Annotated in this window: 55 protein-coding genes and 1 pseudogene (2 of these 56 only partly in view); 21 read left to right on the plus strand and 35 right to left on the minus strand. The window is 65.6% G+C overall.

The genetic code is table 11. The features are described from left to right. The 3 genes from AC4OR5_RS17185 to AC4OR5_RS17195 all read left to right on the plus strand — a co-directional run. On the plus strand, positions 1-304 hold the 3' portion of the coding sequence (locus tag AC4OR5_RS17185; RefSeq protein WP_003087236.1) for a YbaB/EbfC family nucleoid-associated protein. The gene continues 23 nt to the left of window position 1, outside the view; 304 of the gene's 327 nt are visible here — the last part of the coding sequence; its start codon lies beyond the left edge, outside the window; it ends in the stop codon at positions 302-304. 78 nt (positions 305-382) lie between these two features. Continuing rightward, a complete protein-coding gene (gene recR / locus AC4OR5_RS17190; protein ID WP_003087237.1) occupies positions 383-979 on the plus strand; it encodes a recombination mediator RecR in 597 nt (198 codons plus the stop codon). A gap of 122 nt (positions 980-1,101) precedes the next feature. Then, a complete protein-coding gene (locus AC4OR5_RS17195; RefSeq protein ID WP_003111078.1) occupies positions 1,102-2,250 on the plus strand; it encodes an acyl-CoA dehydrogenase family protein in 1,149 nt (382 codons plus the stop codon). A 12-nt stretch (positions 2,251-2,262) separates the two neighbouring features. Here the strand turns inward: AC4OR5_RS17195 and AC4OR5_RS17200 are convergent, their stop codons facing one another. The 3 genes from AC4OR5_RS17200 to AC4OR5_RS17210 all read right to left on the minus strand — a co-directional run bounded on the left by AC4OR5_RS17200 (position 2,263) and on the right by AC4OR5_RS17210 (position 5,343). Beyond that, positions 2,263-2,802: a CbrC family protein gene (locus AC4OR5_RS17200; RefSeq protein WP_022580584.1), complete on the minus strand. Its 540-nt coding sequence runs from the start codon at positions 2,800-2,802 to the stop codon at positions 2,263-2,265. A gap of 73 nt (positions 2,803-2,875) precedes the next feature. Then, positions 2,876-3,763: an SDR family NAD(P)-dependent oxidoreductase gene (locus AC4OR5_RS17205; RefSeq protein WP_003087246.1), complete on the minus strand. Its 888-nt coding sequence runs from the start codon at positions 3,761-3,763 to the stop codon at positions 2,876-2,878. Next, positions 3,760-5,343 (minus strand): flavin-containing monooxygenase, encoded by a 1,584-nt coding sequence (locus AC4OR5_RS17210; RefSeq protein ID WP_023436051.1) that lies wholly within the window; start codon positions 5,341-5,343, stop codon positions 3,760-3,762. Before AC4OR5_RS17210 ends, AC4OR5_RS17205 begins: the two co-directional genes overlap by 4 nt. A gap of 122 nt (positions 5,344-5,465) precedes the next feature. Between AC4OR5_RS17210 and AC4OR5_RS17215 the strand changes: the two are divergent. Then, positions 5,466-5,633: pseudogene (locus AC4OR5_RS17215) on the plus strand (TetR family transcriptional regulator); the annotation flags it as partial. 525 nt (positions 5,634-6,158) lie between these two features. Here the strand turns inward: AC4OR5_RS17215 and mdtI are convergent. The 5 genes from mdtI to anr all read right to left on the minus strand — a co-directional run bounded on the left by mdtI (position 6,159) and on the right by anr (position 9,703). After that, positions 6,159-6,488: a multidrug/spermidine efflux SMR transporter subunit MdtI gene (gene mdtI, locus AC4OR5_RS17220; RefSeq protein ID WP_003103934.1), complete on the minus strand. Its 330-nt coding sequence runs from the start codon at positions 6,486-6,488 to the stop codon at positions 6,159-6,161. Next, a complete protein-coding gene (locus AC4OR5_RS17225; RefSeq protein WP_003087256.1) occupies positions 6,482-6,850 on the minus strand; it encodes a multidrug/spermidine efflux SMR transporter subunit MdtJ in 369 nt (122 codons plus the stop codon). The genes mdtI and AC4OR5_RS17225 overlap by 7 nt, the downstream gene beginning before the upstream one ends. A gap of 408 nt (positions 6,851-7,258) precedes the next feature. Continuing rightward, on the minus strand, positions 7,259-8,095 hold the full coding sequence (locus tag AC4OR5_RS17230) for a metal-dependent hydrolase (protein ID WP_003087258.1): 837 nt from the start codon (positions 8,093-8,095) through the stop codon (positions 7,259-7,261). A gap of 239 nt (positions 8,096-8,334) precedes the next feature. Continuing rightward, the gene (locus AC4OR5_RS17235; RefSeq protein WP_003087259.1) at positions 8,335-8,883 is read right to left on the minus strand and encodes an adenine phosphoribosyltransferase; all 549 of its coding nucleotides are present in this window, start codon (positions 8,881-8,883) and stop codon (positions 8,335-8,337) included. An 85-nt stretch (positions 8,884-8,968) separates the two neighbouring features. Next, positions 8,969-9,703, minus strand: a complete 735-nt coding sequence (anr, locus tag AC4OR5_RS17240; RefSeq protein WP_003087262.1) for a transcriptional regulator Anr — start codon at positions 9,701-9,703, stop codon at positions 8,969-8,971. A gap of 245 nt (positions 9,704-9,948) precedes the next feature. Between anr and AC4OR5_RS17245 the strand changes: the two genes are divergently transcribed. Further along, positions 9,949-10,416, plus strand: a complete 468-nt coding sequence (locus AC4OR5_RS17245) for a hypothetical protein (RefSeq protein WP_033961991.1) — start codon at positions 9,949-9,951, stop codon at positions 10,414-10,416. A 48-nt stretch (positions 10,417-10,464) separates the two neighbouring features. Here AC4OR5_RS17245 and hemN read toward each other — a convergent pair whose 3' ends face one another. From hemN to ccoN (AC4OR5_RS17315), 14 genes are all read right to left on the minus strand, one after another. Continuing rightward, positions 10,465-11,847, minus strand: coding sequence for an oxygen-independent coproporphyrinogen III oxidase (gene hemN / locus AC4OR5_RS17250; RefSeq protein ID WP_003087267.1), 1,383 nt, complete (start codon positions 11,845-11,847; stop codon positions 10,465-10,467). Positions 11,848-11,974: 127 nt separating this feature from the next. Beyond that, positions 11,975-12,658, minus strand: a complete 684-nt coding sequence (locus AC4OR5_RS17255; RefSeq protein ID WP_003087270.1) for a sulfite exporter TauE/SafE family protein — start codon at positions 12,656-12,658, stop codon at positions 11,975-11,977. Further along, positions 12,651-12,860 carry a cbb3-type cytochrome oxidase assembly protein CcoS gene (ccoS, locus tag AC4OR5_RS17260; protein WP_003087273.1) on the minus strand — a complete coding sequence of 70 codons (210 nt, stop codon included), beginning with the start codon at positions 12,858-12,860 and terminating at the stop codon, positions 12,651-12,653. The genes AC4OR5_RS17255 and ccoS overlap by 8 nt, the downstream gene beginning before the upstream one ends. After that, entirely contained in the window at positions 12,839-15,274 is a 2,436-nt protein-coding gene (locus AC4OR5_RS17265) for a heavy metal translocating P-type ATPase (protein ID WP_023126249.1), read from the minus strand. The genes ccoS and AC4OR5_RS17265 overlap by 22 nt, the downstream gene beginning before the upstream one ends. Continuing rightward, entirely contained in the window at positions 15,271-15,810 is a 540-nt protein-coding gene (locus tag AC4OR5_RS17270; RefSeq protein ID WP_003103941.1) for a FixH family protein, read from the minus strand. Before AC4OR5_RS17270 ends, AC4OR5_RS17265 begins: the two co-directional genes overlap by 4 nt. Positions 15,811-15,821: 11 nt before the next feature. Then, a complete protein-coding gene (ccoG, locus tag AC4OR5_RS17275) occupies positions 15,822-17,237 on the minus strand; it encodes a cytochrome c oxidase accessory protein CcoG (RefSeq protein ID WP_003087288.1) in 1,416 nt (471 codons plus the stop codon). 218 nt (positions 17,238-17,455) lie between these two features. After that, positions 17,456-18,412, minus strand: coding sequence for a cytochrome-c oxidase, cbb3-type subunit III (gene ccoP, locus AC4OR5_RS17280; protein WP_003087292.1), 957 nt, complete (start codon positions 18,410-18,412; stop codon positions 17,456-17,458). Next, positions 18,409-18,594: a CcoQ/FixQ family Cbb3-type cytochrome c oxidase assembly chaperone gene (locus AC4OR5_RS17285; protein ID WP_003087298.1), complete on the minus strand. Its 186-nt coding sequence runs from the start codon at positions 18,592-18,594 to the stop codon at positions 18,409-18,411. Before AC4OR5_RS17285 ends, ccoP (AC4OR5_RS17280) begins: the two co-directional genes overlap by 4 nt. A gap of 5 nt (positions 18,595-18,599) precedes the next feature. Beyond that, positions 18,600-19,211 carry a cytochrome-c oxidase, cbb3-type subunit II gene (gene ccoO / locus AC4OR5_RS17290; RefSeq protein ID WP_003087303.1) on the minus strand — a complete coding sequence of 204 codons (612 nt, stop codon included), beginning with the start codon at positions 19,209-19,211 and terminating at the stop codon, positions 18,600-18,602. Positions 19,212-19,225: 14 nt separating this feature from the next. Beyond that, complete coding sequence (ccoN, locus tag AC4OR5_RS17295; RefSeq protein WP_003087306.1) at positions 19,226-20,653, minus strand: cytochrome-c oxidase, cbb3-type subunit I; 1,428 nt, start codon at positions 20,651-20,653, stop codon at positions 19,226-19,228. A gap of 364 nt (positions 20,654-21,017) precedes the next feature. Beyond that, complete coding sequence (gene ccoP, locus AC4OR5_RS17300) at positions 21,018-21,944, minus strand: cytochrome-c oxidase, cbb3-type subunit III (protein WP_003087308.1); 927 nt, start codon at positions 21,942-21,944, stop codon at positions 21,018-21,020. Continuing rightward, a complete protein-coding gene (locus AC4OR5_RS17305) occupies positions 21,941-22,126 on the minus strand; it encodes a CcoQ/FixQ family Cbb3-type cytochrome c oxidase assembly chaperone (RefSeq protein ID WP_003087314.1) in 186 nt (61 codons plus the stop codon). Before AC4OR5_RS17305 ends, ccoP (AC4OR5_RS17300) begins: the two co-directional genes overlap by 4 nt. Before the next feature lie 5 nt (positions 22,127-22,131). Further along, a complete protein-coding gene (gene ccoO, locus AC4OR5_RS17310; RefSeq protein ID WP_003087318.1) occupies positions 22,132-22,740 on the minus strand; it encodes a cytochrome-c oxidase, cbb3-type subunit II in 609 nt (202 codons plus the stop codon). 10 nt (positions 22,741-22,750) lie between these two features. Further along, entirely contained in the window at positions 22,751-24,178 is a 1,428-nt protein-coding gene (gene ccoN / locus AC4OR5_RS17315) for a cytochrome-c oxidase, cbb3-type subunit I (RefSeq protein WP_003087322.1), read from the minus strand. 187 nt (positions 24,179-24,365) lie between these two features. On the opposite strand from ccoN (AC4OR5_RS17315), the gene AC4OR5_RS17320 reads away from it, so the two are divergent. Next, positions 24,366-24,998 carry an alpha/beta hydrolase family protein gene (locus AC4OR5_RS17320; protein WP_003105994.1) on the plus strand — a complete coding sequence of 211 codons (633 nt, stop codon included), beginning with the start codon at positions 24,366-24,368 and terminating at the stop codon, positions 24,996-24,998. 88 nt (positions 24,999-25,086) lie between these two features. Next, positions 25,087-26,244: a cationic peptide resistance protein CprA gene (gene cprA, locus AC4OR5_RS17325; protein ID WP_023106781.1), complete on the plus strand. Its 1,158-nt coding sequence runs from the start codon at positions 25,087-25,089 to the stop codon at positions 26,242-26,244. Positions 26,245-26,281: 37 nt separating this feature from the next. Here the strand turns inward: cprA and AC4OR5_RS17330 are convergent, their stop codons facing one another. Next, positions 26,282-27,847, minus strand: a complete 1,566-nt coding sequence (locus AC4OR5_RS17330) for a methyl-accepting chemotaxis protein (RefSeq protein WP_003087330.1) — start codon at positions 27,845-27,847, stop codon at positions 26,282-26,284. A gap of 372 nt (positions 27,848-28,219) precedes the next feature. Further along, positions 28,220-30,952 carry an aconitate hydratase AcnA gene (gene acnA, locus AC4OR5_RS17335; RefSeq protein ID WP_034029292.1) on the minus strand — a complete coding sequence of 911 codons (2,733 nt, stop codon included), beginning with the start codon at positions 30,950-30,952 and terminating at the stop codon, positions 28,220-28,222. Positions 30,953-31,278: 326 nt separating this feature from the next. Between acnA and rlmM the strand changes: the two genes are divergently transcribed. Together rlmM and tusA are read left to right on the plus strand one after the other, a co-directional pair. Beyond that, a complete protein-coding gene (gene rlmM / locus AC4OR5_RS17340; protein WP_003087345.1) occupies positions 31,279-32,337 on the plus strand; it encodes a 23S rRNA (cytidine(2498)-2'-O)-methyltransferase RlmM in 1,059 nt (352 codons plus the stop codon). An 82-nt stretch (positions 32,338-32,419) separates the two neighbouring features. Next, positions 32,420-32,659: a sulfurtransferase TusA gene (gene tusA / locus AC4OR5_RS17345; protein ID WP_003105999.1), complete on the plus strand. Its 240-nt coding sequence runs from the start codon at positions 32,420-32,422 to the stop codon at positions 32,657-32,659. 31 nt (positions 32,660-32,690) lie between these two features. Here the strand turns inward: tusA and AC4OR5_RS17350 are convergent, their stop codons facing one another. The 6 genes from AC4OR5_RS17350 to AC4OR5_RS17375 form a co-directional block, all read right to left on the minus strand. Beyond that, a complete protein-coding gene (locus AC4OR5_RS17350; protein WP_015503164.1) occupies positions 32,691-34,001 on the minus strand; it encodes an NAD(P)/FAD-dependent oxidoreductase in 1,311 nt (436 codons plus the stop codon). 70 nt (positions 34,002-34,071) lie between these two features. Further along, a complete protein-coding gene (locus AC4OR5_RS17355; protein WP_009314736.1) occupies positions 34,072-35,436 on the minus strand; it encodes a glutamine synthetase family protein in 1,365 nt (454 codons plus the stop codon). A gap of 127 nt (positions 35,437-35,563) precedes the next feature. Then, positions 35,564-35,752, minus strand: a complete 189-nt coding sequence (locus AC4OR5_RS17360; protein ID WP_011666714.1) for a hypothetical protein — start codon at positions 35,750-35,752, stop codon at positions 35,564-35,566. 151 nt (positions 35,753-35,903) lie between these two features. Beyond that, positions 35,904-37,301 carry an FAD-dependent oxidoreductase gene (locus AC4OR5_RS17365; protein ID WP_058161185.1) on the minus strand — a complete coding sequence of 466 codons (1,398 nt, stop codon included), beginning with the start codon at positions 37,299-37,301 and terminating at the stop codon, positions 35,904-35,906. Between the two features lie 10 nt (positions 37,302-37,311). Continuing rightward, positions 37,312-37,665, minus strand: a complete 354-nt coding sequence (locus tag AC4OR5_RS17370; protein ID WP_003087359.1) for a RidA family protein — start codon at positions 37,663-37,665, stop codon at positions 37,312-37,314. A 52-nt stretch (positions 37,666-37,717) separates the two neighbouring features. Beyond that, complete coding sequence (locus AC4OR5_RS17375; RefSeq protein ID WP_020750793.1) at positions 37,718-39,079, minus strand: MFS transporter; 1,362 nt, start codon at positions 39,077-39,079, stop codon at positions 37,718-37,720. 377 nt (positions 39,080-39,456) lie between these two features. Here AC4OR5_RS17375 and AC4OR5_RS17380 point away from each other — a divergent pair, with 377 nt between their 5' ends. After that, on the plus strand, positions 39,457-40,338 hold the full coding sequence (locus AC4OR5_RS17380; protein ID WP_003132941.1) for a LysR substrate-binding domain-containing protein: 882 nt from the start codon (positions 39,457-39,459) through the stop codon (positions 40,336-40,338). 68 nt (positions 40,339-40,406) lie between these two features. Here AC4OR5_RS17380 and AC4OR5_RS17385 read toward each other — a convergent pair whose 3' ends face one another. Then, positions 40,407-40,586 (minus strand): PA1571 family protein, encoded by a 180-nt coding sequence (locus tag AC4OR5_RS17385; RefSeq protein WP_003087367.1) that lies wholly within the window; start codon positions 40,584-40,586, stop codon positions 40,407-40,409. A gap of 209 nt (positions 40,587-40,795) precedes the next feature. Here AC4OR5_RS17385 and AC4OR5_RS17390 point away from each other — a divergent pair, with 209 nt between their 5' ends. Together AC4OR5_RS17390 and AC4OR5_RS17395 are read left to right on the plus strand one after the other, a co-directional pair. After that, complete coding sequence (locus AC4OR5_RS17390; protein WP_023099744.1) at positions 40,796-41,941, plus strand: ATP-NAD kinase family protein; 1,146 nt, start codon at positions 40,796-40,798, stop codon at positions 41,939-41,941. A gap of 9 nt (positions 41,942-41,950) precedes the next feature. Next, a complete protein-coding gene (locus AC4OR5_RS17395; RefSeq protein WP_003087371.1) occupies positions 41,951-42,547 on the plus strand; it encodes a DUF1287 domain-containing protein in 597 nt (198 codons plus the stop codon). Between the two features lie 112 nt (positions 42,548-42,659). Here AC4OR5_RS17395 and ppnP read toward each other — a convergent pair whose 3' ends face one another. Both ppnP and AC4OR5_RS17405 read right to left on the minus strand, forming a co-directional pair. Then, positions 42,660-42,941, minus strand: coding sequence for a pyrimidine/purine nucleoside phosphorylase (ppnP, locus tag AC4OR5_RS17400; RefSeq protein ID WP_003087375.1), 282 nt, complete (start codon positions 42,939-42,941; stop codon positions 42,660-42,662). A 94-nt stretch (positions 42,942-43,035) separates the two neighbouring features. Then, on the minus strand, positions 43,036-43,587 hold the full coding sequence (locus AC4OR5_RS17405) for a 3'-5' exonuclease (RefSeq protein ID WP_003087377.1): 552 nt from the start codon (positions 43,585-43,587) through the stop codon (positions 43,036-43,038). A gap of 103 nt (positions 43,588-43,690) precedes the next feature. Between AC4OR5_RS17405 and AC4OR5_RS17410 the strand changes: the two genes are divergently transcribed. Then, complete coding sequence (locus AC4OR5_RS17410) at positions 43,691-44,557, plus strand: NAD(P)-dependent oxidoreductase (protein WP_058161186.1); 867 nt, start codon at positions 43,691-43,693, stop codon at positions 44,555-44,557. Between the two features lie 6 nt (positions 44,558-44,563). On the opposite strand, the gene AC4OR5_RS17415 is transcribed toward AC4OR5_RS17410, so the two are convergent. After that, complete coding sequence (locus AC4OR5_RS17415; protein WP_058161187.1) at positions 44,564-44,905, minus strand: DMT family protein; 342 nt, start codon at positions 44,903-44,905, stop codon at positions 44,564-44,566. A gap of 112 nt (positions 44,906-45,017) precedes the next feature. Between AC4OR5_RS17415 and AC4OR5_RS17420 the strand changes: the two genes are divergently transcribed. The 3 genes from AC4OR5_RS17420 (at position 45,018) to AC4OR5_RS17430 (ending at position 46,873) form a co-directional block, all read left to right on the plus strand. After that, positions 45,018-45,773 carry a hypothetical protein gene (locus AC4OR5_RS17420; RefSeq protein ID WP_022580593.1) on the plus strand — a complete coding sequence of 252 codons (756 nt, stop codon included), beginning with the start codon at positions 45,018-45,020 and terminating at the stop codon, positions 45,771-45,773. 103 nt (positions 45,774-45,876) lie between these two features. Beyond that, positions 45,877-46,131 carry a YkgJ family cysteine cluster protein gene (locus AC4OR5_RS17425; RefSeq protein ID WP_003087397.1) on the plus strand — a complete coding sequence of 85 codons (255 nt, stop codon included), beginning with the start codon at positions 45,877-45,879 and terminating at the stop codon, positions 46,129-46,131. Positions 46,132-46,264: 133 nt separating this feature from the next. Beyond that, positions 46,265-46,873 carry an START domain-containing protein gene (locus tag AC4OR5_RS17430; protein ID WP_019485062.1) on the plus strand — a complete coding sequence of 203 codons (609 nt, stop codon included), beginning with the start codon at positions 46,265-46,267 and terminating at the stop codon, positions 46,871-46,873. 115 nt (positions 46,874-46,988) lie between these two features. On the opposite strand, the gene gltA is transcribed toward AC4OR5_RS17430, so the two are convergent. After that, positions 46,989-48,275, minus strand: a complete 1,287-nt coding sequence (gene gltA, locus AC4OR5_RS17435; RefSeq protein ID WP_003087400.1) for a citrate synthase — start codon at positions 48,273-48,275, stop codon at positions 46,989-46,991. Positions 48,276-48,623: 348 nt separating this feature from the next. On the opposite strand from gltA, the gene sdhC reads away from it, so the two are divergent. From sdhC to AC4OR5_RS17460, 5 genes are all read left to right on the plus strand, one after another. Then, a complete protein-coding gene (sdhC, locus tag AC4OR5_RS17440) occupies positions 48,624-49,010 on the plus strand; it encodes a succinate dehydrogenase, cytochrome b556 subunit (protein WP_003104388.1) in 387 nt (128 codons plus the stop codon). Then, entirely contained in the window at positions 49,004-49,372 is a 369-nt protein-coding gene (gene sdhD / locus AC4OR5_RS17445) for a succinate dehydrogenase, hydrophobic membrane anchor protein (protein WP_003104386.1), read from the plus strand. The genes sdhC and sdhD overlap by 7 nt, the downstream gene beginning before the upstream one ends. Positions 49,373-49,375: 3 nt before the next feature. Further along, positions 49,376-51,148: a succinate dehydrogenase flavoprotein subunit gene (gene sdhA / locus AC4OR5_RS17450; RefSeq protein WP_003087407.1), complete on the plus strand. Its 1,773-nt coding sequence runs from the start codon at positions 49,376-49,378 to the stop codon at positions 51,146-51,148. A gap of 11 nt (positions 51,149-51,159) precedes the next feature. Further along, positions 51,160-51,867 carry a succinate dehydrogenase iron-sulfur subunit gene (locus AC4OR5_RS17455; RefSeq protein ID WP_003087410.1) on the plus strand — a complete coding sequence of 236 codons (708 nt, stop codon included), beginning with the start codon at positions 51,160-51,162 and terminating at the stop codon, positions 51,865-51,867. A gap of 256 nt (positions 51,868-52,123) precedes the next feature. Next, positions 52,124-54,518 carry the 5' portion of a 2-oxoglutarate dehydrogenase E1 component gene (locus AC4OR5_RS17460; RefSeq protein WP_003087413.1) on the plus strand. It continues 437 nt past the right edge of the window, so the window shows 2,395 of its 2,832 coding nt (coding positions 1-2,395); its start codon is at positions 52,124-52,126; its stop codon lies beyond the right edge, outside the window.

Consider the following 54,518-nt stretch of genomic DNA (forward strand, 5'->3'; position numbering starts at 1 on the left):
CCTGATGAAGCAGGCGCAGCAGATGCAGGAAAAGATGCAGAAGATGCAGGAAGAGCTGGCCAACGCCGAAGTGACCGGGCAATCCGGCGCCGGTCTGGTCAGCGTGGTGATGACCGGGCGCCACGACGTCAAGCGCGTCAGCCTGGACGACAGCCTGATGCAGGAAGACAAGGAAATCCTCGAAGACCTGATCGCCGCCGCGGTCAACGATGCGGTGCGCAAGATCGAGCAGAACAACCAGGAAAAGATGTCCGGCTTCACCTCGGGCATGCAACTGCCGCCCGGCTTCAAGATGCCCTTCTGATCCCGCGTTCGTGCCGGGTCCGCCTTCTTCGGACGGCGCCCGGCAGCCATTCCCCTCCCTCTATCCGACGAGTCCTGCATGAGTTTCAGCCCGCTGATCCGCCAACTGATCGAGTCCCTGCGCATTCTTCCCGGTGTCGGGCAGAAGTCGGCCCAGCGCATGGCGCTGATGCTGCTGGAGCGCGATCGCAGCGGCGGCCTGAAGCTGGCCCAGGCGTTGACCGCCGCGATGGAAGGGGTCGGTCATTGCCGGCAGTGCCGTACCCTCAGCGAGGAGGAGCTGTGTCCGCAGTGCGCCGACCCGCGACGCGACGACTCGCTGCTCTGCGTGGTGGAAGGCCCGCTGGACGTATTCGCGGTGGAGCAGACCGGCTACCGCGGCCGCTATTTCGTGCTCAAGGGACACCTGTCGCCGCTCGACGGCCTGGGGCCGGAGGCGATCGGCATTCCCGAACTGGAAGCGCGGATCAGGGACGGAGCCTTCAGCGAGGTGATCCTCGCCACCAACCCCACCGTGGAAGGCGAGGCCACCGCCCACTATATCGCCCAGCTACTGGCCGGCCGCGGCCTGACCTTGTCGCGTATCGCCCATGGCGTGCCGCTGGGTGGCGAGCTGGAGCTGGTCGATGGCGGCACCTTGGCCCACGCCCTGGCCGGACGGCGGCCGATCTCCTGAGCCCTGTGCCTCCCGTGTCCGTAGGAAGGGCGGCCTATACGCCCTCGCCGATGGCCAGTTTCCCGTATTGAAAACCAAGCAAGCGCTAGGTAAGTTCTGAGGCTCCCATCAGGAGCCCGGCCATGACTGACTTCCAGCAGTACTTCGACGAGTCCCATCAACTGATCCGGGATTCGGTGCGCCGTTTCGTCGAGCGCGAGGTGTTGCCGCACATCGATGAATGGGAGGAGGCCGAGGAATTTCCCCGTGAACTCTATCTCAAGGCCGGCGCGGCCGGGATCCTCGGCATCGGCTACCCGGAAGCCTACGGCGGCAGTTGCGAAGGCGATCTGTTCGCCAAGGTGGCGGCCAGCGAAGAGCTCATGCGCTGCGGTTCCGGCGGCCTGGTCGCCGGGTTGGGATCGCTGGATATCGGCTTGCCTCCGGTGGTCAAGTGGGCCCGTCCCGAGGTGCGCGAGCGGGTGGTGCCGGCGGTGCTGCGCGGCGAGAAGATCATGGCCCTGGCGGTCACCGAGCCCTCCGGCGGCTCCGACGTGGCCAACCTGAAGACCCGTGCGGTGCGCGATGGCGATCACTATCGCGTCAGCGGCAGCAAGACCTTCATCACCAGCGGCGTGCGCGCGGACTACTACACGGTGGCGGTGCGTACCGGCGGCGAGGGTTTCGCCGGCATCAGCCTGCTGCTGGTGGAGAAGGGCACTGCCGGGTTCAGTGTCGGACGCAAGCTGAAGAAGATGGGCTGGTGGGCGTCGGATACCGCCGAACTGTTCTTCGACGACTGCCGGGTGCCTGCGGAAAACCTGATCGGCGTGGAGAACGCTGGCTTCGCCTGCATCATGGCCAATTTCCAGAGCGAGCGCCTGGCCCTGGCGGTGATGGCCAACATGACCGCGCAACTGGCTCTGGAGGAGTCGCTGCGCTGGGCGCGCGAGCGAGAAGCGTTCGGCAAGCCGATCGGCAAGTTCCAGGTGCTGCGCCATCGTCTCGCGGAAATGGCCACGCAACTGGAGGTTTCCCGCGAGTTCACCTATCGCCAGGCAGCGAAGATGGCTGCCGGCAAGAGCGTGATCAAGGAGATCTCGATGGCCAAGAACTTCGCTACCGATGTCGCCGATCGCCTGACCTATGATGCCGTGCAGGTGCTCGGCGGCATGGGCTACATGCGCGAAAGCCTAGTGGAGCGGCTGTATCGCGACAACCGGATTCTCTCCATCGGCGGCGGTTCGCGGGAAATCATGAACGAGATCATCGGCAAGCAGATGGGGTTGTAGGGCCGCGTTCTATCAGGTGAAGTCCAGGTCGTAATGCGCCTGGCCACAGTGCAGGCAGTCGAAGCGGTAGATGGCCGGATTGCCGCCGGGCGTATAGGCGTCGACGAGGCGTTGCCAGGTGATAGCCGGCCAGGCGAAATCGGCGAAGCGCTGCGCCAGGCCCTCGGCTCCCAGTTGCCCGATTTCCTCACGCCCCGCGTCGCCGCGAAAGGCGCAGGCATCCTCGCAGCAAACCAGCCAGCGCTCCTGCTGCCAGGAGGCGTAGCCGGGCGTGCGCTCGCAGACTTCGGTGACGATATTCGCGGCGACGCCGGCGTCGAGCAGCGGATAATCGTCGGAAAAGCTCGCTTCGTAGCGGGCGGCCGCGCTGCCGTCGGCTATGCACCAGGGGCAAAGGCTACCGGGCGGCAACTCGTGGCGGGAATAGGGCGAACCGGTGTAGACGTAGCCACGAGCCTTGCCATAGCACTGGCAGGTGGCGGCGGAAGTCTCGATGCTGCCGCTGGCGAGCGGTTCGGGATGGTAGCGGAAGTGCGGAAGGGGAAGGTTCATGACGGCCGTGCCCTGGAGACTGGCTGTCGAGTATGACGTGCCGGGCAGCCTAGCGGCTACCCGGCGGGCCTGTTCACTCGCTGGCTTCGCGGGCGCCCTGGGGGCTCTTCGGGCGCGGCGCGAAGCGCGCTGCCAGGCGCATGCTGGCGGTGACCACGCGCTGGTAGAGCACTGGCGCCAGGCGCAGCATCACGTCGATCGCGTGGGCGTCGGCGCCGATCAGGATGCGCCGGCTGTCGCGCTGCACGCCGCGCAGGATGACCTGGGCGGCCTTCTCCGGGGTGGTCCGCAGCAACTGGTCGTTGAATTGCTGGCGAGCCTTGTCGGCAGCCTGGCCGGTGACCTTGGCCATGCTCTCGTTCATTCGCGCGGTCTTGGCGATGTTGGTCTTAATCCCGCCGGGATGCACGCAACTGGCGGAGACGCCGGAGTCCTCCATGTCCAGTTCCTGGCGCAACGACTCGGTGAAGCCACGCACCGCGTACTTGGTGGCGTTGTAGGCGCTCATGCCGGGCTGGGCGAACAGCCCGAAGACGCTGGAGACATTGACCACGTGACCGTTGCCGGAGGCCTTCAGGTGCGGAAGGAACGCCTTGGTGCCGTTCACCACGCCCCAGAAGTTGATGTTCATGATCCACTCGTATTCCGAGTAGTCGCTGCCTTCCACGGTACCGGCGTGGGCGACGCCCGCGTTGTTGAAGATCAGGTTCACCCGGCCATGTTCGCTGGCTGCCTTGTCGGCCCAGGCCTGCACCTGCTCGCGGTCGGCCACGTCGACGACCGCGGTGGAGACGCGTACCCCGCTGCTGGCGAGCAATTGGCGGGTTTCCTCGAGAGCTGCGGCATTGACGTCGGCCAGGGCCAGATGGCAACCCTGCCTGCCCAGCTCCACGGCCAGGGCGCGACCGATGCCCGAGCCTGCGCCGGTGATGGCGGCGACTTTGTTTTCGAACGACTTCATGCGGGTACCCCTTCGGCCTGTTGGCGGGCTTCGTTGCTCAGGGCGGCGAGCGGTGTCGTGGTGAGGTGGTAGGCGGAGGCGTCGAACTGCCGGGTCAGGGCACGGAAGCGCCAGGTGAATCCCGGCCACAGGGTGCAGTTACGGCCGCTGACCGGATGCAGGTACCAGCTCTTGCAACCGCCCACGCTCCAGACGCTGCGGTCCAGCTTGCGCTGGAGGTATTCGTTGTAGCGTTCCTGCACCGGGGCCTTGACCTCGAGACTGAGCAGTTCGCGGCGCTTCATCAGCTTCAGCGCATCGAGGACGTAGGCGATCTGCGACTCGATCATGTAGACCATCGAGTTGTGGCCGAGGCCGGTGTTCGGTCCCATCAGGAAGAACAGGTTGGGGAAGCCGGCGGTGGTAGTGCCCTTGTAGGCTTCCGGGCCCTTGGTCCAGCTGTCCAGCAGGTCGCGGCCGTCGCGACCGAAGACCACTCCGCGGGGGATCGGATCGTTGGCGGTGAAGCCGGTACCGAAGATGATCGCGTCGACCTCGCGTTCCTGGCCGTTGCCGTCGACGATTCCGTTGGCGGTGACGGCGCGGATGCCTTCGGTGATCACCGTGGAATTGGCGGCAGCCAGGGCCGGGTAGTAGTTGTGCGACATGAGGATGCGCTTGCAGCCGATGGTGTAGTCCGGCGTGACCTTGCGGCGCAGTTCCGGATCCTTGATCTGCTTGTGGATGTGGCGGATCGCCAGGCGCTGCACCAGCTTCATCACCTGCGGGGCGAAGGTGAAGCCCAGCACCCGCCCTTCGAGCAGGCTGTAGAGGCCGCCGCGCCAGAGCTTCTGCACCAGCGGGAAGCGCCGGAAGCGGCGGCGCTCGGTTTCGCTGATTGCCCGGTCGGGTTTGGGCAGGATCCATGGCGGAGTGCGCTGGTAGAGATCGAGCGCGGCCACCAGCGGCTGGATCTCCGGGACGAACTGGATCGCCGAGGCGCCGGTGCCGATCACCGCCACGCGCTTGCCCTTGAGGTCGTAGTCATGGTCCCACTGCTGGGAATGGAAGACCTTGCCCTGGAAGTTCTCCAGGCCATCGAGGCGCGGATAGGCCGGGGTGGACAGGCCGCCCATGCCGGAAACCACGGCGTTCGCGGTGTAATGGTTGCCCTGGGCGTCATGCAGGTGCCAGAGGCTTTGCCGCTCGTCCCAGGCCAGCTTGCCGATCTCGGTGTTCAGCAGGGTCTTTTCCTGCAAGCGGTATTTTTCCCAGCACTTCTCCAGATAGGCGCGGATTTCCGGCTGGCGGGCGAACATCCGCGTCCACTCCGGGTTCGCTTCGAAGGAGAAGGAATAGACGTGGGATTGCACGTCGCAGGCGCAGCCAGGGTAGTTGTTGACTCTCCAGGTGCCGCCGACGCCGGCGTCCTTTTCGAAGATCAGGAAGTCGTCCTCGCCTTCCTGGCGGAGACGGATCGCCATCCCCAGCCCGGAGAAACCGGTGCCGATGATGGCGACCTTGCAGTGCCGGGCGGCGGCAGGGGTGGGTTGGGTACTCATGGCCAAGCTCCTGTTATGATTGTTTGCTGGCGTATACACTCGTCTACCTGCGAATGTAGACATCTGTATACTTCAGGGTCAAGCCAACCTTAGGTAGGGTCGGCGCGGCGCAACGGCCGAACTTGTGGCGCATGGAAACAACCAGGTGGAACATGAGCGATATGAACGAAACGAAGGACAGGGTTGCCGACGCTCCCGGCAAACGCGCCTTGCTGGAGGCGGCCTTGCGCCTGGGCAGCAGCAGCCGCAGCCTGGGGGCCATCGGCTTGCGCGAGCTGGCGCGCGAGGCGGGCCTGAATCCGAACACCTTCTATCGGCATTTCCGCGATATCGACGATCTTGGCCTGACCATGATCCGCGACATCTCTACCCAGCTGCGCCAGCCGCTGCGCCAGCTTCGCCGCGAGGCCGCGACTCGTGCGGCGCCCAGCGCCCGAGCGCAGACGACGCCGTTCGGGCTGGACCTGGAAAGGGGGCGGCGGGTCTGCCGGGAGACGGTGCGGCTGTTCTTCGACTTCGTGGAGAGCAATCCCGCCGCGTTCATCGTCGGCGTGCGCGAACTGCATGGGGCTTCGCCGGTGCTGCGTGGTGCCCTGCGTCAGATCATGGATGAGTTCGCCGAGGACATGTCGGAGGACATCATCGAATTCAGGTTGTTGCCGGCGGTGAGCGAGGCGACCATCCGCCGCCTCTCCAGCCTGATCGGCCGCCAGCTGTTTCAGTTGTCGCTGGACTATATCGGCCAGCCGGAGCGGCGTCGGGAAATCTGCGCCCTGGGTGAGGAACAGATACTGCTGTTGTTCACCGGCGCCGCGGTCCTGCAGATGATGGGCGTTTCGTTGGACGCCGAGGCGTCAGGCCAGCTTGAGCAGGCTCATGCCGGCCAGCAGCAGCAACAGGCCGAGCCAGCCGCGCCAGGCCAGGCGCTGGCCGAACAGCGCCCAGCCCATGGCGACGGTGGCGAGGATGCCGAAGCCGCCCCAGATCGCATAGGCGAGTGACAGCTCGATGTCCTTCACCGCCTGCGCCAGCGCGGTGAAGGCGGCCATCACGCAGAGGATCGAGGCGATCCCGAGGCCGCGCCTGCGGAAACCGTCGGAGTATTTCAACAGCAGGTTGGCGACGACCTCGAGGGCGATCGCCAGGCCGAGCCAGGCGAAGGGAATCCAGTTCAGGGTCAGCATGTGACGGCCTCCCCACGGGGCTGCGCCGGCGTGCCGCTGGCGTTGCGGGTGCCGGACTTGATCAGCAGGATGCCGGCGATCATCACGCCGAGGCCGACGGCCTTGTACAGGCCGATGCTTTCGCCCAGCCAGGCGACGCTGACCGCCGTGATCAGGACGATGCCAATGCCTTCCCAAAGGGCGTAGGCGACTCCGACGGGGACACGCTTGACCGCCAGGGCGAGGAAGAAATAGGACAGGCCGATCATCCCGTACATCAGCAGCATGCCTGCGACAGGGGCGTGGGTGGCGGCCAGTTTCATCGAGGTGGTGCCGATCACTTCGGCGCCGATAGCCAGTAACAGATAGATCCAGGAACGCATGTTGCCCTCCCATGGGCACCGCGGAATGGAGGCCGCGGCCAAAGATGACGAAGAGCGGTGGCGAGGTGCGGGAAAGACCGCGAAGCGCAAGGGCGGTCGCCACCGACAGCAGGTGTCGAGGGAGGGAGCTAGAGGTCGCCGGTCCAGTGACGCTCGCGGGAGACCAGACGGGAAGTGGGGAGAGGTAATGCCTTTGTGTTCAACATAATGAACATGATATTACCTCAGGGCATCGTAAAAAGCCAATCGATAGGAATTGACTAATTATTTCCTCCGTAAAATGGCGGATTCAGGAACGGTAGTCGAAACGGAGGCTTTTCCGTGTGCAATATCCTGTTCTTCTCTCGAATAAGAAACGCCAGGCGGGGCCTGGCGTCGGGGGCGGAGCGGCACTGGCGGAAGCGGGCCTCAATCGGCGAAGGCCAGTTTGTCCTTCCAGTATTTCTCCAGTTTCGCGGTGTCATGGTCGCTGGGGTGGAAGCCCGGCCGGTAGTAGTCCAGGTAGGGCAGCAGCAGGCGGGTGAAGAAGCCCTTGCGCAGGCCGAACAGGGTGCCCAGGCCATGCTTCCAGGAGCGCCAGTTGAACAATTGGCCGTCCTTACGTAGCAGGTCGAGCTGGAACCAGCCGATGACGCCGAAGAACATCAGGGTGGTCAGCATCATCACCAGAACCCGGGTGAAGTAGCCGCCGTAGACTTTCTGGTACACATCGTAGGCGACATTCTTGTGTTCGTTCTCCTCGATGGCATGCCACATCCACAGCTTGTACATCTTCGGCGACTGCATCTGGATGGTCAGGTCTTCGCGCTTGAGCAGCTGTGCGGCCATGGTCGCGGTGAAATGCTCGAGGGCGCAGGTGATCGCCAACTGGTGTTTCCTGGTGGTGACCTTGCTGACGTTTTCCAGCAGGACCTTGATCCGCAGTTCGAGGCACTCCAGGTCGACCCCGTGCTCCTCGGCATATTCGTTGTAGGCGGCATGCTCCTTCGAGTGCATCGCCTCCTGGCCGATGAAGGCGCTGACGTCCTTCTTCAGTTGCGGATCCTCCAGGCGGTCGCGCACCGCGCGGACGCTATCGACGAAGAATTTTTCGCCGTAGGGGAAGAGCGAGGACAGGTTGTTCATGAACTGGGTCATGAAGGGTTGGCCGTCCCACCAGTACTTCGGGGTTTCGCTGAAGCTGAAATCCATCCGCCGCACGGGGAAATTGGCGCGAACCGGGGAGGCGGTGCCAGTGGCAGTCATGGCTAACTCCTTTTGTTGTTCTGGGGAGGGGAAACGCACAGGTTTCCTCGGGTTCCCTATGGCGAGTTCGCTATAACACCTCTGAATGTGTCATTAGCTGATGTAATTATTGCAGGATTGTCCAACAGCGGGAGGTCATTCCTGGCCATTTCGAAGTCATTAATGGCCAGGTCGGCTCGACCAGACGGAAGATGGGGCGCAAGGAGCGAACGCGGGGCGCCAGGGCGCGCCCCGGCGTATCAACGCTCGTCGAGAGCGAACGCGGTGAGACTGAAGGTGGAGATGCCGGCGTCCTGCAGGCGAGTGGAGCCGCCGAGTTCCGGCAGGTCGATGATCGCCGCGGCCTCGAAGACCCTGGCCCCGAGGCGTCGTACCAGGCTCGCGGCCGCCAGCAGGGTCCCGCCGGTGGCGATGAGGTCGTCGAAGATCAGTACGCTGTCGCCTTCGCAGAGGCTGTCGGCATGTACTTCGAGGAAGGCCTCGCCGTATTCGGTCTGGTAGCCCTCGGCGAGTACGTCGGCGGGTAGCTTGCCCTGCTTGCGGAACAGGACCAGCGGCTTGTTCAGCGCATAGGCCACCGCCGAGCCGATGAGGAAGCCGCGGGCATCCATGGCGCCGATGTGGCTGAAATCGGCCTCGATGTAGCGCTGGACGAAGCTGTCCACGGTCATGCGCAGCGCGCGCGGCGACTGGAACAGCGGGGTGATGTCGCGGAACACCACGCCGGGCTTGGGAAAGTCCGGCACGGCGCGGATCTGCGACTTGAGGGTGAACTCGTCGAAAATCATGGAAGATCCTGGGCTGGGCGTTTTTCGGGGCCCATCATACAACGGGCCCGCGCTGAGGCGGGCCCGTCGGCGGTTCGCAGGCGCTTCAGCCTTCCAGCTGGCCGCCGGCGAGGGCGCACAGCTCGATGGAGTCGAGGATGTGCACTTCCTTGCCTTCCGCGCTGATCAGGCCGTTCTGCTGGAAGCGGGTGAAGACCCGCGACACGGTTTCCACGGCCAGGCCGAGATAGTTGCCGATCTCGTTGCGCGACATGGCCAGGCGGAACTGCTGGGCGGAGAAGCCGCGGGCACGGAAGCGCGCCGACAGATTGACCAAGAAGGTGGCGATGCGCTCGTCGGCAGTCTTCTTCGACAGCAGCAGCATCATCTGCTGGTCATCGCGGATTTCCCGGCTCATCAGGCGCATCAGTTGGCGGCGCAGCTGTGGCAGCTGCTCGGACAGTTCGTCCAGGCGCTCGAAGGGAATCTCGCAGACCGAGGTGGTTTCCAGGGCCTGGGCCGATACCGGATAGGTCTCGGTATCCATCCCGGACAGGCCGACCAGCTCGCTGGGCAGGTGGAAGCCGGTGATCTGCTCTTCGCCGGCATCGGTGATGCTGAAGGTTTTCAGGGCGCCGGAGCGCACGGCAAAGACCGAGCCGAAAGGATCGCCCTGGCGGAACAGGAATTCGCCTTTCTTCAGGGGACGACCGCGCTTGACGATCTCGTCCAGCGAATCCATGTCTTCCACGGTCAGCGACAGGGGGAGGCACAGCGGGGCCAGACTGCAATCCTTGCAGTGTGCTTGGGGCAGTGCGCGCACCTTGATGGTTTCGGCCATTGAGGGGTCCTTGCTAGGTTAAAGGCACAACAGGAGTAAGGGTAACGCAGCCGCGATGCGGGTGCCAGCCATAGGTCTGGCAACGACCATTTCTGACAGGCCGATGGCGTTTCCAATCAGTGACTTGCGTCAAACAACTGCGACTACCTGTCGCATCCTGTCAAGGGGCGACGAAAAGGGGGCTCAAGTTCGCGAAGCGCGGGCCGATCCAATGGAAGAATTCCATTTTTCCCGGAGTGACTGGAATGTTGACCCTCAGTGGCTGGATCACCACCCAGGTGCCGCCCTCGTCGCGCGCCGCCGCGGATGCCAAGGCCGCGCGGACCGGCACCGCCGAGCAGGCGGAAGACCCGGCCGCCGGCACCGAGGCCGCCGATCAGCATGTACAGCTTTCCCAGGCAGGGCGCGAGCTGGCCGCCACCATGGGGGTGCCGGTGGAGGAGGAGGACGAGGATATCCCGCAGGAGTTGCGGCCGATGGTGAAGATGATCCGCGAGTTGAAGAAGAAGATCGAGGAGAAGCTCAGGGAGCTGCAGGAGGCCATGAGGGCGTCCGACCCGGGGACGAAGGAGGCTCGCGTGCCTGAGTTGCAGAAGGAGCTGCAACAACTCAACTCCGCCCTGCAGACGGCGACGGCAGCGATGGCATCGGCCATCAAGGAGATGGGTATCAGCGACCCGGCGCTGATCATGAAGGTCATGGGCAGCCGGTAGAAGGGGCGGGGATTCACCGCCCTGTCGTGCGGGCAGGGCGGTGCGCTTTCAGATCACCCGGGAGAAGCGCTGCCGGTTGAGGCTGGGCAGGTAGCGGTCGAACAGCATGCAGATCGAACGCACCAGCAGACGCCCGGAGGAGGTGATGTCGATGCCCTTGGCGTCCAGGCGGATCAGGCCGTCGGCGGCGAAGCGTTCGAGGTCGGGCCACAGCTCGGCGAAGTAGCTGCGGAAGTCGATGCCGAACTCCGTCTCGATATCCTCGAAGGCCAGTTCGAAGTGACAGATCAGTTGCTGGATCACCGCGCGCCGCACCCGGTCGTCGCTGTTGCAGTGCAGGCCGCGGCGGATCGCCAACTGGCCGTTGTCGAGGCTGGTCTGGTAGTCGTTGATGTCGCTGCTGTTCTGACTGTAGAGGTCGCCGATCTGGCTGATCGCCGAGACCCCGAGACCTACCAGGTCGCAATGCCCGTGGGTGGTGTAGCCCTGGAAATTGCGTTGCAGGGTGCCGTCTTCCTGGGCGCTGGCCAACTCGTCGTCGGGCAGGGCGAAGTGATCCATGCCGATATAGCGGTAGCCCGCCGCAGCGAGTTGCTCGGTGGTGCGCTGGAGCATTTCCAGCTTCTGGCCCGGGCTCGGCAGGTCGTCGGCGTTGATCCGCCGCTGCGGCATGAAACGCTCGGGCAGGTGGGCGTAGTTGAACACCGAGAGGCGATCCGGCTGTAGCGCGATCACTTCGTCGACGGTGCGGGCGAAGCTGTCCGGCGTCTGTTTCGGCAGTCCGTAGATCAGGTCGAGGTTGATCGAGCGGTACTGCAGGGTGCGCGCGGCCTCGACGATGGTACGGGTCTCCTCCGGGGTCTGCATGCGGTTGACCGCCTTCTGCACCTCCATGTCGAAGTCCTGTACGCCGAGGCTGACGCGGTTGAAACCGAGTTCGCGGAGCAGGCCCATGGTCGACCAGTCGGCCTCGCGCGGGTCGATCTCGATGCCGTAGTCGCCCGAATCGTCGTCCAGCAGGTTGAGGTGGGTGCGCAATTGCGACATGAGTTCGCGCAACTGCCCGGGACTGAGGAAGGTCGGGGTTCCGCCACCGAAGTGCAGTTGCTCGACCACCTGCTCGCGGGAGAGGTGGCGGCTGACGATCTCGATCTCGCGGACCAGGCGCGCGAGGTACGGCGCGCTGCGCCCGCGATCCTTGGTGATCACCTTGTTGCAGGCGCAGTAGTAGCAGATGTTGGCGCAGAACGGGATGTGCACGTAGAGCGACAGGGGGTGTCCGGCCTTCCGGCTGTCGCGCAGGGCGTGCAACTGGTCGAACGGGCCGATGCCTTCGTGGAACTGCACGGCGGTCGGATAGGAGGTGTAACGCGGGCCGGAAAGGTCGTAGCGCCGAATCAGGTCAGCGTCCCAGCGAATGGTGTCGAGCATGCCAGAGATCCCCAGTTGGCGAGCTTTAGTCGGGAAGTCTAGGGATTGCGCCGGGAAGGCCTGTTGATTTGTATCAAGCGGGTGAATGTATACAGGATGTGTCGCCCGATGTTGGGACGGGCGTCCGTCAATGCCCCATCAGCCAGGCCTGGTGCGGTCCTGGGAGGGTCCAGAGGCCGAAGAGGATGACCATCAGGCCGCCCACGATGCGTACGCCGCGACGGCGCAGCAGGGCGGTCACCCGTTCGGCGGCCATGCCGGTGGCCAGCAGAACCGGCCAGGTGCCGAGGCCGAACGCCAGCATCAGCAGCGCGCTGTCCAGTGCCGATCCCTGGCTGGTGGCCCAGAGCAGGGTGCTGTAGACCAGCCCGCAGGGCAGCCAGCCCCAGATCGCACCGAGCAGCAGGGCCCGTGGCAGGCTGGAGACCGGCAGCAGGCGCCGGGCGAAGGGTTCCAGGTGGCGCCAGAGGCCGCGACCGAGCGCCTCGACGCGGGTCAGGCCGCTCCACCAGCCGGCCAGGTAGAGTCCCATGGCGATCAGCAGCAGCCCGGCGACCACCCGCAGCGCGCCGGCCAACGGGGTGCGCGCCACCGCCCAGCCGGCCAGGCCGAGCAGCAGGCCGGCGCAGGCGTAGCTGAGGATGCGGCCGAGGTTGTAGGCCAGCAGCAGGCGCAGGCGACGGCCGCGCTGTTCGGCGGGAATGGCCAGGGTCAGGGCGCCCATCAGGCCGCCGCACATGCCCAGGCAGTGGCCTCCCCCGAGCAGGCCGAGGATCAGCGCGGAAACCAGCAACGGCGCCAGTTCAGCCACGCGGTCGGTCCTCGGGTTTCGACGGCTTCTCCGCTTCGTCGACGCCGGCCTGGTGCTTCGGGTCTTCGTCGTCGAAGAGAATGCTGTGGGCGGGGCCGTCGAGATCGTCGTACTGGCCGCTGTCCACCGCCCAGAAGAACACGTAGATGGCGATGGCGACGATGACGATCGCGACGGGGATCAGGATGTAGAGCGCGGCCATACGGACCTCGGCGAAGGGATTCGGGTCAGCCGCAGGGCGTTGACCACCACCAGCAGCGAACTGACCGACATGCCGATCGCCGCCCAGCCCGGGGTGATCCAGCCGAGCGCGGCGAAGGGCAGGACCAGGCCATTGTACAGGCTGGCCCAGGCCAGGTTCTCGATGATGATATGGCGGGTGCGGCGCGCCAGCCGGAAGGCCTGCACCAGGCTGTCCAGGCGGTTGGACAGGAGCACCGCGTCGGCGCTGGTCTTGGCCAGGTCGGTGGCGCTGCCCATGGCGACGCTGATATCGGCACCGGCGAGCACCGGTACGTCGTTGACTCCGTCGCCGAGCATCAGCACCCGGCGGCCCTCGCCGTGCAGGCGTTCGAGCATGGCCAGCTTGTCGTCCGGGGTCAGGCCGCCGCGGGCTTCGTCGATGCCCAGTTCGGCGGCGACGCTGGCGACCATCGGCGAGGCGTCGCCGGATAGCAGGAGGGTGCGCCAGCCGCGCGCCTTGCAGGCGGCGAGCAGGGCGGGGGCGTCGCTGCGCAGGCGGTCGTCGAGACCGAACCAGGCCAGCGGTCCCTGCTCGTCGCCGAGCAGCAGCCACTGTCCGGAGTCGCCGGGCATCGCGGGCGTGGCGCTGCCGCCCAGGTCGCTGACGAAGGCGGCTTGGCCGATGCGCAGGCGGCGGCCTTCCACCAGGCCTTCGAGGCCCAGCCCCGGATGGCTTGCGACGCTGTCGGCGGCCTCCGGCGCACGGCCGAAGGCGCGGGCGATGGGGTGTTCGGAACGGTTCTCGAGGGCGGCGGCGAGGGCCAGGCAGCGATCCGCGTCGAGATCGCGCAGGGGTAGCACCTGCTTGAGCGTCAGGCGGCCTTCGGTGAGGGTGCCGGTCTTGTCGAAGATTACCGTGTCGATGTGGTTCAGCCCTTCCAGTACGTGCCCGCGCGTGATCAGCAGGCCGAGCTTGTGCAGGCTGCCGGTGGCCGCGGTGAGCGCGGTGGGCGTGGCCAGCGACAGGGCGCAGGGGCAGGTGGCGACCAGCAGCGACAGCACCACCCAGAAGGCGCGCTGGTGGTCGACCTGCCACCACAGCGCGCCGACCGCTGCGGCGACCAGCAGGACGATGAGCAGGAACCACTGCGCCACCTTGTCGGCCAGTTCCGCCAGGCGCGGCTTGTCCGCCTGGGCGCGTTCCAGCAGGCGGACGATGGCCGACAGGCGGCTGTCGTCGCCAAGGGCGCCGACCTCGACGGTCAGCGGCCCCTCGACGTTCAGGGTGCCGCCGGTGACGGCGTCGCCGGCCTGGCGTGGATGGGGCAGGTACTCGCCGGTGAGCAGCGACTCGTCGACGCTGGACTGGCCGTCGAGGATCACTCCGTCGGCCGGCAGCACGGCGCCTGGCGGTACCAGTACGCGGTCGCCGACGCGCAGTTCGCTGAGCAGGATGCGCTCGCCCTGGTTGGCGGCGTCCAGGCGCAGGCAGGACGCCGGCAGCAGGTTGACCAGTTGCGCGGTGGAGGCGGCGGTGCGCTCCCGCGCGCGGCGTTCGAGGTAGCGGCCGGCGAGGAGGAACAGGGCGAACATGCCGACCGCGTCGAAATACAGCTCGCCCTGGCCGGTGATCGTCGACCAGATGCCGGCGACGTAGGCGCCGCCGATCGCCAGCGACACCGAGACGTCCATGGTCAGGTGGCGGGTGCGCAGGTCACGCAGGGCGCCACGGAAGAACTGGCCGCAGCAGTAGAAGACGATCGGCGTGGTGAGGATCAGGCTGACCCAGCGCAGGATGCGGTCCATGCCGGCGGAAAGGTCGAGGTTGAATTCCGGCCAGGTCGCCATCACCGCCATCATCACCTGGATCCACAGCAGCCCGGCGACACCGAGCTGGCGCAGGGCGCGGCGGTTCTCCATGGCCAGGCGCTCGGTGGCGCGGTCGGGTTGGTAGGGATGGCCGGCATAGCCGATCTGGCGCAGTTCGCCGAGCAACTGGCTGAGCGGCAACTGGCTGTCCTGCCAGCGCACGTGCAGGCGATGGTTGGACAGGTTGAGCCGCGCCTCGGCCACGCCAGGCAACTGGCGCAGGTGCTTCTCGATCAGCCAGCCGCAGGCGGCGCAACTGATGCCTTCGATCATCAGGCTGGTTTCCGCCAGCTCGCCCTCATGGCGGACGAAGCCGCCCTGTACGTCCGGGCGGTCGTAGAGCTGCAACTCTTCGCTGAGCGCCTTGGGCAAGGCTTCGGGGTTGGCGGCGTTTTCGCTGCGGTGCCGGTAGTAGCTTTCCAGGCCGCCGGCGACGATGGCCTCGGCCACCGCCTGGCAGCCCGGACAGCACATGGCCCGCGTCTCGCCGAGCACGCGGGCCTCGAAGCGGCTGCCGGCGGGGACCGGCAAGCCGCAGTGGTAGCAGGGCAGGGGGGCGCTCATGGGCGCTTCGCTTCTGCTCCCTGGAGTGGTTCGTCACCCAGCTCCATGACCACGGTCGGCGATACCACCTCTTCCTCGAACAGGCGCCACTGGCCGCTGCCTTCCTGGCCGAGCAGTTCGACGAAGCGACGGCCCTCGACGGCGTCGGTCAGTTGCCCGACGTAGCGCTCGCGGTCGGAGTTGCTGCGCAGCAGCTCCACGCGGCGGTCCTTCTCCGGCTGGGTCGGCGAGATCAGGTTGAGGGTGAGTTGCTCCGGACGGCTGTTGCCGGTCAGGCGCACTTCGACTTCGCCGGTCAGGTCGTCGACCTTGACCTTGGCGTGCACTTGCAGGCGTACGGCCAGGTTCTCGCGTTCCAGGGAGCGGTTGATGCCCTTGCCGGCCTCGTAGTAGTTGTCGGTGACCAGGGTGTCCTGGTTGCGCACTGCGATGGTGACCAGGCTCAGCCCGAGCACCACCGAGGTCGCCAGGAGGGCCACGATGAACCAGGCCCAGAAGTGTTTGTACCAGGGTTGAGGGTGGGTCTCGGACTGCATGCTCAAGTTACTCAACGGGTGCGTGGGCCAATGAAGCGACTCTTCGCTTCTTTATGGATGCTCGGGTCGTCGGCCGACTCGATGGTGAAGACGATCTCGTTGGTGGTCGAAGGCAGCTTCTCCGGCTCGATGGACAGTTCCATCGGCAGGTTGAGGATGTCGCCCGCCGCCACCTTCAGCTCGCGCCGGCCTTCCAGGGTCAGGCCTTCGAGGCCCTTGGCGCCGAGGATGTAGGTGTGGTCCTGCTGATCCTTGTTCATGATCTTCAGGCTGTACACGTTCTCGATGCGGCCGAGTTCGTTCTCGCGGTAGAGCACGCGGTCCTTGCTGACGTCGAAGCCGACCAGCGGGCGCAGGACCACCGCGGTGATCAGGGCGGAAATCATCAGCACCAGGGCGATGGCGTAGCCGATCAGGCGCGGCCGGGCCAGGTGGGTCTTCTGGCCGTTGAGGTTGTGCTCGGTGGTGTAGCTGATCAGCCCTTTCGGGTAGTTCATCTTCTCCATGATGCTGTCGCAGGCGTCGATGCACGCGGCGCAGCCGATGCACTCGATCTGCAGGCCGTCGCGGATGTCGATGCCGGTCGGGCAGACCTGCACGCACATCGTGCAGTCGATGCAGTCGCCCAGGCCCTGGGCCTTGTAGTCGAGGGACTTCTTGCGCGGGCCGCGCTTCTCGCCGCGACGCGGATCGTAGGAGACGATCAGGGTGTCCTTGTCGAACATCACGCTCTGGAAGCGCGCGTAGGGGCACATGTAGATGCACACCTGCTCGCGCAGCCAGCCGGCGTTGCCGTAGGTGGCCAGGGTGAAGAAGCCGACCCAGAAGTAGGCCCAGCCGTCGGCCTGGCCGGTGAGCAGCTCGGGAATCAGCTCGCGGATCGGCGAGAAGTAGCCGACGAAGGTCAGGCCGGTGACCAGGCCGATCAGCAGCCACAGGCTGTGCTTGGCGGTCTTGCGCAGCAGCTTGTTGCCGCTCATCGGGGCCTTGTCCAGCTTGATGCGCTGGTTGCGGTCGCCTTCGGTGACCTTCTCGCACCACATGTAGATCCAGGTCCACACGCTCTGCGGGCAGGTATAGCCGCACCAGACGCGACCGGCGAACACGGTGATGAAGAACAGGCCGAAGGCGCAGACGATCAGCAGCCAGGACAGCAGCATGAAGTCCTGCGGCCAGAAGGTGGCGCCGAAGATGTAGAACTTGCGCTCGGGCAGGTCCCACCAGACGGCCTGGCGGCCGCTCCAGTTGAGCCAGACGGTACCGAAGTAGAGGAGGAAGAGCGCCGCACCGCCCACCATGCGCAGTCGGCGGAAGATACCGGTGAAGGCCCGGGTGTAGATCTTCTCGCGCTTGGCGTAGAGATCGTTGTTATTGGTGTCGCCCTTGGCAGGCGGGGTGACGTCTTGAACGGGAATCTGTTTGCTCATCAGTGCGTACCACGGCAGTGGGGGGCGCCCGGCCGGTACATGCCGACAGGGTCAGAAAATAGTTGCACGCCTACTGATTATACGCCTGATCTATCAGGCTTTTTGCGGTAACTGTGCGACTTTTGGTCGCGTATTGTCCCATTCGCGCTTTTCTTTTGCACAAAATAAAACGGCGCCGGGGTTGCCGGCGCCGTCTGGGTCGTGGGGGAGGGGAGCGCTTATTCGGCGCTCTTCTCGCCGTGCGACAGGCTGTATACGTAGGCGGCCAGCAGGTGCACCTTGTCGTTGCCCAGGTGTTCCTGTTGCGCCGGCATCACACCCTGGCGACCGTAGCGGATGGTCTGCTGCAGTTGCGCGAAGCTGGAGCCGTAGATGAACGCGCCGGGGTGGGTCAGATCGGGAGCGCCCATCGCCGGGGTGCCCTTGCCTTCCGGGCCGTGGCAGGCGACGCAGGTGGTAGCGAAGACCTGCTTGCCGGCCTCGATGTCTGCCTTGGCGCCTTCCGGCAGCTTGCGGCCATCCATCTGGGTGAGGACGAAAGCGGCGACGTTCTTCACGCCTTCCTCGCCGATCACTTCACCCCAGGCCGGCATGGCGGCGTGGCGACCAGCCATGATGGTGGTCTTGATGGTTTCCGGCTCGCCGCCCCAGCGCCAGTCGGCGTCGGTCAGGTTGGGGAAGCCGTAGGCGCCCTTGGCGTCGGAGCCGTGGCAGATCGAGCAGTTGGAGGCGAACAGGCGACCGCCCATTTTCACCGCCTGCGGATCCTTGGCGACTTCCTCGATGGGCATCGCGGCGAACTTGGCGAAGATCGGGCCGTACTTCTCGTCGGCCTTGGCCATTTCCTTTTCCCACTGGTGGACGCCGGTCCAGCCTTTTTCCTTGTCGGCGAATTCGTCGGCAGACTGGTAGCCCGGCATCAGGCCTTTCCAGGTGCCCAGGCCCGGGTACAGGGCCAGGTAGCCCACGGCGAACACCAGGGTGCCGACGAACAGCATGAACCACCACTTCGGCAGCGGGTTGTCGTACTCCTCGATGCCGTCGTAGGAGTGGCCCACGGTCTCGTCGGTGGTGCTGCTGCGCTGGCCCTTGCGGGTGGCGAAGATCAGCCAGGTCAGCGCCAGCAGGGTGCCGAGGGTGAGAGCTGTAATGTACAGACTCCAGAAGGTCGTCATTCTTTGTTACTCCTAGAAGCTTGCTCGACGTGCTTTTTGGCTTCGGGATCGTCTGCGAAGGGCAGCATCGTCGCTTCGTCGAAGCTCTTCTTGCGCTTGCCGCTATAGGCCCAGATCACCAGGCCGATGAAGGCGACCATGATCACCACGGTGCCCAGTCCACGCAGAGTCCCGATATCCATCACACTCACCGTTTGCTCTTGATAGAGGTTCCCAGGCCTTGAAGGAACGCCACCAGGGCGTCCATCTCGGTCTTGCCCTTCACGGCTTCACGTGCACCGGCGATGTCCTCGTCGGTGTAAGGCACGCCCAGCTTGCGCAGGACTTCCATCTTGGTGGCGGTGTCCTTGCCATCAAGCTTGTTCTCTACCAGCCACGGGTAGGCAGGCATCTTCGACTCGGGCACCACGTTGCGCGGGTTGTACAGGTGCGCGCGGTGCCAGTCGTCGGAGTAACGGCCGCCGACGCGGGCCAGGTCCGGGCCGGTACGCTTGGAACCCCACAGGAACGGGTGGTCCCAGACGCTTTCACCGGCGACCGAGTAATGGCCGTAGCGTTCGGTCTCGGCACGGAACGGACGGACCATCTGCGAGTGGCAGCCGACGCAGCCTTCGCGGATGTAGATGTCACGACCTTCCAGTTCCAGGGCGGTACGCGGCTTCATGCCTTCGACCGGGGTATTGGTCACGTCCTGGAAGAACAGCGGAACGATCTGGGTCAGGCCGCCGATGCTGACGGCGATCACCATGAAGATGGCCAGCAGGCCGACGTTCTTCTCGAGTATTTCGTGGTTCTTCATTTACGTCGGGCTCCTCAGGCGATCTGCGCGGCGGCTTCGTATTCGGCCGGCTTGGCAGCACGCACGGTGCGCCAGGTGTTGTAGGCCATCAGCAGCATGCCGGTGAGGAAGAAACCACCGCCGATCATGCGCACGATGAAGCCGGGGTGGCTTGCGACCAGTGCTTCAACGAAGGAGTAGGTCAGGGTGCCGTCCTCGTTGACCGCGCGCCACATCAGGCCCTGGGTGATGCCGTTGACCCACATCGAGGCGATGTACAGCACGGTGCCGATGGTGGCCAGCCAGAAGTGCGCGTTGATCAGGCCGATGCTGTGCATCTGCGGGCGACCGAAGACTTTCGGGATCAGGTGGTAGAGCGAGCCGATGGAGATCATCGCCACCCAGCCGAGGGCGCCGGCGTGCACGTGGCCGATGGTCCAGTCGGTGTAGTGGGAGAGGGCGTTGACGGTCTTGATCGCCATCATCGGGCCTTCGAAGGTGGACATGCCGTAGAAGGCCAGGGACACCACCAGGAAGCGCAGGATCGGGTCGGTGCGCAGCTTATGCCAGGCGCCGGAGAGGGTCATCATGCCGTTGATCATGCCGCCCCAGCTCGGTGCCAGGAGGATCAGCGACATCACCATGCCCAGCGACTGCGCCCAGTCCGGCAGCGCGGTGTAGTGCAGGTGGTGCGGGCCGGCCCAGATGTACAGGGAGATCAGCGCCCAGAAGTGGACGATGGACAGGCGATAGGAATAGACCGGACGCTCGGCCTGCTTGGGCACGAAGTAGTACATCATGCCGAGGAAGCCGGTGGTCAGGAAGAAGCCCACGGCGTTGTGCCCGTACCACCACTGGACCATGGCATCGGTGGCGCCGGAGTAGGCGGAGTAGGACTTGAACCAGCTCACCGGCAGCGACATGTGGTTGACGATGTGCAGCATCGCCGTCACCAGGATGAAGGCACCGTAGAACCAGTTGCCCACATAGATGTGCTTGACCTTGCGCTTGACGATGGTGCCGAAGAACACGATCGCGTAGGTGATCCAGACGATCGCCAGGAGGATGGCCAGCGGCCATTCCAGTTCGGCGTATTCCTTGGAGGTGGTGAAACCCTGCGGCAGGGTCAGCACGGCGCCCACGATCACGGCCTGCCAACCCCAGAAGGTGAAGGCCGCCAGCGTGTCTGAAATCAGTCGGGCTTGCGAGGTACGTTGCACCACGTAGTACGAGGTGGCGAAGAGGGCGCACCCACCGAAGGCGAAGATCACCGCGTTGGTGTGCAGGGGGCGAAGGCGGCCGAAGCTCGTCCACGGCAGGTCGAAGTTCAATTCGGGCCATACCAGTTGGGCGGCGATCAGGACACCGAGACCCATTCCAATGACCCCCCAGACCACCGTCATAACGGCGAACTGGCGGACCACCTTATAGTTATAAGCAGTCTGACTGATTGCTGTGCTCATGCTAGGGGTTCCACGGTTAATGGACTTTTTTAGGGACAAAAAATCGGCGGCAAGTATGGAGAAAGCGGGTGGGCATTGCAACGCGCCAGGCCAGGGGCGACGCCAGTTTGATGCCTGCTTCAGAGCGCTTTCCAAGGCGGCCGTATGGCTTTCTGGCGCTATCCGGGCGAGTGGGTTCGGCCGGTGAAGTTAGGTGTCCCGTCGCTCTGCCGGAGAGGGACGAATGCAGAGCAGCTTAGACGCGATTGAAAAGGATGGGTAGGAAAGGCGTCCGCTGGTGCGACACTTCGTCGCGCCGCCTGGGACTAAGGTCTGAGACCGGGGGGAGGACCCGCGCCCGGGAGGGCGCGGGTGGGGGGAGGGGTCAGTTGCTGCCCTGGTTGTGCGACAGGTTGTAGATGTAGGCGGCCAGGATGTGCACCTTTTCCTTGCCCAGGTAGGGCTCCTGGGCCGGCATCTGGCCCTGGCGGCCATGGCGGATGGTTTGTTGGAGCTGGGCGTAGCTGGAGCCGTAGATGAACGCGCCGGGGTTGGTCAGGTTCGGCGCGCCGACCAGGGCGGTACCCTTGCCTTCCGGGCCGTGGCAGGCGACGCAGTTGACCGAGAAGATCTGCTTGCCGGCCTCGACGTCGGCCTTGGTGCCTTCCGGCAGCTTCAGCCCGGCGAGTTCGGTGCGGACGTAGGCGGCGACGTTCTTCACCCCGTCTTCGCCGAGGATGTCGCCCCAGGCCGCCATGATCGCGTGGCGACCGCCGAGGATGGTGGTCTCGATGCTCTGCGGGTCACCGCCCCAGCGCCACTCGTTGTCGGCCAGGTTGGGGAAGCCGAGGGCGCCCTTGGCGTCGGAACCGTGGCAGATCGAGCAGTAGGTGGCGAACATGCGGCTGCCCATCTTCATGGCGTGCTCGTCCTTGGCCACTTCCTCGATGGGCATGGCGGCGTACTTGGCGAAGATCGGCCCGTACTTCTCCTGGGCGATGTTCATCTCGCGTTCCCACTGCTTGTCCTGGGTCCAGCCGCCCTCGTAGCCCGGCAGCACGCCTTTCCAGTTACCCAGGCCCGGGTACAGGACCAGGTAGCCGACGGAGAAGACGATGGTGCCGATGTACAGCATGAACCACCACTTCGGCAGCGGATTGTCGTACTCCTCGATGCCGTCGTAGGAGTGGCCCATGGTCTTTTCGGTAGTACCCTTGGCCTCGCCCTTGCGGGTGGCGAAGACCAGCCAGAGCAGGGCGATCAAGGTACCGACGGTAAGAGCTGTGATGTACAGACTCCAGAAGGTGGTCATTCTTTGTTACTCCTAGAAGCTTGCTCGACGTGCTTTTTGGCTTCGGGATCGTCTGCGAAGGGCAGCATCGTCGCTTCGTCGAAGCTCTTCTTGCGTTTGCCGCTGTAGGCCCAGATCACCAGACCGATGAAGGCGACCATGATCAGCAGCGTGCCGAGTCCTCGCAGCGTCCCGATATCCATTGCCGTCACCGTTTGTTCTTGATCGAGGTGCCGAGCACCTGCAGGTAGGCGACCACGGCGTCCATTTCGGTCTTGCCTTTCAGCGAGTCCTTGGCGCCCTTGATGTCTTCGTCGGTATAGGGCACGCCGAGGGTGCGCATCACTTCGAGCTTCTTCTCGATGTCCTTGCCGTCGAGCTTGTTCTCCACCAGCCACGGGTAGGCCGGCATCTTCGACTCGGGCACCACGTTGCGCGGGTTGAACAGGTGCGCGCGGTGCCAGTCGTCGGAGTAGCGGCTACCGACGCGGGCCAGGTCCGGGCCGGTACGCTTGGAACCCCACAGGAACGGGTGGTCCCAGACGCTCTCGCCGGCCACCGAGTAGTGGCCGTAGCGTTCGGTTTCGGCGCGGAACGGACGGATCATCTGCGAGTGGCAACCGACGCAGCCTTCGCGGATATAGATGTCGCGGCCTTCCAGTTGCAGCGCGGTATAGGGCTTCATGCCTTCGACCGGGGTGTTGGTCACGTCCTGGAAGAACAGCGGCACGATCTGGGTCAGGCCGCCGATGCTCACGGCCACGGCCATGCATAGCGCCAGCAGGCCGACGTTCTTCTCGAGTATTTCGTGTTTCATGCTCGGCTCCTCAGGCGATCTGTGCGGCGGCTTCGTATTCGGCCGGCTTGGCGGCACTGACGGTGCGCCAGGTGTTGTAGGCCATCAGGAACATGCCGAGCAGGAAGATGAAGCCGCCGAGCATGCGCACGATGAAGCCGGGGTGGCCGGCGGCCAGCGCTTCGACGAAGGAGTAGGTCAGGGTGCCGTCCTCGTTGACCGCGCGCCACATCAGGCCCTGGGTGATGCCGTTGACCCACATCGAGGCGATGTACAGCACGGTGCCGATGGTGGCCAGCCAGAAGTGCGCGTTGATCAGGCCCAGGCTGTACATCTTCTCGCGGCCGAAGACCTTCGGGATCAGGTGGTAGAGCGAGCCGATGGAAACCATCGCGACCCAGCCGAGGGCGCCGGCGTGTACGTGGCCGATGGTCCAGTCGGTGTAGTGGGAGAGGGCGTTGACGGTCTTGATCGCCATCATCGGGCCTTCGAAGGTGGACATGCCGTAGAAGGCCAGGGACACCACCAGGAAGCGCAGGATCGGGTCGCTGCGCAGCTTATGCCAGGCGCCGGAGAGGGTCATCATGCCGTTGATCATGCCGCCCCAGCTCGGCGCCAGGAGGATCAGCGACATCACCATGCCCAGCGACTGCGCCCAGTCCGGCAGCGCGGTGTAGTGCAGGTGGTGCGGGCCGGCCCAGATGTACACCGCGATCAGCGCCCAGAAGTGGACGATGGACAGGCGGTAGGAGTAGACCGGACGCTCGGCCTGCTTGGGCACGAAGTAGTACATCATGCCGAGGAAGCCGGCGGTGAGGAAGAAGCCCACGGCGTTGTGCCCGTACCACCACTGGACCATGGCGTCGGTGGCGCCGGCGTACAGCGAGTAGGACTTGGTGAAGGTCACCGGCAGCTCGAGGTTGTTCACCACGTGGAGCATGGCGACGGTGAGGATGAACCCGCCGAAGAACCAGTTGCCCACATAGATGTGCTTGACCTTGCGCTTGACCAGGGTGCCGAAGAACACCACCGCGTAGGCGACCCAGACTACCGTGATCAGGATGTCGATCGGCCACTCCAGCTCGGCGTACTCCTTGGACGAGGTGTAGCCCAGCGGCAGGCTGATGGCGGCCAGCAGGATCACCAGTTGCCAGCCCCAGAAGGTGAAGGAGGCGAGGGTGTCGGAGAACAGTCGCACCTGGCAGGTGCGCTGCACCGCGTAGTAGCTGGTGGCGAACAGTGCGCAACCGCCGAAGGCGAAGATCACCGCGTTGGTGTGCAGCGGGCGCAGGCGGCCGAAGCTCGTCCACGGCAAGCCGAAGTTCAGGTCGGGCCATACCAGCTGGGCGGCGATCAGGACACCGACGGTCATGCCGACGATGCCCCAGACCACGGTCATGATGGCGAATTGGCGGACCACCTTGTAGTTATAGGCGGACTCTGGGTTAGTGGTGCTCATGCTATGGGCTTCCATCCACGGTTATACGCTATGGCTTTTTCCGGCAGTTGGGATGCCGGGCGTCCCCCCATTGGGGCTGGTCTAATTGGCGTAATTAGCGAGAGGAAGCATGGATAATGGGGCGTTATGAAATATTGATCGGGATCAATTGGCTTCCCGGCCCCCACTGCATACGAGGTGTGGCAAGTTGTCGCTGAAATGGAACCGCCCGGCCGGCTCGCTGTCGGCCACCCTGATTCTCGCCCATGGCGCCGGGGCGCCGATGGACAGCCCGTTCATGGAGCGCATCGCCGAACTGCTCGCTGCCCAGGGCATTGCCGTCGCGCGCTTCGAGTTTCCCTACATGGCCCAGCGCCGCGAGGACGGCCGCAAGCGTCCGCCGAATCCGCAGGCGCAGTTGCTCGACTGCTGGCGGCGAGTCCATGCGCAGGTCCGCGAGACCCTGGACGGGCCCTTGGCCCTGGGCGGCAAGTCGATGGGCGGGCGCATGGCCAGCCTGCTGGCCGACGAGCTGGGCGCGGATGCCCTGGTCTGCCTCGGCTACCCGTTCTACGCCGCCGGCAAGCCGGAGAAGCCGCGGGTCGCGCACCTCGCCGGGCTGCGCACGCCGACCCTGATCGTCCAGGGCGAGCGCGATGCCCTGGGCAACCGCGAGGCGGTGGCGGGCTATGCACTGGCGCCGACGATCCGCCTGCATTGGCTGGCCGCGGCGGACCACGACCTCAAGCCGCTGAAGGCCTCCGGCCTGACCCACGAGCAGCACCTGGCGGCAACGGCGCGGGAGGTGGCCGGCTTCCTTCGCGGGCTCCAGGGCCATTAACGGTTCCTTAAGGCATCCCCTCATAAGCTGCGGCGCAACCACCCTCGCATTGAGGCGTGGGCGACTGACTTCTCTGAGGGGGGAAGACATGAACATGCATGCCGACGGTGAGCAGATCACCGCTATCGATACCCGCGAACGCATCCTGCTGACGGGGGCCACCGGCTTTCTCGGCGGTTCGGTCGCCGCCCAGCTGATCGCCGCCGGGCACGGCGCCAACCTGTCCTTCCTGGTCCGCGCCGAATCCCGCCAGGAGGGGCTCGAACGCCTGCGCGGCAACCTGCTGATGCATGGCGTCGACGAAGCCGACTGCCTGGCACTGCGGGCGGAGCAGATCATCTGCGGCGATTTCCTCGACACCTCCTGGCTGGCCCGCGAGACGCCGCGCCTGATGCAGGTGGAGCGGGTGATCAATTGCGCCGCCGTGGCGTCGTTCTCGAAGAACCCGACCATCTGGCCGGTCAACGTCGACGGCACTTTCGCCTTCGCCGACGTGCTGAGCCGTTCGAAGCGACTGAAGCGTTTCCTCCACGTCGGTACCGCGATGTGCTGCGGACCGCAGCGAGAGTCGCCGATCAGCGAGTCCTGGGAGTTCCCGGCGGCGGAGCAGCAACTGGTGGACTACACCGCGTCCAAGGCGGAAATCGAGCGGCGCATGCGCGAGGAACTGCCGGGCCTGCCCCTGGTGGTGGCGCGGCCATCCATCGTGGTGGGCCACCGTACCCTTGGCTGCCAGGCCTCCGGCAGCATCTTCTGGGTCTTCCGCATGGGCTTCGCCCTGGAAAGCTTCACCTGCGGCCTGGACGAGCAGATCGACGTGATCCCGGTCGACTACTGCGCCGAGGCGCTGATCGGCCTGGCGCTGAAGCCGTGCCTGGGGCACAGCCTCTACCATATCTCCGCCGGCCATCGCGCCGCCTGCACCTTCGGCGAGATCGACGAGGCCTTCGCCCGCGCCAACGGGGCGGCGCCGGTAGGCGAGCGCTACCGCAAGGTGGAGGTGGACGACCTCAAGGAACTGGCGAAGAGTTTCGAGTCGCGCATCGGCCCGGCCAATCCGCGTCTGGTCCTGCGCGCGTTGCGCTTGTACAGCGGCTTTGCCGACCTCAACTACCTGTTCGACAACAGCCGTCTGCTGGAGGAGGGGATCTCCGCGCCACCGCGCTTCACCGACTACCTCGACGTCTGCGTGCAGTCGTCCAGCGCGGTGAGCATCCCGGCGCAGATGCAATGGGACTTCAAGTGACGGCAGGCGCGGGGAGCTTCCTCCCCGCGGCCTGATCTCAGCGGTTGAAGCGCTCGACCAGGGAATACTGGCTCTGCGCGGTGGTGGTCAGTTCCTCGCTCAGTTTCGCCGTGCGCAGCGCCTCGTCGGAGGTCTGCTCGGCCAGGGCGGCGATGGTGCTGATGTTGCGGTTGATTTCCTCGGCCACCGCGCTCTGTTCTTCCGCGGCGGCGGCGATCTGGGTGGTCATCTCGGTGATGTTGCTGACCGCCTCGCTGATGCCGACCAGCGCGCTGTCGGCTTCCAGCACTCGCTGGACCCCGGCTTCGGCCTGCTGCAGGCCGCTCTCCATGGTATGTACCGCATCGTTGGCGGTGTTCTGCAACTTGGCGATCAGGTGGTGGATCTGCTCGGTGGAGGCCGCGGTGCGTTGCGCCAGCGAGCGCACTTCGTCGGCCACCACGGCGAAGCCGCGTCCCTGGTCGCCGGCCCGCGCCGCCTCGATAGCGGCGTTGAGGGCGAGCAGGTTGGTCTGGTCGGCGATGCCCTTGATCACATCGACCACGCCGCCGATCTCGTTGCTGTCCTGGGCCAGGCGACTCACCGCGGCCCCGGTCTCGCCCACCGACTCCGACAGGCGCTGGATGGCGTTGCGCGTCTCCGCGGCGATGTCGCGGCCGCGCGAGGTCAGTTCGTTGGCCTTCTGCGTGGCGTCGGCGGTCAGCTGGACATTGTTCGCCACTTCCTGGGTGGTGGCGGCCATCTCGTTGACCGCGGTGGCCACCTGCTCGGTCTCTGCGCGCTGCTGTTCCAGACCGGCGGAGCTGTGGTGGGCCAGGGTGTCGGCCTGGCGCGCCTGCTCGGTGAGGTATTCGGCGGTGTCCTGCAGGCGCGTCAGGCAGGTCTTCAGGCGCGCGTCCTGGCTGAGGATGGCCATTTCCAGGCGCGCCTGGTCGCCGCGGCTGTCGGTGTACATCTGCGCGATCAGCGGGTCGGAGGTGGTCTGTTCGGCGAGCCGCATCAGGCGCTTCAGCCCGCGCTTCTGCCAGCGCAGTCCGGCGAGGCCGAGCGGAACGGCGAGCAGGCCGGCGAGGATGAAGCCCCACCAGGAGTTCAGCCAGATACCGATGAGAAAGCCGATCTGGCTGATCAGGATGAACGGCAGCCAGTCGAGCAGTACCGGCAGCCAGCGGTCGCGCCGGGGGATCGCCGGCTTGCCGGCGCCGAGGCGACGGTAGAGGGCCTCGGCGCGCTGGATCTGTTCGGCGGTCGGCTTGACCCGCACCGACTCGTAGCCGACCACCGCGCCCTGGTCGTAGATCGGCGTGACATAGGCGCTGACCCAGTAGTGGTCGCCGTTCTTGCAGCGGTTCTTGACGATCCCCATCCACGGGCGGCCGGCTTTGAGGGTGGTCCACATGTGGGCGAACACCGCCGGCGGGACGTCGGGGTGACGGATCAGATTGTGCGGCGCGGACATCAGCTCCTCGCGACTGAAGCCGCTGATGTCGATGAAGGCTTCATTGCAGTAGGTAATGATGCCTTTGAGATTGGTGGTGGTGATCAGGCGTTGCTCCGCCGGATAGACGCGCTCGTGCTGGGTGATGGGTTGATTGTTGCGCATGGGCCTTCCAAAACAAGTGAAGCATTTACCTCTGCATCGGCGAAAACGCCTTTCACATGAGGGATTTGTGAATGCTTTCACGAGGAAAAACAGATAGCTATTGACCCAAAGCATGAGAACCGACCACGTGGTCGGATAGATGGCGGATTCGCTGATGGAGGTCAATACGTTACGGTTTCGTGTCATTCCCGGCGGCGCGCATGGGCTGGGGAGGGGCCTGGCGGATAAGCGCGAGGCGGCCATTCGCCGGTACTGCGGGGTATCGGCGGATGACGCAGGGGCGTTGTTCTCCCTGCGAAGCGCCCGCCGCCCCGGGCGCCGGAATGAAAAAGGGGTGGCCGAAGCCACCCCTCCGCGCGTACCGCCGCTGCCTCAGAGCATGCTGCGCAGCACGTAGTGGAGGATGCCGCCGGCCTTGAAGTACTCGACCTCGTTGAGGGTGTCGATGCGGCAAAGGACCTTGAAGCTGTCCTGGCTGCCGTCCTCGCGGGTCACTTCCACGCTGAGCGGCATGTGCGGCTTGAGTTCGCCGCCGAGGCCGCGGATGTTCAGCACCTCCTTGCCGGTCAGCTTCAGGCTCTTGCGGTCCTGGCCGTTCTCGAACTGCAACGGCAGCACGCCCATGCCGACCAGGTTGGAGCGGTGGATGCGCTCGAAGCTCTCCGCGATCACCGCCTTCACGCCCAGCAGGTTGGTACCCTTGGCCGCCCAGTCGCGCGACGAGCCGGTGCCGTATTCCTTGCCGGCGACGATCACCAGCGGGGTGCCGTCCTGCTGGTAGCGCATGGCCGCGTCGTAGATCGCCAGTTTCTCGCCGCTGGGCACGTACAGGGTATTGCCGCCTTCCTCGCCGCCGAGCATCTCGTTCTTGATGCGGATGTTGGCGAAGGTGCCGCGCATCATCACCTCATGGTTGCCGCGACGGGAGCCGTAGGAGTTGAAGTCCTTCGGTTCCACGCCGTGCTCGCGCAGGTAGCGGCCGGCCGGGCTGTCGGCCTTGATGTTGCCGGCAGGGGAGATGTGGTCGGTGGTCACCGAGTCGCCCAGCACCGCCAGCACCCGCGCCTGCTCGACGTCGGCGATGGCCGGCGGCGCCTCGGCGATGTGTTCGAAGAAGGGTGGATGCTGGATGTAGGTGGAGTCGGCCTGCCACTCGTAGGTGTCCGACTGCGGCACCTGGATCGCCTGCCATTTCTCGTCGCCGGCGAAGACCTCGGCGTACTCCTTGTGGAACATCTCGGTGTCGACCTTCTGGATCGCCTCGGCGATTTCCTTCTGGCTCGGCCAGATGTCCTTCAGGTAGACCGGCTGGCCGTCCTTGCCGGTGCCCAGCGGTTCCTCGCTGAGGTTGATCCGCACGCTGCCGGCCAGGGCGTAGGCCACCACCAGCGGCGGCGAGGCCAGCCAGTTGGTCTTCACCAACGGGTGCACGCGGCCTTCGAAGTTACGGTTGCCGGAGAGTACCGAGGCGACGGTCAGGTCGGCCTGCTGGATGGCTTTCTCGATCGGCTCCAGCAGCGGCCCGGAGTTGCCGATGCAGGTGGTGCAGCCGTAGCCGACCAGGTCGAAGCCGAGTTCGTCGAGGTAGCGGGTCAGGCCGGCGGCCTTGAAGTAGTCGGTGACCACCTTGGAGCCCGGCGCCAGCGAACTCTTCACCCAGGGCTTGCGTTGCAGGCCTTTCTCCACCGCCTTCTTCGCCAGCAGGCCGGCGGCCATCATCACGCTGGGGTTGGAGGTGTTGGTGCAGGAGGTGATGGCGGCGATCACCACCGCGCCGTTCTTCAGGCGGTGGGTCTGGCCGTCGTGCTGGTAGTCGATCTCGCCGAAGGCGGCGTTGGCGCCGACCGCGGTGCCGCCGCCGCCCTCGCTGAGCAGGCGGCCTTCTTCGGTGCTGGAGGGATGCAGTTGCAGGCCGAGGAACTCGTTGAAGGCGCTGGCGACGTTCTGCAGGGCCACGCGGTCCTGCGGGCGCTTCGGTCCGGCCAGACTGGCCTCGACTTCGCCCATGTCCAGGTGCAGGGTGTCGGTGAACACCGGCTCGTGGCCCTTCTCGCGCCACAGGCCCTGTTCCTTGCTATAGGCCTCGACCAGCTTGACCGTGCTTTCCGGACGCCCGGACAGGCGCAGGTAGCCGAGGGTGATCTCGTCCACCGGGAAGAAGCCGCAGGTGGCGCCGTATTCCGGGGCCATGTTGGCGATGGTGGCGCGGTCCGCCAGGGGCAGGTCGGCCAGGCCGTCGCCGTAGAACTCGACGAATTTCCCCACCACGCCCTTCTTGCGCAGCATCTGCGTGACGGTCAGCACCAGGTCGGTGGCGGTGATGCCCTCGCGCAGCTTGCCGGTGAGCTTGAAGCCGATGACCTCGGGGATCAGCATCGATACCGGCTGGCCGAGCATGGCGGCTTCCGCCTCGATGCCGCCGACGCCCCAGCCGAGCACGCCGAGGCCGTTGATCATGGTGGTGTGGGAGTCGGTGCCGACCAGGGTGTCGGGGAAGGCGTAGGTCCTGCCATCCTCTTCCTTGGTCCAGACCGTGCGGCCCAGGTACTCCAGGTTGACCTGGTGGCAGATGCCGGTGCCCGGCGGCACCACGCTGAAGTTGTCGAAGGCGTTCTGGCCCCAGCGCAGGAAGGCGTAGCGTTCGCCGTTGCGCTGCATCTCGATCTCGACGTTCTGTTCGAAGGCCGATTCGCTGGCGAACTTGTCGACCATCACCGAGTGGTCGATGACCAGGTCCACCGGCGACAGCGGGTTGATCTTCTGCGGGTCGCCGCCGGCCTTGGCCATGGCCGCGCGCATGGCGGCCAAGTCGACCACCGCGGGCACCCCGGTGAAGTCCTGCATCAGGACCCGCGCCGGGCGGTACTGGATCTCGCGGTCGGAACGGCGCTCCCTGAGCCAGTCGGCGAGGGCCTTGAGGTCGTCGCCGGTGACGGTGCTGCCGTCCTCCCAGCGCAGGAGGTTTTCCAGCAGGACCTTCAGCGACATCGGCAGCTTGCCGAGATCGCCCAGGGTCCGGGCGGCTTCCGGGAGGCTGTAGTAGTGGTAGGTCTTGCCGTCCACAGCGAGACTGCGAAGGGTTTTCAGGCTGTCCAAAGCAGGCATTTCTGATTTCCTCACGGCGGGCCCGGGGGCGGCGGGCCTGGCCTCGTCCTGACGCCAGGCCCGTCGTCGAGCCGATAGTGCCTGGCTTCGCCCGGGACCCGCGGCGTCCGCGGACGCCAGGGTGCCGTTACCTCGGTAATGCGCGGTGGCCCGATCCCATCGGTACCGGCCGCTGGCGAGAGTCAGACTTTGGGATAGCGTTGTTCGAAACCTTCAAGCTAGACCGGCTCGAGGGCTCCTGCCATATACACTGGACCGACGAACGGTCGCTGCAGTTCCCTTGAGGCATGCCCGGCACTATAGTGCGCGGCCAAGGAGACAACCCCATGAATACCCTGTTGATGCACTGCCGGCCAGGCTTCGAAGGTGAAGTCTGCGCCGAAATCGCCGAGCATGCAGCCACTCTCGAGATTCCCGGCTACGCCAAGAGCAAGCCGGCCAGCGCCCACGTCGAGTTCGTCTGCCAGGACGCCGACGGCGCCGAGCGCCTGATGCGCCGCCTGCGTTTCGCCGACTTGATCTTCCCGCGCCAGTGGGCGCGCGGACCCGGCTTCATCGAATTGCCGGAAAGCCAGCGCATCGAGGTGCTGCTGGCGGAACTGGCGAGTTATCCGGTCTGCGGCAGCCTCTGGCTGGAGGTGCTGGACACCAATGCCGGCAAGGAGGTCTCGACCTTCTGCCGCAAGTTCGAGAAACCGCTGCGCGCCGCGCTGGTGAAGGCCGGGCGGTTGCAGGAGGACCCGGCGCTGCCGCGCCTGCTGCTGACCTTCCGCTCCGGCCGGGAGGTCTTCGTCGGCCTCGCCGAGCCGCGCAACAGCGCGCTCTGGCCGATGGGCATCCCGCGCCTGAAGTTTCCCCGCGAGGCGCCGAGTCGTTCGACGCTGAAGCTGGAGGAAGCCTGGCACCAGTTCATCCCGCGCAGCGAATGGGACAAGCGTCTGGCGCCGGACATGCTCGCCGTGGACCTCGGCGCGGCGCCGGGCGGCTGGACCTGGCAACTGGTGAACCGGGAGATGCGGGTGACCGCCGTGGACAACGGGCCGATGGCGGAGAACCTGATGTATTCCGGGCTGGTCGACCACCAGAAGGTCGACGGCTACCAGTACCGCCCGCGCCAGCGGGTCGACTGGATGGTCTGCGACATCGTCGAGAAGCCGGCACGCACCGGTGCGTTGATCGAGACCTGGATCGGCGAAGGGCTTTGCCGCGAGGCGGTGGTCAACCTCAAGCTGCCGATGAAGCAGCGCTACGCCGAGGTGCGCAAGATCCTCCAGCGCCTGCGCGAGAGCTTCGACGCGCGCGGCCTGAAGGTGGCGATCGGCTGCAAGCAGCTGTATCACGACCGCGAGGAAGTGACCTGCCATCTGCGCCGCCTCGAACGTTGAAGCGGCGGCGTTCCGGCCGGGGACAGGTGACCGGCCGCGCCGCATGCGCGACAATGCGCGGATTCTGTTGCGGAGTTTCCCGATGACCCATTCTGTCGACGCCATTCTCGACGCCACCGGCCTGAACTGTCCCGAGCCGGTGATGATGCTGCACAACAAGGTCCGCGACCTGGCGCCCGGCGGCCTGCTCAAGGTGATCGCCACCGATCCCTCGACCCGCCGCGACATCCCCAAGTTCTGCGTGTTCCTCGGCCACGAGCTGGTCGAGCAGCAGGAAGAGGCGGGCACCTATCTCTACTGGATCCGCAAGAAGGCCGACTAGGCCTTCCGCGGACCCCGCCATCCCTCGCGCTTCAGCGCAGCTTCTCCATGAGCTGGTAGTACCACATCCCGGCGGCCAGCATCGGATTGCCGAAGAGGTCGCCCAGCGGCACCTTGAGGTGCTTGCAACGGGCGAAGGTGTCGAACTGCTCCAGGCTCCCGCTCATCGCCTTGGCCATGATTTCGCCCATGATGTGGCTGGTGGCCACGCCGTGCCCCGAGTAGCCCTGGCAGTACCAGACGTTGTCGGAGAGCTTGCCGAGCTGGGGGATGCGGTTCATCACGATGCCCATGGCGCAACTCCACTGGAACTCGATCTCCACGCCCTTCAGGCGCGGGAAGGTGCGCTCGATGCATGGCCGCAGCTCGGCGGCGATGTCCCGCGAGTCGCGGCCCGAGTAGTTGGCGCCGCCGCCGAACAGCAGGCGGCCGTCGGCGGTGGGGCGGTAGTAATCGAGGACGAAGCGGCAATCGTAGACCGCCAGCCCCTGCGGGTTGATCTCCCGTGCCAGCTCGCCCAGCGGCCGGGTGGTGACGATTCCGCCCATGGCCGGGAAGATCATCCCCTTGAGCTGCCTGCGTTCGAGCTTGTGGTAGACATCGCCGGCAAGCAGGATCTGCTGCGCCTCGATCCTTCCCTCGCGGGTAATCACCGCCGGCCGCGGGCCGTGGACGATATCCAGGACCTCGGAATGTTCGAAGATCAGCGCGCCGAGGCCGGCCGCCGCCCTGGCCTCGCCGATGCACAGGTTGAGCGGGTGCAGGTGCATGTTGCGGGTGTTCTTCAGCGCGCCGCAGTACAGCTCGGTCTCCAGGTGGGCCTGGACGCCGGCCTTGTCCAGCAGGACCACCTGGTCGCCCATGCCGCGGCGCACCGCCTCCTCGTAGGAGGCCTGCAGCTCGCCCATGTGGCTGGCCTTCATCGCCGCATGCAGGTGGCCATGGCGGAGGTCGCAGGCGATGCCGTACTTCTCCACCCGCTGGCGGATGATCTCGTGGCCGCGCCAGCGCAGGTGCCAGATGAAGTCCTCGACCTCGGCGCCCAGCCACTGGCGCATCTGCTTGTGCATCGCCGCGTCGCCGGACAGGCTGCCGGTGACCTGGCCGCCGTTGCGCCCGCTGGCGCCCCAGCCGATGCGATGGGTCTCGACCAGGGCCACCTTGTAGCCACGCTCGGCCAGTTCGACCGCCGTGGCGACGCCGGTGAAGCCGCCGCCGATGATGGCGATGTCGACCGTCACCGCGCCCAGCAGGGTCGGATAGTCGGTTTCCTCGTTGAGCGTGGCGGCGTAGTAGGACGGCGCGCGTTCCGCGGCCGGACGTGGATGGATTGCTGCGTTCATCGGGTATTCCTTATTCCAGTGCGGCGCGTCCTGCCGGCGCGCCGCCGTATGCGGGCGGGTCCGGGGTGGCTCAGGCCTGGGTCAGGTACCAGCGCCAGTCCTGCTCGCCGACCTCGCCCATGAATTGCCGGTATTCCGCGCGCTTCACCGCCAGGTAGACGCCGAGGAACGGCTCGCCGAAGGCTTCCCGCGCCCACTCGGAGCCTTGCAGGGCGTCGAGGGCGGTCAGCCAGTCGGTGGGCAGGCGCTTGCCGGCCTGGGCGTAGCCATTGCCCTCCACCGGCGCGCCCGGATCGATGCCTTCGCGGATGCCGCGGTGGACCCCGGCGAGAAGCGCCGCGGCGGCCAGGTAGGGGTTGGCGTCGGCGCCGCAGATGCGGTGCTCGATATGCCGACTGGAGGCCGGGCCGCCCGGCACGCGCAGGCTCACGGTGCGGTTGTCGACGCCCCAGGTCTGCGCCAGCGGCGCGTAGCTGTTGGCCTGGAAGCGCCGGTAGGAGTTGGCGTTGGGACAGAACAGCAGGAGCGAGTCGAGCAGGCTGGCGAGCATGCCGCCGACCGCCTGGCGCAGCAACGGCGTGCCGGCGGGGTCGTCGCTGGCGAACAGGTTGTGGCCTTGTTCGTCGGCCAGGCTGACGTGCAGGTGCATGCCGGTGCCGGCCAGGTCGTCGAACGGCTTGGCCATGAAACAGGCGAGCATTCCGTGCTTGTGCGCGACGCCCTTGACCAGGCGCTTGTAGCGGATCGCCTGGTCCATGGCGACTAGGGCGTCGCCGTGGTCGAGGGTGATTTCCACCTGGCCCGGGGCGTATTCCGAGATCGCCGTGCGTGCCGGCAGGCCCTGCGCCTTGCAGGCGGCATAGAGGTCGGCGAGGAACGGCTCGATCTGCTCCAGTTCGCGCAGGCCGTAGACCTGGGTCGCCCGCGGGCGGCCGCCATCGGCGTCGCGAGCCGGTTGCGGGCGGCCGTTGGCGTCGCGCTCACGGTCGAGCAGGTAGAACTCCAGCTCGGCGGCCATCACCGGGTGATAGCCCTCGCTCTTCAGCGCGTCGATGGTGCGCACCAGGAGGTGGCGCGGATCGGCGACGCTGGCGGGCAGGCCCTCGCTCGGGTGCATGCTGACCTGCACCGCCGCCGTCGGGATCTGCCGCCAGGGCAGGCGCACCAGGCTGCCGGACAGGGGGTAGGCGCGGCAGTCGATGTCGCCGACGTCCCAGACCAGGCCGGAGTCCTCGACATCCTCGCCGTTCATTGTCAGCCCCAGGATGGTGCTCGGCAGCGGCCGGCCGCTGCGGTAGACGGCCAGCAGTTCGTCGCGGTGCAGCAGCTTGCCGCGCGGCACGCCATTGGCGTCGAGGATGAACAGTTCGAAGAGTTCGATATCGGGATTGGCGGCCAGGAAATCCTGGGCTTCTTGTTCGCAGGCGAAGTTCATGGGGCTCTCTTGTCGGTCTTGTCCGGTAGCGTCGCGACGCTCGCAGCGGCGCTCCGGCGACGGCAGCGTCGCGGAACGGCATGCAAGCGGCAGGCCGGCCCCGCCGTTGCGCGGGGCCGGAGGGAAATCAGGCGTGACGAGCGTCCGGCGGACGCGCGTGGCGGCAATGCCAGAGCGCCCAGAAGGCCAGTTCGAGAGGGAGGGCGAGCGGCTCCAGTTCCAGCCAGCGGCTGTGCTTGCGGGGTAGACGCGCGGGCGTTCCGGCCGGGTTGGCGGAAGGCTGGTAGGGCAGGGTGCGCGTCGTCGGTAGGTGCATGAAGGAAAACTGGGCCAGGGGTTGGAACAGCCTCGCACAGGCTGACGGGTGAATTAAATGCGCTTTTTACGACCTTTGCTTGAGCGAAATCGAAACCGAAGGAAAAAGAAGGGCACCCCCGAGTGGGCTGAAGAGGCGCCCGGAAAGCGGCTCAACCCTTGTCGGCCTTGCCCGCGGCGGCGGCGAACCTGGCCAGGCGTACGTCGAGATGACGCGGGCGCCGGCCGGCGTCTTCGGCGTGCTCCTTGCGACGGATCGCGTTGCGCACCATCAGCGAACCGACATAGCGGATCGGCTCCGGCGGGAAGCGACCGAGCGGTCCCTGGGTCAGCGGCGAACGGGTCCAGGGATTGTCCAGGCCGAGCGCCAGCGAAGAAAGGATCTGCCCGCCCATGTGGCATGGGCCGACGCCGCTGCCGGAGTAGCCGAAGCCATAGAACACATTGTCGCGGCCGTCGAGTCGGCCGAAGAACGGCAGGCCGGTCACCGAGCGATCCGATGGACCGTTCCAGCTGGCCTCGATGGCGACCTCGGCGAACTCGGGGAAGAACTCCCGCAAACTGCCGCGCAGTTGCCCGAGATACGGCGAGGGGCGATCGAACACCGGCAGCATGCGTCCGCCGTAGGCGAAGGTGTTGCCGCCCTTGCCGAGCATCAGCCGGCCGTCCGGGGTGTTGTGGTAGTAATGCACGAAGATCCGCGAGTCGAGCACGCTGACCCCGCTGGTCAGTCCGATCTCCTGCAACAGGTCCGGTCGTGGCTCGGTGATGAGCATGTCGCTGGAGACGATCGCCACGCTGCGTTCGAATTGCGGGAAGGCCCTCGCCATCCAGGCGTTCAGCGCCAGCACCACGCGGTCGGCGACGACCCGCCCGTGGGGGGTGACCACTTCCGCCGGGCGGCCGTGCTCCAGTCCTCGCATCGGCGTGCCTTCGTACAGGCGTACCCCCAGTTGCAGGGCGACCCGGCGCAGGCCGCGAACCAGCTTGCCTGGCTGCACCGTCGCGGCAGCCGGCGAGAACCAGCCTTCCAGGTGCCGGCGCGAGCCGGCCAGGCGTTGCACGTCGGCCAGCGGGCGCTTGACGAAGGAGTTGATGCCATGGCGTTCCAGGGCGGCGATCACGCTGTCGGTGCTGCCGACCTGGGCCGGGTTGGTGGCGGTATAGAGGGTGCCGTCCAGCCGGTAGTCGGCCTCGACGTCGTAGCGCTGGCAGAAGGCGCCGATGGCCCGGATGCTGTCCTCGGAGGCCTTGACCAGGCGGATCGCCTCGGTGAGCCCGAACAGCCGTTCCAGGGTGAAGAACTTGGCCGACCAGGACAGCGCGCAGCCGCCGTTGCGGCCGCTGGCGCCGGCGCCGCAGAGGTCGGCCTCGACCAGCACCACGTCGAGCCCGGGATCGTGCTCCTTGAGCATGATGGCGGTCCACAGGCCGGTGTAGCCGCCGCCGACGATGCACAGGTCGGCGCGGGTATCGCCGGCCAGCGGCGGGCAGGGGGCCGCATGTTCGGAGCGTAGGGCCTGGTCCAGCCAGAAGGGTCGGAAGGTCATGGCTGTGCTCTCACTGCGGACGGGCGGCGACGACGATCATTTCCACCCGCCAGCGCGGGTCGATCAGCTCGGCCAGGCTGCAGGCGCGGGTCGGCGCCCGGCCTTCGGGAAACCACTGGTCCCAGACCTGGTTGAGACCGGCGTAGTCCTCCCGGTGGGCGAGCAGGATGCGTACCGAGAGCACCTGGCCGCGGTCGCTGCCGACGCTCTGGAGCAGCCGGTCGATGTTCTCCAGGACCTGGCGGGTCTGGTCCTGGATGTCACCGCTGGGGTCGTCTGCGACCTGGCCGCCGATGTAGAGAGTGTTGCCGTGCAGGGCCATTTCGGCCCGGCGTTTGACGACTTCGAAGCGTTCGATATGCATGAGGGTTTCCCTGGCTTGAAAAGACGCTGGTGGCGCGGCGGGCGCGCCGGAGTCAGGAGCGGATCGGGCGGAAGTCCCCCAGGCTGGGGATGTTCCTGTGGCCTTTCACGACACCGTCGGGTCGGCTGTTCCAGTGCGGGAGGAGCACCGCGGTGGCGATCAGGGCGGCGACGGTGAAGCCGATGAACACCGTGTAGGTGTCGAAATAGCCGGGCAGCAGGCCACCGAGGATCGCGCCCACCGAACCGCAGCCATTGACGAAGCCGGAGGCGGTGCCGGCGGCCTCTCCGGTGCCGAAGTCGATGGCGGCGGAGCCGCAGATCATCGAGTCCGGGCCGTACAGGGTCAGTCCCATCATGAACAGCAGGCCGACCACTATCGGAATGCTGCCGGTGGTCATCGCCGGGACGAACAGTGCCAGGCAGACGGTCAGCGCCAGCAGGCTGATCACGCAGGCCGGCATGCGCCGTGCGCCGAACAGCTTGTCCGAGGCGAAGCCGATCAGGATCGGGCCGAGCAGGCCGGCTACCTCGAAGGCGGTGGGAACGATCGCCGCGCCGACCTTGCCGAGCGCCGGCATGCGTTCGTAGACGATCACCGGTCCCCACAGGAGGATCGCGTAGCGCGCCGGCTTGAGCAGGAAGTAGGCCAGGCCGAGGCAGAGCACCGTGCGGTTGCGCACCACCTTGGCGAGTACCTGCAGGCTGCCGCCGTTGCCGCCTTCCGGCCTGAAGCCGGCATAGCGCACGGCCTCGCTCGCGACCTGCGGTTCGACGGGTGGATGGCCGACGTCCTCCGGGCGGTTGCGCTGCAACAACAGGAACAGCAGGGCCACGCCGCCGACCACCGCGGCGCTGGAGTAGAACGCCGCGTGCCAGGTACCGAACACGCTGTACGCCCACCAGCCGGCGAACGGCGAGGCGACCAGGCCGCCGAAGGCGTAGCAGGTGCTCCACAGGCCGAGCACCCGACCGCGTTCGTGAGTGGCGAAGAAACTGCCGATGTTCTTGCACAGCCCCGACCAGCCGGTGGACTGCGCCAGTCCCTGGACCACCATGCAGGTGGCGAAGATCGGCAGGGTGGCGAAGGTGCCCATGACCAGCGCGGCCAGTGCGGAGATCAGCAGGCCGCCGAACACCACGATGCGCGGGCCGAAGCGGTCGGCCAGCACGCCCCAGGTGAACTGGCCGACGGCATAGGCGGCGAGATAGATGGCGTCGAGATCGGCCATCGCCATCTTGTCCAACTGGAAGCCCGGATCTTCGGCGATGCCGAGCTTGGCGACGGAAAAGGCCTTGCGGGTGAAATAGAAGGCGGCGTAGGCCAGCCAGGTGATCGCGAATATCTGCAGGCGCCAGCGCTGGAAGCTGGACACGGGAGAGGACGGCAGCGCCGTCCCGGGACGTTGATTCATGGTTCTGACCTCGATCTTGTTATCGGTGCCGGCAGGTGTGAGGGGAACACGCCTTGTTGTTGTTCTGATGAGCACTTCCGCACCGCCATGTCGCGGTGCCTGGTCAGAGGGATCTGGAGTCGGCTTCACCTCCTGGGTAAGGGTTGCGGATGCCCAGGCAGGGGCTGGCTGCCGAGGCGCTGGCGCGCTGTGGTGAAGCGATGGAAACAATTCCGGATAAATAAATGAAATCGATTTATCAAATTTTAAATATAAGTTTTACTTGTTTGTCCGTAGGCCTGGCGCGGCGTGGGTCGAGGAAGTTGACCGAACGGTCATCCCCGTGTGCGCCGCCCATGGCGCGGAACCCCTTGTCCTGCCTGGAGTGGTGAAGGTCCATGTCGGTATCCCATGCGCAGTTGAAGGCTTTCCATGCAGTCGCCGTGTACGGCAGCTTCACGCGCGCCGCCGAGCGCCTGTTTCTCACCCAGCCGGCGGTTTCCGACCAGGTGCGCAAGCTGGAGGAGCGTTACGGCGTGCTGCTGTTCCACCGTAACAAGCGCTCGGTGCGCCTGAGCGAACTGGGCGAGCGCCTGCTCGCGGTGACCCAGCGGCTGTTCGCGATCGAGGCCGAGGCGGAGGAGCTGTTGTCCGCCTCCAGCGCCCTGCAGACCGGCACCCTGACCCTGGCGGTGGATGCGCCGGTGCACGTATTGCCGCAGATCGCGCGTTTCTGCGAGCGCTATCCGGGCATCGCGGTGCGGGTGGAGACCGGCAATACCGACGAGTCTCTGCAGCGACTGTTCAGCTACCAGGCCGACCTGGCCCTGTTGGGCCGGGACGTCAGCGACGAGCGGTTGCTTTCGCTGACCCTGCGCAACGACCCGATCGTCGCCTTCGTTTCGCTCAGCCATCCGTGGGCCGGGCGCGAGTCGATCCGCCTCGCCGATCTCGACGACATGCCGCTGGTGCTGCGCGAGCAGGGCTCGGTGACCCGCCAGACCCTGGAGGAGGAGATGAGCCGCGCCGGCCTGCGGATCCGCCCGGCGATCCAGGTCGAGGGCCGCGAGGCCTCGCGCGAGGCGGTGGTGGCGGGGATCGGCGTGGGGGTGGTGTCGGCCGCGGAGTTCGGCGCCGACACGCGGGTCCATGCGCTGCCCATCGTCGATTGCCAGCGACGCCTGACCGAGACCCTGGTGTGCCTGCGCGAACAGCGCTCGCGGCGGATCGTCGAGACCTTCCTCGACCTGGTCGGCGAGGACCTGTCGGCGCCGAGCTAGGGCGCGGCTTCGCGCAAGCGAAAAAAAGCCCGGCGGATGCCGGGCTTCGAAGTCGTGCTGGCGGGCACTCAGGCCTGCTTCTGTTCCTGCTCCAGGGACCTGTCCAGTTCGCGGCAGGCGCGCTGGATCATCACCTCGGTGATCGGGATCTCCCGGCCCTGGGCGTCGATGATGGCGCCACCGCTGTGCTGCTGCGTATTGAAGGGGATCACGCGGCGCTTGGCGGTATCGGTGTGTTGCGAATTCATTGCCCGTCTCCTCATCAGGTTTATCGGCAGTCTAGGGAGCGCAGATGAAACCGCCGTGACAAACGGCGGATGTCGTGCCGCTCCAACGCGAAAGCCATGGACCATAGCAATCTTGCAGTCGGCGTGCCAGCTTGCCGGCTACCGCTGGGTTTTTCTGGTTATAGTGGTCCGACCGGTGTGGGCGCCCTGGAGTTCGCCCGAGGATGAGTATGGACATGTTTCGCCTGGGATTGGTGGTCAATCCCCTGGCCGGGCTGGGTGGCCCGGTCGCCTTGAAGGGCAGCGACGGGGTGGCTGCCGAGGCCCTGGCCAGAGGCGCCGAACCACGTGCGCTGGAGCGCACCCGGATAGCCCTGGAGTGCCTGTTGCCGCTGGTCGAGAAGATCGAGTTCCTGACCTTTCCCGGGGCCATGGGCGGCGAGTTGCTCGAGCGCATGGGCTTCCGCCATCGCCTGCTCGGCGAGTGGCAGGGAGCGGTCAGCAGCGCGGCGGATACCCGGTTGGCGGTCGAGCGTTTGCAGGAGGCCGGCGTCGCCCTGATCCTGTTCGCCGGTGGTGATGGCACAGCACGGGATGTTGCCGGGGTGGTGCGCGAGCAACAGCCGGTGCTCGGCATTCCGGCCGGGGTGAAGATCCACTCCGGGGTCTATGCCATCAGTCCACGCGCCGCCGGCGAATTGGCCAGGCGCCTGGTCGAGGGCGGCCTGGTGCGCCTGGCCAGCGGCGAGGTGCGCGATCTCGACGAAGAGGCGCTGCGCGCCGGCCGCGTCGCCGCGCGTTGGTACGGCGAGATGACGGTGCCGGAGGAGGGCCACTTCATGCAGCACGTGAAGCAGGCAGGGATGGAGTCCGAGGAGCTGGTGCTGGTGGACCTCGCCGATTGGCTGGCGGAAAGCTGGGAAGACGGCGTGCGTTATGTGCTCGGACCGGGCTCGACCCTGCATGGCCTGGCGCGCAACCTCGGCCTGGAAACCACCCTGCTGGGCGTCGACGTGCTGGAGAATGGCGCGGTGCTCGCCCGCGACGTCGACGAGGCGCGGCTGTTCGAACTGGTGGACGGTCATCCGGCGTTCCTGCTGGTCACCGCCATCGGCGGCCAGGGCCACGTGATCGGTCGCGGCAACCAGCAGATCAGTCCCCGGGTGTTGCGCGCCATCGGCCTGGAGCGCATGCGGGTGGTCGCCACCAAGCGCAAGCTGGGGACCCTCGGGGGCCGCCCGTTGCTGGTCGACAGCGGCGACCCGGCGCTGGACGACAGCTTCCCGGACGCCATCCGGGTCTGGGCCGGCTACAAGGAAGAACTGTTGTATCCGCTGGGATACGCGAAGGACCAGGACGCGCCCGCGGGCGCCTAGGAGGAAAGGATGGACAAGGACGTATCCGGCGCGCTGCGCCGCCTGTTGCTGCTCGCCATGCTCGGACTGCCACTGGCGGCGGCCGCTGCGGTCGAACCGCAGCGACTGGTGGATGCGGCGCGTGCCCAGGTGGGCGTAACCCTGGGCTACGACCCGGCCTACCGGCAACTGGACTATCCGGGCGGCGACGTGCCGCTGCAGACCGGGGTCTGCACCGACGTGGTGGTCCGTGCGCTGCGTGGACAGGGGCTGGACCTGCAGAAGGCGGTGCACGAGGACATGCGTCGCCACTTCGCGGCCTACCCGCAGCAATGGGGGATGAAAGGCACCGACCGCAACATCGATCACCGCCGCGTACCGAACCTGATGACCTGGTTCAGCCGCCAGGGCCTGGCACTGACGCCGAGCCGCGACGCCTCCGCCTACCGGGCCGGAGACATCGTCGCCTGGCGCCTGGACAACGGCCTGCTGCATATCGGCGTGCTTTCCGATCGCAGGCTGGAGGGCAGGCCGCTGGTGTTGCACAACATCGGTGCCGGCGTGCGGGAAGAGGACCTGTTGTTCCGCTACCAGGTCATCGGCCACTACCGCTTCCCGCAGGGCTGAATGGGCTAGGCAAGCCGCTCCAGCGGCGGATGAGCGTACCGATCCCTCCGCCGCCGCTGGACGGCGGGCAAGAAAAAACCGGCCTGCGGCCGGTTTTCCTGTCTGCCCGGGCTCAGCGGTATTCGCAGAGGTAGGCGGTGTCCTGGGCGACCTTGAGCTGGAACTTGCTGTTCGCCGGGACGGTGAACTGGCTGCCGCTGGCGTATTCCTGCCACTCGTCGCTGCCCGGCAGCTTGACCGTCAGCGCGCCGGCGACCACATGCATGATCTCCAGCTGGCTGGTGCCGAATTCGTATTCGCCTGCCGCCATCACGCCGATGGTGGCCGGGCCGGCGGTCATGTCGAAGGCGATGGATTTGACGGTGCCGTCGAAGTATTCGTTGACCTTGAACATGGGCTTCTCCTGAAGGGGTGAACAGGCGGGTTTGAAAAGGCCCGCCAGTATGCCCAAGCCTCGGAAAGGCGTCACTAGGCGGCGCGGGCCTCGTTCAATGCTCCACCGGCAATACCAGCGGCAGCAGCCGTGCGGTATTGCGGGCATCCTCCAGGGCGCGGTGCTGCTGGCCCTGGAAACTCATCCCGGCCAGTTGCAGGGCCGCGTTCAGGCCGACCGGGCGGGGCAGCTGGCGGACTTCGCCGAAGCGTTGCTTGAGATTGACGTGCGGCACTTCGCTGAGCTGGCTGGTCAGCCCGTGCTGGCGCCATTCCTGCTCCAACTGGCGGCGGTCGTAGTCGCCCCAGCTGGCCCAGCCGGCCAGTCGCGGACGATGCTGGGCGAGCCAGCGCTCGAAGGCTTCCCAGACCGTGTCGAGATGGGCGGCGCCATCGACGTTGGCCTGGCTGATATGCGTGAGGTCGCGGCAGAAGTGGGTCAGCAGCGGCCGCCTGACCGGTCGTACGAAACGCTGGAAGTGGTCCAGTTCGCGGGCGTCCGCGGCGGCGACCAGGGTGGCGCCGATCTCGATGATTTCCATTTCCTCCAGGGGCCAGCCGCCTTCCGCGGTAGTGGCCTCCAGATCGATTACCAGCCAGTGAGGCATCGGAGCTATCCATACCAGGGTCCGCGCTGAGTATGGCGGGGCTTCCGGACCTCGGCAAACCGCTGTGCTAGGCTGCGGGATCGGATTTCGAGGAGATGACGGAATGACTGCGGTCGCATTTCTCGGCCTGGGCACGATGGGCTACCCGATGGCCGGGCACCTGCAGCGCGAGGGCTATCACGTCTGCGTCTACAATCGCTCGTCGGCCAAGGCGCTGCGCTGGGTCGAGGAATACGCCGGACGATACGCCGATACGCCGCGCGAGGCCTGTGCCGGCGCCGAACTGGTGTTCTGCTGCGTCGGTAACGACGACGACCTGCGTGCCGTGGCGCTGGGCGAGCAGGGCGCCTTCGCCGGAATGGCGCCGGGCAGCCTGTTTGTCGACCACACCACCGCTTCGGCGGAAGTCGCCCGCGAGCTGTCGCTGCTGGCTGCCGAGCGTGAGCTGGGCTTTCTCGACGCGCCGGTCTCCGGCGGCCAGGTGGGCGCGGTCAACGGCGCCCTGACGGTGATGGTCGGTGGCGAGGAGGCCTTCTATCGACGCGCCGAACCGCTGCTGCGCAGCTATGCGCGGATGGTCCGGCGGATGGGCGACGTGGGTAGCGGGCAATTGACCAAGATGGTCAACCAGATCTGCGTCGCGGGGCTGCTCCAGGGCTTGGCCGAGGCGCTGCACTTCGCCCAGTGCGCCGGTCTCGACGGCGAGGCGGCGATGCAGGTGATCGGCAAGGGCGCGGCCCAGTCCTGGCAACTGGAAAACCGCCACCAGAGCATGCTGGCCGGAGAGTTCGACTTCGGCTTCGCCGTGGACTGGATGCGCAAGGACCTGTCGATCCTGCTCGCCGAGGCGCGACGCAACGGCGCGCAGTTGCCGGTCACGGCGCTGGTCGACCAGTTCTACGCCGAAGTGCAGGCGATGGGCGGCGGTCGTTGGGACACCTCCAGCCTGATCGCCCGGCTACGTTCGTGACGCGGCTCAGGTGCGGAAGATGAAGTACACCGCGCCGAGCAGGCACAGGCCGGCCCAGAGGTAGTCCAGTTTCAGCGGCTGCTGCATGAAGTAGACGCTGAACGGGACGAAGACCGCCAGGGTGATGACTTCCTGCATGATCTTCAGTTGGCCGACCGAGAGTTCGGTGTAGCCGATGCGGTTGGCCGGCACCTGCAGCAGGTATTCGAACAGCGCGATACCCCAGCTGATCAGGGCGGCGATGATCCAGGGCTTGCTGTTGAGGGTCTTCAGGTGGCCATACCAGGCGAAGGTCATGAACAGGTTGGAGCAGGCTAGCAATAAGGCGGTTTGCAGCCAGACAGGCATGATGGATGGGCTCCGGAGGGCTGGGACGGCGCAGCCTAATTGGCTGCGGCGATAAAACCAAGTGGGCAGGCATCGGTCGGTAGGGGTTGGTGCTCGGAAAAGGATGAAAGGTATGCGGTTGCACAAGCGCTCGCTGGTCTGGGGGCTCGCGCTGAGCGGGCTGGCCGTCGTGCTGGCGGCCGCCTGGTGGGCGAGCCAGGCGTCGCGGGAGCCGGCTCTGTGGAGCGAGCTGCGGGTGCCGCCGGCGTTTGCCATCCCGCGCGATTTCAACCTGGGCGAATACCGCTTGAGCTGGGGCGGCAAGAGCCTCGCCCTGTCAGTGGCGGGTAGCGCCCGGCCGCCGTTGTGGGAGAGCGAGGGCGGTTTTCTCGGGGCCGGGCGGGAAAGCGCCGGTCGCCTGCAGTTGCGCTGCCAGGAGCAGAGCCTGGAGAGCTTCGAGCTGGTCGGTCGACGCTTGTCCCTGAAGGGGCACCTGCGCTGCGCCGATGGCCGGCTCAGCGCCTACGAGCTGTCGTTCGAGCCGCGCCAGGGCGGCGTGGAGGTGCGCGTCGCGCTGGCGGACAGCGAGCTGAACCGGGTCGCCCTGTCCTGGCGGCGTGGAGCGGGGGAGCGCTTGTCCGGTATCGTCGATGACGAGGCGGAAGGTCGCTCCTGGGTCTTGCCGGCCGGGGTCGCCGGCTACTGGAGTTCCGCTGGCAACGCCTTCCTCGGCCACTCGACGGCGGCGCAATCCCTCGACCTGCGCGAGCCGGGCCGGGTGCAATGGCGGGCTGCGACCGAGTCGGCCAGGGCCTGGCTGTTCGCTGCCGGCAACCGCGAGCAGTGGCAGCTTCGCAGCGCGCGTCTCGAGGCGGAAACGCGCCGCTGATCCGCCGGGCTTGGCGGCGGCCTGGCCGGTCCGTATTCTTTGCGCCCGTTCCGGACGGCTGTCCTGGCCGCTCCTCTGCCAACTTTCGGGCGAGATCCTTCCCATGCAATGTAGAGCCGGCTGCGGCGCCTGCTGCATAGCACCGTCGATTTCCTCTCCGCTGCCGGGCATGCCGGCCGGCAAGCCCGCGGGCGTACGCTGCCTGCACCTGGACGAAAACCATCTCTGCGGGCTGTTCGGCCGACCGGAGCGACCGGCTGTGTGCGGCCAGTTCGGCGCCGATCCGGAAATCTGCGGCGACAGCCGTGAGCAGGCGCTGGCCCTGATCGCGGAGTGGGAAGTCATCACTGCCGCTTGAACGGGTTGGAAGTCTGGCTGTCTCACGCCATACTGCTGCGCATCCTGCGCCGAAGGCTCAGGATCGCGGCTTGCAGGGCGTCGACCGCCCGGCCGGCGAACCGAAAATAACCATAAAGAGAGGAACAGGAACGATGCGTGGCATTTTGCGTATGACCGTGCTGGCTGCCGCAGTGTTCGGGGTGGCCGGCAATGCGCTGGCCGAAGACTGGAAGCTGGCCAAGGACGAGGACGGCGTGAAGGTCTACCTCAGCAGTGTCCAGGGCTCCAAGTACAAGGCTTATCGCGGCGTTACCGACATCAAGGCCGACGTGGCGACCATCGAGGCGCTGCAGGAGGACGTCAAGGGTTCCTGCAAGTGGATCCATGCCTGCGCCGAGATGAAACTCCTGAAGCAGGAAGGCGCCGACGCCTGGACCTACTCGAAGATCGACATGCCCTGGCCGGTCACCGGTCGCGACGTGGTCATCCATGTCACCACCGAGAAGACCGCGGATGGCACCGTGATCCGTCACCTGAAGGCCGATCCGACCTATATCCCCGAGGAAAAGGGCCAGATCCGCGTGCCCAAGCTGGTCGGCGAGTGGAAGTTGCAGCCGAAGGGGCAGGGCGTGACGGAAGTGACCTACCAGGTGGAAACCGAGCCGGGTGGCAGCATTCCTTCCTGGTTGGCCAACAGCTTCGTGGTCGATGCGCCGCTGAACACCCTCAAGGCCCTGCGTAGCGCCGCCGAGAAGCGCTGAGCGCGCCTTCGTTGCAAAAAGACCGCCTCCGGGGGCGGTTTTTTTGTGTCCGGCGGAAAGGGGCGGGCACAAAAAAGGCTGCCGAAGCAGCCTTTCTCGCCGGGCGTGACGGGTTTCAGCCGCGATCCTTGAGGGCGGTGAAGTCGCGCTGGGTGTGGCCGGTGTAGAGCTGGCGCGGGCGGCCGATCTTGTAGGGGCCGGAGAGCATTTCCTGCCAGTGCGAGATCCAGCCGACGGTACGCGCCAGGGCGAAGATCACGGTGAACATGCTGGTCGGAATGCCGATCGCCTTGAGGATGATCCCCGAGTAGAAGTCGACGTTCGGGTACAGGTTGCGTTCCACGAAGTAGGGGTCGTGGCGGGCGATTTCTTCCAGCTTCATCGCCAGTTCCAGTTGCGGGTCGTTGATGCCCAGCTCCTGGAGGACCTCGTCGCAGGTCTGCTTCATGACCTTGGCGCGCGGGTCGAAGTTCTTGTAGACACGATGGCCGAAGCCCATCAACTTGAACGGATCGTTCTTGTCCTTGGCTTTCTCGACGAACTTGTCGATGTTGGACACGTCGCCGATCTCGTCGAGCATGCGCAGCACCGCTTCGTTCGCGCCGCCATGGGCCGGTCCCCACAGGGCGGCGATGCCGGAGGCGATGCAGGCGAACGGATTGGCACCGGAGGAGCCGGCCAGGCGCACCGTGGAGGTGGAGGCGTTCTGCTCGTGGTCGGCGTGGAGAATGAAGATGCGGTCCATGGCCTTGGCCAGCACGGGGCTGATCGGCTTGGTCTCGCAGGGGGTGTTGAACATCATGTGCAGGAAGTTTTCCGCGTAGTTCAGGTCGTTACGCGGATACATCATCGGCTCGCCCTTGGAGTACTTGTACACCATGGCGGCGATGGTCGGCATCTTGGCGATCAGGCGATGCGCGGAGACTTCGCGATGCTTCGGGTTATTGATGTCCAGGGAGTCGTGGTAGAAGGCCGAGAGGGCGCCGATCACGCCGCACATCACGGCCATCGGATGGGCGTCGCGGCGGAAGCCGTTGAAGAAGGTCTTCAGCTGCTCGTGAACCATGGTGTGGTTCTTGATGGTGCCGACGAACTGTTCCTTCTGCGCGGCGGTGGGCAGCTCGCCGTTCAGCAGCAGGTAGCAGGTTTCCAGGTAGTCGGATTTCTCCGCCAGTTGCTCGATGGGGTAGCCGCGATGGAGGAGGACGCCTTTGTCGCCGTCGATATAGGTGATCTTCGACTCGCAGGAGGCGGTCGACATGAAGCCAGGATCGAAGGTGAAGTGGCCCGTGGCGGTGAGGCCCCGTACATCCACTACATCGGGACCCATGGTACCGGATAGGACGGGCAGTTCGACGGGGGCTGAGCCCTCGATGATCAACTGCGCTTTTTTGTCAGCCATGATGGCCTCCTATTTATGCTTGAAATCATCAGTACCCCCCACGCAGGGCCCGCACCACTATAGAGGGATAAATTCGAAAGTCAATTTGCGCGAATCCATGCCGTAGAGCCTTTCGTTGCGGGGTTTTCGCAGAAAAAGGGGGCTATTTACGCCTTTTATAAAAGGCCCGCAATCAACCATTTGGCGATGGGTGTTTTCGTTGTCATTAGTAGCCTAACTGTCTATACTCGGCGTCCGACCGCAAGGGGTATTCCTGGCCCGCTTTCATAGACGGTCGCCACTCCCTGGTGATGGGTACCTGACAAGTGCACTTCCCGACAACTAGCCCTGTTCGTTAGGGCTCTCAGTGTGAAAAAAGCCGTGAATAGCAAACGACCTGTAAACCTAGACCTAAGGACCATCAAACTCCCTGTCACCGCTTACACGTCCATTCTCCACCGTATCTCTGGCGTCATCCTGTTCCTCGGTATTGCCGTGCTGCTGTTCGCGCTCGACAAGTCGCTGAGTTCGGAAGAAGGCTTCGAGCAGGTGAAGGCGTGCCTGACCAGTCCCCTGGCCAAGCTGGTGATCTGGGGCCTGCTGTCTGCGCTGCTGTACCACCTGGTGGCCGGTGTTCGCCACCTGGTCATGGACGCTGGCGTCGGCGAGACGCTGGAAGGCGGTAAGCGTGGCTCCAAAATCGTCATCGCCATCGCGGTGGTGCTGATCGTTCTGGCGGGGGTATGGGTATGGTAACTAACGTCACAAACTTCTCGCGCTCCGGCCTCTACGACTGGATGGCTCAGCGCGTTTCCGCGGTCGTTCTCGCGGCTTATGTCATTTTCCTGCTGGGCTACCTCATTGCTCACCCCAACATTTCCTACGCGGACTGGCACGGCCTGTTCTCGCAGGGTTGGATGCGCATCTTCAGCCTGTTGACCCTGGTTGCCCTGAGCGTCCATGCGTGGGTCGGTATGTGGACCATCTCCACCGACTACCTGACTTCGATGGCTCTCGGCAAGGCGGCGACAGTCGTGCGTTTCCTCTTCCAGGCGGTTTGCGGCATGGCGATGTTCGCATTCTTCGTCTGGGGTGTGCAGATTCTTTGGGGTATGTGATCCATGGCTAGCATTCGTACACTTTCCTTTGACGCCATCATCGTCGGTGGCGGTGGCGCCGGCATGCGTGCCGCGCTGCAACTGGCCCAGGGCGGCCACAAGACCGCCGTGGTGACCAAGGTCTTCCCGACCCGTTCCCACACCGTATCCGCACAGGGTGGCATCACCTGCGCGATCGCTTCGGCCGACCCGAACGACGATTGGCGTTGGCACATGTACGACACCGTCAAGGGCTCCGACTACATCGGTGACCAGGACGCGATCGAATACATGTGTTCCGTCGGCCCTGAGGCCGTGTTCGAGCTCGAGCACATGGGCCTGCCGTTCTCCCGTACCGAAACCGGCCGCATCTACCAGCGTCCGTTCGGCGGCCAGTCCAAGGACTTCGGCAAGGGTGGCCAGGCCGCCCGTACCTGCGCCGCCGCCGACCGTACCGGCCACGCGCTGCTGCACACCCTGTACCAGGCCAACCTGAAGAATGGCACCTCGTTCCTCAACGAGTGGTACGCGGTCGACCTGGTGAAGAACCAGGACGGCGCGGTGGTCGGCATCATCGCCATCTGCATCGAGACCGGCGAGACCGTCTACATCCGTTCCAAGGCCGTGGTCCTGGCCACTGGCGGTGCCGGCCGTATCTACGCCTCCACCACCAACGCGCTGATCAACACCGGTGACGGCGTGGGCATGGCCCTGCGTGCCGGCGTGCCGGTGCAGGACATCGAGATGTGGCAGTTCCACCCGACCGGCATCGCCGGCGCCGGTGTACTGGTCACCGAAGGTTGCCGCGGCGAAGGCGGTTACCTGATCAACGCCCACGGCGAGCGCTTCATGGAGCGTTATGCGCCGAACGCGAAGGACCTGGCCGGCCGCGACGTGGTCGCCCGTTCCATGGTCAAGGAAGTCCTGGCCGGCAACGGCGTGGGCCCGAACAAGGACCACGTGCTGCTGAAGCTCGACCACCTCGGCGAGGAAGTCCTGCACAGCCGCCTGCCTGGCATCTGCGAACTGTCCAAGACCTTCGCCCACGTCGACCCGGTCGTCGCGCCGATCCCGGTGATCCCGACCTGCCACTACATGATGGGCGGCGTTGCCACCAACATCCATGGCCAGGCCATCACCCAGGACGCCAACGGCAACGACCAGATCGTCGAAGGCCTGTTCGCTGTGGGCGAAGTGGCCTGCGTATCGGTACACGGCGCCAACCGCCTGGGCGGCAACTCGCTGCTCGACCTGGTGGTATTCGGCCGTGCCGCCGGTCTGCACCTGGAAAAAGCGCTGAAAGAGGGCATCGACGCCCGCGGCGCTTCCGAGAGCGACCTGGAAGCCTCCTTCAAGCGCCTGAACGGCGTGAACGAGCGCACCAGCGGCGAAGAAGTCGCTCCGCTCAAGCGCGAGCTGCAAAGCTGCATGCAGAACTACTTCGGTGTGTTCCGCACCGGCGAGTACATGCAGAAGGGCATCGCCCAGCTGGCCGACCTGCGCGAGCGTATCGCCAACGTCAAGATCAACGACAAGAGCCAGGCATTCAACACCGCGCGCATCGAAGCGCTGGAACTGCAAAACCTCCTCGAGGTGGCCGAGGCCACCGCGATCGCGGCCGAGCACCGCAAGGAGTCCCGTGGCGCCCACGCCCGTGAAGACTTCGAGGAGCGCGACGACGAGAACTGGCTGTGCCACACCCTGTACTTCCCGGGTGAGAAGCGCGTATCCAAGCGTTCCGTCAACTTCGCGCCGAAGACCGTTCCGGCATTCGAACCCAAGGTTCGGACTTACTAAGGGTGCCCGCCATGTTGCAAGTGAGTGTTTATCGTTACAACCCCGACAAAGATGCTGCGCCGTACATGCAGGATTTCCAGGTCGACACCAACGGCAAGGACGTGATGGTCCTCGACGTGCTGGCGCTGATCAAGGAACAGGACGAGGGCTTCTCCTACCGTCGTTCCTGCCGTGAAGGCGTCTGCGGCTCCGATGGCATGAACATCAACGGCAAGAACGGCCTGGCCTGCATCACCCCGCTGTCGGCCGCCGGCCTGAAGGGCGGCAAGCTGGTGATCCGTCCGCTGCCTGGCCTGCCGGTCATTCGTGACCTGGTCGTGGACATGAGCATCTTCTACAAGCAATACGAGAAGGTGAAGCCGTTCCTGCAGAACGATACGCCGGCCCCGGCCATCGAGCGTCTGCAGACCCCGGAAGAGCGCGAGAAGCTGGACGGTCTGTACGAGTGCATCCTGTGCGCCTGCTGCTCGACCTCCTGCCCGTCCTTCTGGTGGAACCCCGACAAGTTCCTCGGTCCGGCCGCACTGCTGCAAGCCTATCGTTTCCTGGCCGACAGCCGTGACACCAAGACCGAAGAGCGCCTGGCTTCGCTGGACGACCCGTTCAGTGTGTTCCGCTGCCGCGGAATCATGAACTGCGTGAACGTTTGCCCGAAGGGTCTGAACCCGACCAAGGCGATCGGCCACGTGCGTAATATGCTGCTGCAGAGCGGAACCTGATCCTCTCGCAGTTGTTATATGAGTTGTACCTAGCAACACCTGTGGCGCCGGAGTTCTTCCGGCGTCGCAGCAACTAAGCGGGCCAAGCTCACAAAGCCATGGCCCAGATTTGAAAAATATGACCAGCAGGGGCATCCGGGCTGGTACCCGGACTATCTGCGGGATCTGTAGTGGCCATACCGATGTCGCTGCCTGAGGACTTCGGAGCCTTCAAGGTTTCGCCAGGTGGTTGTCCCCTTACCGAGGGTGACCTAGCATGCACGAAAGCGTAATGCAGCGGATGTGGAACAGTGCCCATCTATCCGGTGGTAACGCTGCCTACGTCGAAGAGCTCTACGAGCTCTACCTGCACGACCCTAACGCTGTGCCAGAAGAGTGGCGCACGTATTTCCAGAAGCTTCCCGCCGATGGCAATCCCGCCCCCGACGTCTCGCACTCCACAGTGCGCGATCATTTCGTCCTGCTGGCCAAGAACCAGCGCCGTGCCCAGCCGGTTTCCGCCGGTAGCGTGAGCAGCGAGCACGAGAAGAAGCAGGTCGAAGTCCTTCGTCTCATTCACGCTTACCGTCTCCGCGGCCACCAGGCTTCCACCCTCGACCCGCTCGGCCTGTGGCAGCGTCCCGCGCCTGCCGACCTGTCGATCGACCACTACGGTCTGACGGGTGCCGACCTGGATACCACTTTCCGCACCGGTGAGCTTTACATCGGCAAGGAAGAGGCGACCCTGCGTGAAATCGTCGACAGCCTGAAGAGCACCTATTGCGGTACCTTCGGCGCCGAGTTCATGCACATCGTCGATTCCGAGCAGCGCAAGTGGTTCCTCCAGCGCCTGGAAAGCGTGCGTGGCCGTCCCGGCTTCTCCGCCGAGGCGCGTGCGCACCTGCTCGAGCGCCTGACCGCGGCCGAAGGCCTGGAGAAGTACCTGGGCACCAAGTACCCGGGCACCAAGCGTTTCGGCCTGGAAGGCGGCGAAAGCCTGATCCCGATGGTCGACGAGATCATCCAGCGCTGCGGTTCCTACGGCGCCAAGGAAATCGTCATCGGCATGGCCCACCGCGGTCGCCTGAACGTCCTGGTCAACACCCTGGGCAAGAACCCGCGCGACCTGTTCGACGAGTTCGAAGGCAAGAAGATCGTCGAGCTGGGCTCCGGTGACGTGAAGTACCACCAGGGCTTCTCCTCGAACGTGATGACCAGCGGCGGCGAAGTCCACTTGGCGCTGGCGTTCAACCCGTCCCACCTGGAAATCGTTTCCCCGGTGGTCGAGGGTTCCGTTCGTGCCCGCCAGGACCGTCGCAAGGACAGCTCCGGCGACAAGGTGGTACCGATTTCCATCCACGGCGATGCCGCCTTCGCGGGGCAGGGCGTGGTCATGGAAACCTTCCAGATGTCGCAGACCCGCGCCTACAAGACCGGTGGCACCATCCACCTGGTGATCAACAACCAGGTCGGCTTCACCACCAGCCGCCAGGACGATGCGCGTTCCACCGAGTACGCCACCGACGTGGCGAAGATGATTCAGGCGCCGATCTTCCACGTCAACGGCGACGATCCCGAAGCCGTGCTGTTCGTCACCCAGCTGGCCGTCGACTATCGCATGCAGTTCAAGCGTGACGTGGTCATCGACCTGGTCTGCTACCGTCGCCGTGGCCACAACGAGGCGGACGAGCCGAGCGGCACCCAGCCGCTGATGTACCAGCAGATCGCCAAGCAGCGTACTACCCGCGAGCTGTACGCCGATGCCCTGGTGAATGCCGGCGTGCTCAGCGCCGAGCAGGTTCAGTCGAAGATCGACGACTACCGCGACGCCCTGGACAACGGCCTGCACGTGGTGAAGAGCCTGGTCAAGGAGCCCAACAAGGAACTGTTCGTCGACTGGCGTCCGTACCTGGGCCATGCCTGGACCGCGCGTCACGACACCCGCTTCGACCTGAAGACCCTGCAGGAACTGTCCAGCAAGATGCTGGAAGTGCCGGAAGGCTTCGTGGTTCAGCGCCAGGTTTCGAAGATCTACGAAGATCGCCAGAAGATGGCGGCCGGTGGCCTGCCGATCAACTGGGGCTTCGCCGAGACCCTGGCCTACGCGACCCTGCTGTTCGAAGGCCATCCGGTACGGATGACCGGCCAGGACGTCGGCCGTGGCACCTTCTCGCACCGTCACGCGGTGCTGCACAACCAGAAGGACGACTCGGTCTACGTACCGCTGGCCAATCTGTTCGATGGCCAGCCGCGCCTGGATATCTACGATTCCTTCCTTTCGGAAGAGGCCGTGCTGGCGTTCGAATACGGTTTCGCCACCACCACGCCGAATTCGCTGGTGATCTGGGAAGCCCAGTTCGGCGACTTCGCCAACGGCGCCCAGGTGGTCATCGACCAGTTCATCACCAGTGGCGAAAGCAAATGGGGCCGACTCTGCGGCCTGACCATGCTGCTGCCGCACGGCTATGAGGGGCAGGGTCCGGAGCACTCCTCCGCGCGCCTGGAGCGCTACCTGCAGCTCTGCGCCGAGCAGAACATCCAGGTCTGCGTGCCGACCACCCCGGCTCAGGTCTACCACATGCTCCGCCGTCAGGTGATCCGCCCGCTGCGCAAGCCGCTGGTGGTGATGACGCCGAAGTCCCTGCTGCGTCACAAGCTCGCCATCTCGACCC

This window comes from Pseudomonas sp. YA1 (assembly GCF_058680555.1).

Excerpts from the sequence above, each read along its gene's own strand:
- AC4OR5_RS17390 (WP_023099744.1), top strand. The coding sequence starts at position 40,796 with ATGGACATGTTTCGCCTGGGATTGGTGGTCAATCCCCTGGCCGGGCTG.
- ccoN (WP_003087322.1), bottom strand. The coding sequence starts at position 24,178 with ATGAGCACCACTAACCCAGAGTCCGCCTATAACTACAAGGTGGTCCGC.
- ccoP (WP_003087308.1), bottom strand. The coding sequence starts at position 21,944 with ATGACCACCTTCTGGAGTCTGTACATCACAGCTCTTACCGTCGGTACC.
- AC4OR5_RS17425 (WP_003087397.1), top strand. The coding sequence starts at position 45,877 with ATGCAATGTAGAGCCGGCTGCGGCGCCTGCTGCATAGCACCGTCGATT.
- AC4OR5_RS17365 (WP_058161185.1), bottom strand. The coding sequence starts at position 37,301 with ATGACCTTCCGACCCTTCTGGCTGGACCAGGCCCTACGCTCCGAACAT.
- AC4OR5_RS17205 (WP_003087246.1), bottom strand. The coding sequence starts at position 3,763 with ATGAAGTCGTTCGAAAACAAAGTCGCCGCCATCACCGGCGCAGGCTCG.
- AC4OR5_RS17415 (WP_058161187.1), bottom strand. The coding sequence starts at position 44,905 with ATGCCTGTCTGGCTGCAAACCGCCTTATTGCTAGCCTGCTCCAACCTG.
- AC4OR5_RS17225 (WP_003087256.1), bottom strand. The coding sequence starts at position 6,850 with ATGCGTTCCTGGATCTATCTGTTACTGGCTATCGGCGCCGAAGTGATC.
- AC4OR5_RS17375 (WP_020750793.1), bottom strand. The coding sequence starts at position 39,079 with ATGAATCAACGTCCCGGGACGGCGCTGCCGTCCTCTCCCGTGTCCAGC.
- ccoS (WP_003087273.1), bottom strand. The coding sequence starts at position 12,860 with ATGGCCGCGCTCTACATCCTGATCCCCGTCGCGATCGTCATCGTCGCC.
- ccoO (WP_003087303.1), bottom strand. The coding sequence starts at position 19,211 with ATGAAGAACCACGAAATACTCGAGAAGAACGTCGGCCTGCTGGCCATC.
- AC4OR5_RS17270 (WP_003103941.1), bottom strand. The coding sequence starts at position 15,810 with ATGCAGTCCGAGACCCACCCTCAACCCTGGTACAAACACTTCTGGGCC.
- ccoO (WP_003087318.1), bottom strand. The coding sequence starts at position 22,740 with ATGAAACACGAAATACTCGAGAAGAACGTCGGCCTGCTGGCGCTATGC.
- hemN (WP_003087267.1), bottom strand. The coding sequence starts at position 11,847 with ATGCTCGACACCATTCGCTGGGACGCTGACCTGATTCGGCGCTACGAC.
- AC4OR5_RS17385 (WP_003087367.1), bottom strand. The coding sequence starts at position 40,586 with ATGAATTCGCAACACACCGATACCGCCAAGCGCCGCGTGATCCCCTTC.
- mdtI (WP_003103934.1), bottom strand. The coding sequence starts at position 6,488 with ATGCTGACCCTGAACTGGATTCCCTTCGCCTGGCTCGGCCTGGCGATC.
- AC4OR5_RS17380 (WP_003132941.1), top strand. The coding sequence starts at position 39,457 with ATGTCGGTATCCCATGCGCAGTTGAAGGCTTTCCATGCAGTCGCCGTG.
- acnA (WP_034029292.1), bottom strand. The coding sequence starts at position 30,952 with ATGCCTGCTTTGGACAGCCTGAAAACCCTTCGCAGTCTCGCTGTGGAC.
- AC4OR5_RS17395 (WP_003087371.1), top strand. The coding sequence starts at position 41,951 with ATGGACAAGGACGTATCCGGCGCGCTGCGCCGCCTGTTGCTGCTCGCC.
- AC4OR5_RS17370 (WP_003087359.1), bottom strand. The coding sequence starts at position 37,665 with ATGCATATCGAACGCTTCGAAGTCGTCAAACGCCGGGCCGAAATGGCC.
- AC4OR5_RS17420 (WP_022580593.1), top strand. The coding sequence starts at position 45,018 with ATGCGGTTGCACAAGCGCTCGCTGGTCTGGGGGCTCGCGCTGAGCGGG.
- sdhA (WP_003087407.1), top strand. The coding sequence starts at position 49,376 with ATGGCTAGCATTCGTACACTTTCCTTTGACGCCATCATCGTCGGTGGC.
- tusA (WP_003105999.1), top strand. The coding sequence starts at position 32,420 with ATGACCCATTCTGTCGACGCCATTCTCGACGCCACCGGCCTGAACTGT.
- AC4OR5_RS17235 (WP_003087259.1), bottom strand. The coding sequence starts at position 8,883 with ATGATTTTCGACGAGTTCACCCTCAAGTCGCAGATCCGCGCCGTGCCG.
- AC4OR5_RS17285 (WP_003087298.1), bottom strand. The coding sequence starts at position 18,594 with ATGGATATCGGGACTCTGCGTGGACTGGGCACCGTGGTGATCATGGTC.
- AC4OR5_RS17455 (WP_003087410.1), top strand. The coding sequence starts at position 51,160 with ATGTTGCAAGTGAGTGTTTATCGTTACAACCCCGACAAAGATGCTGCG.
- ppnP (WP_003087375.1), bottom strand. The coding sequence starts at position 42,941 with ATGTTCAAGGTCAACGAATACTTCGACGGCACCGTCAAATCCATCGCC.
- gltA (WP_003087400.1), bottom strand. The coding sequence starts at position 48,275 with ATGGCTGACAAAAAAGCGCAGTTGATCATCGAGGGCTCAGCCCCCGTC.
- AC4OR5_RS17410 (WP_058161186.1), top strand. The coding sequence starts at position 43,691 with ATGACTGCGGTCGCATTTCTCGGCCTGGGCACGATGGGCTACCCGATG.
- AC4OR5_RS17360 (WP_011666714.1), bottom strand. The coding sequence starts at position 35,752 with ATGCACCTACCGACGACGCGCACCCTGCCCTACCAGCCTTCCGCCAAC.
- AC4OR5_RS17305 (WP_003087314.1), bottom strand. The coding sequence starts at position 22,126 with ATGGATATCGGGACGCTGCGAGGACTCGGCACGCTGCTGATCATGGTC.
- anr (WP_003087262.1), bottom strand. The coding sequence starts at position 9,703 with ATGGCCGAAACCATCAAGGTGCGCGCACTGCCCCAAGCACACTGCAAG.
- rlmM (WP_003087345.1), top strand. The coding sequence starts at position 31,279 with ATGAATACCCTGTTGATGCACTGCCGGCCAGGCTTCGAAGGTGAAGTC.
- ccoG (WP_003087288.1), bottom strand. The coding sequence starts at position 17,237 with ATGAGCAAACAGATTCCCGTTCAAGACGTCACCCCGCCTGCCAAGGGC.
- AC4OR5_RS17195 (WP_003111078.1), top strand. The coding sequence starts at position 1,102 with ATGACTGACTTCCAGCAGTACTTCGACGAGTCCCATCAACTGATCCGG.
- AC4OR5_RS17200 (WP_022580584.1), bottom strand. The coding sequence starts at position 2,802 with ATGAACCTTCCCCTTCCGCACTTCCGCTACCATCCCGAACCGCTCGCC.
- AC4OR5_RS17230 (WP_003087258.1), bottom strand. The coding sequence starts at position 8,095 with ATGACTGCCACTGGCACCGCCTCCCCGGTTCGCGCCAATTTCCCCGTG.
- cprA (WP_023106781.1), top strand. The coding sequence starts at position 25,087 with ATGAACATGCATGCCGACGGTGAGCAGATCACCGCTATCGATACCCGC.
- AC4OR5_RS17245 (WP_033961991.1), top strand. The coding sequence starts at position 9,949 with ATGTTGACCCTCAGTGGCTGGATCACCACCCAGGTGCCGCCCTCGTCG.
- recR (WP_003087237.1), top strand. The coding sequence starts at position 383 with ATGAGTTTCAGCCCGCTGATCCGCCAACTGATCGAGTCCCTGCGCATT.
- AC4OR5_RS17350 (WP_015503164.1), bottom strand. The coding sequence starts at position 34,001 with ATGAACGCAGCAATCCATCCACGTCCGGCCGCGGAACGCGCGCCGTCC.
- AC4OR5_RS17330 (WP_003087330.1), bottom strand. The coding sequence starts at position 27,847 with ATGCGCAACAATCAACCCATCACCCAGCACGAGCGCGTCTATCCGGCG.
- ccoP (WP_003087292.1), bottom strand. The coding sequence starts at position 18,412 with ATGACGACCTTCTGGAGTCTGTACATTACAGCTCTCACCCTCGGCACC.
- AC4OR5_RS17430 (WP_019485062.1), top strand. The coding sequence starts at position 46,265 with ATGCGTGGCATTTTGCGTATGACCGTGCTGGCTGCCGCAGTGTTCGGG.
- AC4OR5_RS17405 (WP_003087377.1), bottom strand. The coding sequence starts at position 43,587 with ATGCCTCACTGGCTGGTAATCGATCTGGAGGCCACTACCGCGGAAGGC.
- AC4OR5_RS17355 (WP_009314736.1), bottom strand. The coding sequence starts at position 35,436 with ATGAACTTCGCCTGCGAACAAGAAGCCCAGGATTTCCTGGCCGCCAAT.
- ccoN (WP_003087306.1), bottom strand. The coding sequence starts at position 20,653 with ATGAGCACAGCAATCAGTCAGACTGCTTATAACTATAAGGTGGTCCGC.
- AC4OR5_RS17265 (WP_023126249.1), bottom strand. The coding sequence starts at position 15,274 with ATGAGCGCCCCCCTGCCCTGCTACCACTGCGGCTTGCCGGTCCCCGCC.
- sdhD (WP_003104386.1), top strand. The coding sequence starts at position 49,004 with ATGGTAACTAACGTCACAAACTTCTCGCGCTCCGGCCTCTACGACTGG.